Below are 56761 nucleotides of genomic sequence, written 5' to 3' on the forward strand. Positions count from 1 at the left end.
TCCCACGGGCAGCCCGCATATTTCACGGAGGAGAGCGGGCTTGCACCGGTACCGCCGTCGTAACCGGCGATGGTGATGAGGTCCGCATAGGCTTTCGCCACACCGGTGGCGATGGTACCGACGCCCGGTTCGGAAACCAGCTTCACGGAGATCATTGCTTTCGGGTTGACCTGTTTCAGGTCGAAAATCAGCTGCGCCAGATCCTCGATAGAGTAGATATCGTGGTGCGGTGGCGGAGAGATCAGCGTCACGCCCGGCACGGAGTAGCGCAGTTTGGCGATGTACGGCGTGACTTTATCACCCGGCAACTGACCGCCTTCGCCCGGTTTTGCACCCTGAGCGACTTTAATCTGAATCACGTCGGCGTTGACCAGGTACGCTGGCGTGACGCCAAAGCGACCGGATGCCACCTGCTTGATGCGGGAGACTTTGTTAGTACCGTAACGCGCAGGGTCTTCACCGCCTTCGCCTGAGTTGGAGTTGCCGCCGATGCTGTTCATGGCTTCCGCCAGCGCTTCGTGGGCTTCCGGGCTCAGCGCGCCGATGGACATCGCCGCGGTGTCGAAGCGTTTGAACAGTTCGGATGCAGGCTCCACGTCGTCAATGCTGACCGCTTCATCACCCGGATTGAGGGCAATGAGGTCGCGCAGCGTCGCCGCCGGACGGTTATTTACCAGCTCAGCATACTGCTGATAATCGCTGTATTCGCCGCTCTGAACCGCCTGCTGCAGCGTGCGCACCACGTCCGGGTTATAGGCATGATACTCGCCGCCGTGAACGTATTTCAGCAGACCGCCCTGATCCAGCGGCTTACGTGCCAGCCAGGCGCGTTTAGACAGGTTCACCAGATCCTGCTGGAAGTCAGCAAAACCGGCGCCGCCGATGCGGCTGACCACGCCCTGGAAGCAGAGGTTGGCGACCTCATCATGCAGGCCGACCGCTTCAAACAGCTTCGAACAGCGGTAGGAGGCAATGGTCGAGATGCCCATTTTGGACATGATCTTGTACAGACCTTTGTTGATGCCGTTACGGTAGTTAAGCATCACTGCACGGTAGTCTTTGTCGATCGCGCGGGTATCCACCAGACGGGCCAGCGTTTCGTAGGCCAGATACGGGTAGATTGCCGTCGCACCAAAGCCTAACAGTACGGCAAAGTGGTGCGGGTCGCGGGCGCTGGCGGTTTCAACAATGATGTTGGCGTCGCAGCGCAGGCTCTTATCGACCAGACGCGTCTGGATAGCGCCAACCGCCATCGGTGCAGGCACCGGCAGACGGTTTTTCGCGATATTACGGTCGGACAGCACCAGCAGAACGGTACCGTTACGTACCATCTGTTCGGCTTTGTCACACAGCGCATTCACCGTCTCTTCGAGGCTCGCGTCGTTCACGTCAAACGTAATGTCGAGCGTGTCGGCGCGATAGTGCTCCTCTTTCATGGTAGTGAGCTGTTTGAAGTCGGAGTACAGCAGGATCGGCGATTTAAAGGTCAAACGGTGCGCCTGGCCTTCGGCCTCGCAGAAGACGTTCATCTCGCGACCAATGCTGGTGGCCAGCGACATCACGTGTGCTTCACGCAGCGGGTCGATTGGCGGGTTGGTGACCTGCGCAAACTGCTGACGGAAGTAGTCATAAATGATGCGCGGCTGGCTGGAGAGCACGGCAAACGGGGTATCGTCACCCATGGAGCCGACCGCTTCCTGGCCGTTTTCACCGAGCACGCGGATAACCGAATCCAGCTCTTCCGCGCTGTAGTTAAACTGCTTCTGGTAGCTGGCGAGGGTATCGTCGTCCAGCTCACGGCTGCCCACTTCTTCGTCCGACAGGTCTTCAAACGGCACCAGGCGACGCACGTTTTTCTCCATCCACTCTTTGTACGGATGGCGGCTCTTCAGATCGTTGTCGGTTTCGGCGGAGTGCAGAATGCGCCCACCGCGGGTGTCGATTACCATCAGCTCGCCCGGACCGACGCGGCCTTTTTCAACCACTTCGTCAGGCTGGTAATCCCAGATGCCGACTTCAGAGGCGCAGGTGATGAGCTTATCTTTGGTGATGACGTAGCGCGCCGGACGCAGACCGTTACGGTCCAGGTTACAGGCGGCAAAACGACCGTCGGACATCACGATGCCCGCCGGGCCGTCCCACGGCTCCATGTGCATGGAGTTAAAGTCGAAGAACGCGCGCAGTTCCGGATCCATATCCGGGTTGTTCTGCCAGGCCGGTGGCACGAGCAGACGCATGGCGCGAACGATGTCCATCCCGCCCGCCAGCAGCAGTTCCAGCATGTTATCCATAGAGCTGGAGTCCGAGCCGGTTTCGTTCACGAACGGCGCGGCATCGTGCAGGTCAGGGATCAGTGGTGTCTGGAACTTATAGGTACGGGCGCGGGCCCACTGGCGGTTACCGGTAATAGTGTTGATCTCGCCGTTGTGCGCCAGATAGCGGAACGGCTGAGCCAGCGGCCAGCGAGGTACGGTGTTGGTGGAGAAGCGCTGGTGGAACAGGCAAATGGCCGATTCCAGACGCAGGTCCGCCAGGTCCAGGTAGAAGCGCGGCAGGTCAGCCGGCATACACAGACCTTTATAGATGTTGACCAGGTTTGAAAGGCTACAAACGTAGAACTCTTTATCGTCCTGGAGACGTTTTTCAATGCGGCGACGGGCGATAAACAGACGGCGTTCCATATCACGTGGACGCCAGCCCGCAGGCGCATTGACGAAAATCTGTTCAATGCGAGGCAGCGAGGAGAGGGCGATTTCACCGAGCACCCCTTCGTTGGTTGGGACATTACGCCAGCCGACAATAGACAGGGTTTCACGCTGAAGTTCTTCTTCGACGATGCGGCGTGAGGCTGCAGCCTTTTCAGGATCCTGATTCAGGAACAGCATACCGACAGCGTAGTTTTTGGCTAAACGCCAGCCGCGCTCTTCCGCCACGATGCGGAAGAAACGATCGGGTTTTTGCAGCAGCAGGCCGCAACCGTCGCCGGTTTTACCATCGGCAAGGATGGCGCCACGGTGCTGCATTCGGGCCAGTGCGTGAATAGCAGTACGCACTACCTTGTGGCTAGGTTCGCCTTCTATGTGGGCGATCAGGCCGAAACCACAGTTATCCTTCTCAAGGGATTTATCGTACAACATATCAGTGAACCTCCCCAGGCTCGTCGGGCTTCTCTCTGAACTTAACCGTGGCGCACAGGCGCAGAAAGAGCATGGCGACGGGGTTTGCGTTTCATACGCGGACCTCGCATTCGCCCTCTTTTTCATCCTTTCGCGCAGGTAAACAAGTTTGAGGACTTGCTTCAGAGGGAATCTCAATTACTGCATAAATATGATGAGCAGGCCGCTCATCCAGAAAGCTTCCAGCGGATTTCCAACTTATCGGGAATTGGTACACAGGTCAAATGGCAATCTTATTTATACAAAAATGTGCTAAAGAGGTGTTATCTCTTTGTATTTAAAGAGTATTTAACTATTTTTACATTGATTGTATGCCCAGGCGGGACGTAGCGGAGTGTGATCTGACTCACTATATGAAAGCGGTATTATCAATGTAGCGTGCTGAATAGCGGTTTCATGCCAGAATAATAATCTGGTATTGGCTGCAAACCCGCATAAAGCCACTGTTTTACCGTGGTGGCGCTATAAATGAAAAAAACAATCAGAACATAAGGAAAAGTAATTACGACTGGGGTGAATGAAATTGCAGTAATCTTGAGTATTTATTCATAGAGATAAAGGCCGTCCAGGGCGATTGATCCAGGTCATCGCCGACAGAGGCTAAAAATGGCAGGCTTGTCCCCTTTCTCCGGGACGGTCTATCAGATTATGCAGTTACAGAAATTAGTCAATATGTTTGGTGGGGATCTTTTGCAGCGTTACGGTCAAAAGGTTCACAAGCTGACGCTGAATGGTGGGTTTAGCTGCCCAAACCGGGATGGCACGATTGGGCGCGGCGGCTGCACCTTCTGTAACGTTGCCTCGTTTGCTGATGAGACCCAGCAGCACCGCTCCATTGTCGAGCAGCTTTCACATCAGGCGAGTCTGGTAAACCGTGCGAAGCAATATCTGGCCTATTTTCAGGCCTACACCAGCACGTGGGCGGAGGTGCAGGTGCTGCGCGACATGTATCAGCAGGCCGTCAGCCAGGCCAATATTGTCGGGCTCTGCGTGGGTACGCGCCCGGACTGCGTACCGGACGCGGTGCTGGACCTGCTCAGCGAGTATAAAGAGCAAGGCTATGAGATCTGGCTGGAGCTAGGTCTACAGACCGCGCATGACAAAACGCTGCACCGGATCAACCGTGGCCATGATTTTGCCTGCTACCAGCGCACCACGCGCCTTGCGCGCGAGCGCGGGCTGAAGGTCTGTTCGCATCTGATTGTTGGGTTACCCGGTGAAGGTCAACAGCATGGTCTTGAAACGCTGGAAAAGGTGGTTGAAACCGGCGTGGACGGCATCAAGCTGCACCCGCTGCATATCGTTAAGGGCAGCATTATGGCGAAAGCCTGGGAAGCCGGACGGTTGAACGGAATCGAACTCGACGAGTATACGGTGACGGCAGGGGAGATGATTCGCCACACGCCGCCGGAGATTGTTTACCACCGCATTTCCGCCAGCGCCCGCCGCCCAACGCTTCTGGCACCGCTGTGGTGTGAGAACCGCTGGACGGGGATGGTGGAAATCGACCGCTATCTGCATGAGAACGGCGTACAGGGTTCGGCGCTTGGCCGCCCGTGGGTTCCCCGTCTACCGACGACGGCCGCCTAGCAAACTCCCCAGCATGCCGCGCACTATCTGATTCGTGACCTGCCGCGCGGCGCTTTTCGCCATGGTCTGCACCACGCCATCACGCTTGCCGCCGCGCGGCCCGGTGCTGCCGAACAGAATGTCTTTGAGTCCACCGAGAATACCGTCATCCACCGCGACAGACTGCCCTTTGGCAGCTGGCGCATCCTGCGATTCGGTGGTCGCCTGCACCCCTTTTTGCAGCATTTCGAACGCAGATTCGCGATCCACCTCGTCTTCGTACTTTCCGTACACCGGGGAGTGGTTAATCAGTCCGTTGCGCTCATCGTCCGTCACCGGCCCCATGCGCGAGCAGGGGGCGATCACCATTGCGCGTTCCACCACGGACGGGCTGCCCTTCGCATCAAGGAACGAGATCAGCGCTTCACCAGTGCCTAACGCCTGAATCGCCGCTTCGGTATCAAAGGCCGGGTTGGCACGCATGGTTTGCGCCGCGGCTTTCACCGCTTTTTGATCTTTCGGCGTAAAGGCGCGCAGGGCGTGCTGCACGCGGTTGCCGAGCTGACCCAGTACGTTGTCCGGGACGTCCGACGGGTTTTGCGACACAAACCAGACGCCGACGCCTTTGGAGCGGATCAGGCGAATCACCTGTTCAATCTTGTCCAGCAATACCTGCGGTGCGTCGTTGAACAGCAGGTGCGCTTCGTCGAAGAAGAAGACCAGCTTCGGTTTATCCAGATCGCCAGCTTCGGGTAACTGCTCGTAAAGCTCAGAGAGCATCCACAGCAGGCTGGCGGCGTAGAGCTTCGGCATCTGGTAGAGCTTCTCTGAACTCAGGATATTAATAATGCCTTTGCCGCTGCTGTCGGTGCGCATCCAGTCTTTGATATCCAGCATGGGTTCACCGAAGAAGTGCTCGGCGCCCTGTTGCTCAAGCGTCAGTAGCCCGCGCTGAATGGCACCCACCGACGCGCTGCTGATATTGCCGTACTGGTTCTGGAAGGATTTCGCGTTATCGCCGATGTACTGGGTAATGGCCCGCAGATCTTTGAAATCGAGCAGCAGCAGACCCTGGTCATCGGCAATGCGGAAGATAATGTTCAGCACTCCGGACTGTACGTCATTGAGGTTAAGCAGGCGAGCCAGCAGCAGCGGGCCGAGATCGGAGACGGTAGCGCGTACCGGGTGGCCTTTCTCGCCGAAGATGTCCCAGACGACCACCGGATTACCGTGCGGGGTCCAGTCCGTGATGCCAATATTCTTCAGCCGTTCGAGCAGTTTTTCAGAGGCGGTACCCTCCTGAGCCACACCGGTTAAATCGCCTTTCACGTCAGCCATAAAGACCGGTACGCCAATCTCTGAAAGCGACTCCGCCAGCTTTTGCAGGGTGACGGTTTTGCCCGTCCCGGTCGCACCGGTGATCAGACCGTGGCGGTTTGCCATCGCGGGCAGTAAATACAGCTCTTTTTCCAGCGTCCGGGCAATGAACAATGGTGTACTCATGATGCGCTTCCTCTCTTAGTCCTGGGTGCAGTATAGGCAACCTGACGGCAATTTGGCTGAGTAAATTGCTGACTTTGCGGCGCATTATCCAGTGCGGACTATGCTTTTGCATACGGTTCACAAAATAGTGGGAAACTATGTCCAGATTCTTCTTTAACGACCGCAAACAGCTGGTCAACGATGCCATAGAAGGCATACTGCTCTCTGCGCCGCACGCAAACCTTGTCAAACTCGATATCGATCCGGCTATCAGGATTGTCGCGCGCGGCGACTGGGACAAAAGTCGCGTGGCGGTGATCTCCGGCGGCGGCTCAGGTCACGAACCCGCGCACGCCGGGTTTGTCGGTAAAGGTATGCTGACGGCGGCAGTGTGTGGCGATCTGTTTGCCTCGCCGAGCGTGGATGCGGTGCTCAATGCCATCGTTGCGGTCACGGGCGATCGCGGCTGTCTGCTGATCGTCAAAAACTATACCGGTGACCGCCTGAACTTCGGCCTGGCCGCTGAAAAGGCCAAACGCTATGGCCTGAAGGTTGAGATGGTGATTGTGGCGGACGACATTGCGCTGCCGGACAACAAACAGCCGCGCGGTATTGCCGGTACGGCACTGGTGCACAAGATTGCGGGCTATGCGGCGGAGCACGGGAAATCGCTGAGCGAAGTGCGGGAGATTGCACAACAGGCCTGCGACAACCTCTGGAGCCTGGGCGTGGCGATGCAAACCTGTAACCTGCCGGGCAGCGACGATGAAGAGGGGCGCATTAAGCAAGGCCACGTCGAGCTGGGTCTGGGCATTCACGGCGAACCCGGAGCTTCCGTGGTGGATACGCAAAACAGCAAAGCGATTATCGACACGCTGGTGGCACCGTTGAGGGCGCAGGCGGGTAAGGGGCGCTTTGCGGTATTGATTAACAATCTTGGCGGCGTATCGGCGCTGGAGATGGCGCTGCTGACGAAAGAGCTGGCGCACTCGGCGCTGAAAGAGGAGATCGCGTACCTGATTGGCCCTGCGCCGCTGGTCAGCGCGCTGGACATGAAAGGTTTTTCTTTGACGCTGCTGAAGCTCAACGATTTTTTCGAAAAGGCGCTTCATGAAGACGTCGAGACGCTGGGCTGGCAGAAGCCGGTGGCGTTTGCACCGATGCGTACCGTGGCACATAGCGCCATTCACGATCGTGTGGAATTCACCCCATCGGACAACACGCGGGTGAGAGAATGTGTCTCCTCAGTGACGAATACGCTGATCCAGCTGGAAAACCGCCTGAACGCGCTGGATGCGAAAGTGGGGGATGGCGATACCGGTTCCACCTTTGCGCAAGGCGCGCGAGATATTGCGCAGCGCCTGGAAGAAAACACGCTCCCGCTTAACGATATGTCTAAGCTGCTGTTGCTGGTGGGCGAACGGCTGGCCACGGTGATGGGGGGATCGAGCGGAGTGTTGATGTCGATCTTCTTTACCGCGGCCGGGCAAAAGCTTCACGATGGACAGCCGCTACCGGAAGCTTTGCTGAGCGGGCTGGCGCAGATGAAGCAGTACGGCGGGGCGGATCTCGGCGATCGCACGCTGATCGATGCTCTGCAACCGGCGCTGGAAGCCTTGCAGAAAGGCGATCTTCAGGCGGCAGTGCAGGCGGCACAGCAGGGGGCAGAGGCAACGGCGAAAATGGAGAAAGCCGGTGCGGGGCGCTCATCGTATGTAAACAAAGAGAATCTGGACGGGGTGATGGATCCGGGAGCGGTCGCGGTGGCAGAGGTGTTTAAGGCCATGGTAGATGCAAAACGGTAACAACCGTTACCGTTTTTAGTGTTTGCGCCCTCTCCCCGTGGGAGAGGGTTGGGGTGAGGGCACCAGGCCGCACATTCCCCGGCAATCTCACATCAAAAATCCGCTTTCAACACCACGCGATAGCGGGCTTTGCCGTCGCGCACGTGCTGGATGGCTTCGTTGATTTTCGACATCGGGTACAGCTCGGTGGTCGGTGCCACTTTCGTGCGTCCAGCAAACTTCATCAGTTTGCGCAACTCGAACGGCGTGCCGGTCGCAGAACCGGATACGCTGCGATCCCCGCCGATCAGGGTAAACGCCGGGACCGGCAGCGGCTTCATCACGGCACCCACGGTGTGGAAGTTACCGCCGTAAGCCAGCGCTTCAAAGTACGGCTGCCAGTTGAGATCGACGTTGACGGTGTTAATGATCAGGTCAAACTGACCCGCCAGCGCGTTCAGGGCTTCCGGATCGCGGCTGTTCACGACTTTATCCGCGCCCATCGCCAGAACTTCTTTCTCTTTCGCTGGGTTCGAGCTGAACGCCGTCACTTCACAGCCCATTGCGTGCAGCAGTTTGATGGCAATATGCCCCAGGCCGCCAATACCGATGACGCCCACGCGGCTGGTGGCAGTAATATGGTGCATCAGCAGCGGTTTGAAGACGGTAATACCGCCGCACAGCAGCGGACCGGCGGACTCAATATCAATGCTGTCCGGCAGAGGAATGACCCATTGCCAGTCGGCGCGCAGCTTATCGGCAAAACCGCCTTTGTTCAGAATAGTGGGAACGGCGCCTTCGAGGCAGTTGATCTGGTTGCCGCTAATACACGCGTCGCAGTGGCCACAGCTGCGTGCCGTCCAGCCAATGCCCACGCGCTGGCCCACTTTTAGCCCCTTGTCCTGCGCGGCGCTACCGAGCGCAACAACGCGGCCAATGACCTCGTGCCCTGCGATCAGTGGATAGCTTGAAAAGCCCCATTCGTTGTCGATCATCGAGAGATCCGAGTGGCAGATCCCGCAGTAATCAACCTGTACTTCGACGTCTTCTGCTTTTAGTTCGCCCGCATCGTACTCGTACAGTTCAAGTTCTGCACCCGCCTGCGGTGCGGCGTAGCTTTTTATCTTCGACATCGTGTTTCCCCCGTTGTGGTGTGAACTGAGAGTGTAGAGCATTCAGTTCTGCGCCGCTTAACAGAAGGGGGCAGCAAAGATAGTTACAGATTTTTCAGCATCCTGACTTCGCAATCAACGTGGCCGGTACAGCCCAGCGGTGCATCAATATGCTCAAAGCCCAGATGTTCATACAGGCCGATGGCCTCTTTGAGGAAAGCGGTAGTTTCGAGGTAACAGCGTTTAAAACCTTGGGTGCGCGCGTGCTCCAGAGCCACCAGCGCCAGCTTTTTCGCCAGACCTTGCCCGCGCGCCGCTGGCAGGAAATACATTTTCTGCAGCTCACAGATATCCGGCTCGCTGCAGCTGAGTGGCGCTACGCCGCCGCCGCCCACAACCTGGCCGTTCTGTTCAATTATCCAGTAGGCATGGCCCGGCTGGCTGTAAAGCTGGAAAAGCTCGTCGAGATTTGGGTCGGCAACCGTATAGCCTTTGTCAGCCGTCAGGCCATATTCGGCAGAAACCGTACGGATAACGGCGGCGATAGCCGGGTTGTCCTGCACAGCGATCCGACGCATCGTCGTCGCGACGGGGGTAATCACGCTCATAGCATTACTCATTACAAAAATTGACACACAACTGCTGTTAATAGCACCGCAGAAAAAGGAGTGCAAGCGAGGAGTTTTCAGGAAGGGTACCCCTTACGCCATGAAGCGTAAGGGGTAATAGCATTACAGGGCTGCAATAACCGCCTGCTGCTCAATCAGCTTGGTCTTCGCATCGGCGAAGGCAACCAGACGCTCACGCTCTTTCGCGATGACCGCTTCCGGCGCACGGGCGACAAAGCCTTCGTTCGCCAGTTTGCTTTCGATTTTGCCGATTTCCACGTCGACTTTCGCCACTTCTTTCGCCAGACGAGCCAGCTCAGCGTCTTTGTCGATGAGACCCGCCATCGGGATCAGCAGCTCGGCGCCGTCGATGATTTTGGTCACGGAAACCGGACCTTTGTCATCAGCAGGCAGCACGGTGATGCTTTCCAGACGCGCCATGGTTTTCAGGAAGGTGTTGTTCTCGGTGACGCGACGAACAGCCGCTTCGCTGCAGCCGCGCAGCAGCAGCTCCAGTGGTTTGCCCGGGGCGATATTCATTTCAGCACGGATGTTACGTACCGCAACGATCGCCTGTTTCAGCCACTCGGTATCCGCTGATGCGGCTTCATCAACCTTAGCAGCATCGAATTCCGGGAACGGCTGCAGCATGATGGTGTCTGCGTTAATGCCCGCAATCACCTTCACGCGCTGCCAGATGGTTTCGGTGATGAATGGAATGACCGGATGCGCCAGGCGCAGCAGGCCTTCCAGAACGGTAATCAGCGTATTGCGCGTGCCGCGCAGCTCTGCTTCAGAACCACCGTTCATCACCGGCTTCGCCAGCTCCAGGTACCAGTCACAGAACTGGTTCCAGGTGAACTCGTACAGGATGCCCGCTGCGATATCGAAGCGGTAGCTGTCCAGCGCGTCGCGGAAGGCCTTCACCGTCTGGTTGAATTCCGCCAGGATCCAGCGGTCCGCCAGTGACAGCGTCATCTCGCCGCCGTTGAAGCCGCAGTCCTGATCTTCTGTGTTCATCAGCACGAAGCGGCTGGCGTTCCACAGCTTGTTACAGAAGTTACGGTAACCTTCAAGACGCTTCATGTCCCAGTTGATGTCGCGGCCGGTAGAGGCCAGCGCCGCCAGGGTGAAGCGCAGGGCGTCGGTACCGTGAGACTCAATCCCGTTCGGGAACTGCTTCTCGGTGCGCTTGCGGATTTTCTCAGCCAGCTGCGGCTGCATCATGTTGCCGGTGCGTTTTTCCAGCAGGTCTTCCAGAGAAATACCGTCAACCATATCCAGCGGGTCAATCACGTTGCCCTTGGACTTGGACATCTTCTGGCCTTCGTCGTCGCGGATCAGACCGGTCATGTAGACGGTATGGAACGGAACCTGCGGCTTGCCGTCTTCGTCTTTGATGAAGTGCATGGTCATCATGATCATGCGGGCAATCCAGAAGAAGATGATGTCGAAGCCAGACACCATTACGCTGGTTGGGTGGAACTGACGCAGCGCGTCGGTGTTTTCTGGCCAGCCGAGGGTGGAGAAGGTCCACAGCGCGGAGGAGAACCAGGTATCCAGCACGTCTTCATCCTGACGCAGGGCTACATCCGCGCTCAGGTTGTTTTCCTGACGGACTTCGTCTTCGGTGCGACCAACGTAGACATTGCCTTCGTTGTCATACCATGCCGGGATGCGGTGACCCCACCACAGCTGACGGGAGATACACCAGTCCTGAATATCGCGCATCCAGGAGAAGTACATGTTTTCGTACTGCTTCGGCACGAACTGGATGCTGCCGTTCTCAACCGCTTCAACAGCCGGTTTCGCCAGCACGTCGGCACGCACATACCACTGGTCGGTCAGCATTGGCTCGATAACCACGCCGCCACGGTCGCCGTACGGCACGGTCAGATCGTGAGGTTTAATCTCTTCCAGCAGGCCGAGTGCGTCAACGGCAGCCACGATGGCTTTACGCGCAGCAAAACGTTCCAGCTTCTGGAATTCAGCCGGGATGTCGCTTGAGTAAACGTCGGATTCGTTGCCTTTGGTGTCATACACTTCTGCACTTTCGCGGATATCGCCGTCGAAGGTCAGAATGTTGATCATCGGCAGGGCGTGACGACGACCGACTTCGTAGTCGTTGAAGTCGTGAGCCGGGGTGATTTTTACGCAGCCGGTGCCTTTTTCCATGTCGGCGTGTTCGTCGCCCACAATCGGAATACGACGGTTCACCAGCGGCAGTACCACGAATTTACCGATCAGATCTTTATAACGCGGATCTTCCGGGTTAACGGCCACGCCGGTATCGCCCAGCAGGGTTTCCGGACGGGTGGTCGCGACCACCAGGTAATCTTTACCGTCGGCGGTTTTTGCGCCGTCGGCCAGCGGATAGCGGATGTGCCACATGGAGCCTTTAGACTCGCGGTTTTCCACTTCCAGGTCGGAGATTGCGGTACGCAGTTTCGGGTCCCAGTTTACCAGGCGCTTGCCGCGGTAAATCAGGTCTTCTTTGTAGAGGCGGACGAAGACTTCTTTAACGGCGTTGGACAGGCCTTCATCCATGGTGAAGCGCTCGCGCTCCCAGTCAACGGAGTTGCCGAGACGGCGCATCTGACGGGTAATGGTGCCGCCTGATTCCGCTTTCCACTGCCAGATTTTGTCGATGAACGCGTCGCGACCGTAGTCGTGGCGGGTTTTTCCTTCTTCAGCGGCAATTTTACGCTCAACCACCATCTGGGTCGCGATACCCGCGTGGTCAGTCCCCGCCTGCCACAGGGTGTTTTTACCCTGCATGCGCTGGTAGCGGATCATGGTGTCCATGATGGTCTGCTGGAAAGCATGACCCATATGCAAACTGCCGGTGACGTTCGGCGGCGGGATCATGATGCAGAAGGACTCTTTGCTTTCGTCGCCGTTAGGCTTGAAATAGCCCTGCTGTTCCCAGTGCTCGTAAAGCGGCTGTTCGATATCGCGTGGGTTATATGTCTTTTCCATTATTTCCAGGTTGCCGTATTCAGGTTAAAACCAGCCAGGCGGTACGCTTTATAGCGTTCGCGCGCCAGTTGTTTCAAAGATTCTTCGTAAGGGACAAAGTCTACCACTTCTGTGAAAGCGGTGGCAAAATCTGCAAAATCTATCCGCAGGCTAATCAGAATATCGCGCGCGCTGCTGTTGCGCTTTTGCGGCCAGGCAATTTCAACCGGTGCGCCGCCGCGTGGACCTTCGCCTGACAGGTTATGCGGCACAAAACTCTCCGGCGGGCGCGCCCACAGCGCTTCGTCAAGACGAATCGCCTGCTGTTCATCTTCACAGGCAATCAGAACGCGTTTACCTGCGCGCCAACGTTCTGCGGCAATTTCACACACCAGCTGTTCTACGGCGCTGAGGCCATCCTGATGGGTGTCGTTGTCCAGAAGGTAGAACGTTGCATTCTTCATATATGGGGCTTCTTAGTTTGGATTCAAATGCAAAGCCGGGTGGCGCTACGCTTACCCGGCCTACGGTTGAATGACGTTGTAGGCCGGGTAAGGCGAAGCGCCACCCGGCATTTTATATCATTCGTCGCCGTTAAAACCCGCACGGTTCAGCAGGAACTGCGACAGCAGCGCGACCGGACGACCGGTTGCGCCTTTGGCCTTACCGGAGCGCCATGCGGTGCCCGCGATATCCAGGTGCGCCCAGTTGTACTTGCGGGTGAAGCGCGCCAGGAAGCAGCCCGCGGTGATCGCACCGCCAGGACGTCCGCCGATGTTCGCCATATCCGCAAAGTTAGACTCCAGCTGATCCTGATACTCGTCACCCAGCGGCAGACGCCATGCGCGGTCGCCGGCCTGCTCCGAGGCGCCGATAAGCTCGTGTGCCAGCGGATTGTGGTTCGACATCAGGCCGGTGATGTGGTGGCCCAGCGCAATCACGCAGGCGCCGGTGAGCGTGGCGACGTCAATCACCGCTTCCGGCTCGAAGCGTTCCACGTAGGTCAGTACGTCACAGAGTACCAGACGGCCTTCGGCGTCGGTGTTCAGCACTTCAACCGTCTGCCCGGACATGGTGGTCAGGACGTCACCCGGACGATAGGCGCGACCGCCAGGCATGTTTTCGCAGCCTGCCAGCACGCCAATCACGTTAATCGGCAGCTGAAGCTCCGCCACCATGCGCATCACGCCATAAACCGCCGCCGCGCCGCACATGTCGTACTTCATCTCATCCATACCTTCGGCAGGCTTGATGGAGATACCGCCGGAGTCGAAGGTCAGGCCTTTACCGACGAGCACGATAGGGCGCGCGTCTTCGGACGGATTGCCTTTGTACTCAATGACGGACATCAGGGATTCGTTCTGAGAGCCGTTACCGACCGCCAGATAAGAGTGCATCCCCAGCTCTTTCATCTGCTGTTCGCCGATGACGCGGGTAATGACATTCTTGCTGTAGGCGTCGGCCAGCTGACGCGCCTGTGAAGCCAGGTACGCGGCATTACAGATGTTAGGCGGCATGTTGCCGAGATCTTTGGCGGCTTTAATGCCGGCAGCAATCGCCAGACCGTGCTGGATGGCGCGCTCGCCGCTGGTCAGTTCACGGCGCGTTGGCACGTTAAAGACCATTTTACGTAGCGGACGACGCGGCTCGCTTTTATTGGTCTTCAGCTGATCGAAGCTGTACAGGCTTTCTTTTGCCGTTTCGACCGCCTGGCGCACTTTCCAGTAGGTGTTACGCCCCTTAACGTGCAGCTCTGTCAGGAAGCAGACGGCTTCCATTGAACCGGTGTCATTCAGCGTATTAATCGTTTTCTGAATCACCTGCTTATACTGACGTTCATCCAGTTCGCGTTCTTTGCCGCAGCCAATCAGCAGAATACGTTCTGACAGTACGTTCGGAACATGGTGCAGTAACAGCGTCTGCCCAGGTTTGCCTTCCAGTTCGCCACGGCGCAGCAGGGCGCTAATATAGCCGTCACTGATTTTATCGAGTTGCTCGGCGATCGGGGAGAGTCGGCGTGGTTCAAAGACGCCCACAACGATGCAGGCACTCCGCTGTTTCTCCGGGCTACCGCTTTTTACACTGAACTCCATGCACTACGCTCCTGAATCTTAAAGACAACGGCGGCTGCTACGGATAGAATTGAAACCTTTCGTAACTCATGTCCGCTGTTGTGGTGACTTCGTGTTAATCTTACGTTACTACGGTTTCGACACGTCAGAAAAAGTCCTGAAGCGTGAATCCGCCGGATGTTTTAATCTTAGCGATGATTTCGACGACTCAAGAGAATAAATGACGTTTAAGCCATGAAACAAGCGATTTTCCAGCAAAGAGACGGGTTTTTACGGGCGTATTTAAAGTGATAATCATAAGATATCTGGTGCGGGAGACGCTCAAAAGCCAACTGGCGATCCTCTTCATCCTGCTGCTGATTTTTTTCTGTCAGAAGCTGGTTAAGATCCTCGGTGCGGCCGTTGACGGCGAAATTCCAACGAATCTGGTGCTTTCCCTGCTTGGTTTAGGGATCCCGGAAATGGCGCAGCTTATCCTGCCGCTAAGTCTTTTCCTTGGCCTGCTCATGACGCTTGGGAAGCTCTACACCGAGAGTGAAATCACGGTGATGCATGCCTGTGGCCTGAGCAAAGCCGTACTGGTGAAAGCCGCCATGATACTGGCGCTGTTCACGGGTATTGTTGCGGCGGTGAATGTGATGTGGGCAGGCCCCATGTCTTCCCGTCATCAGGACGAAGTGCTGGCCGAAGCGAAAGCAAACCCCGGCATGGCGGCGTTAGCCCAGGGACAGTTCCAGCAGGCGACCGACGGAAACTCCGTGCTGTTTATTGAGAGCGTTGACGGCAGTAAATTTAACGATGTATTCCTGGCGCAGCTGCGGACTAAAGGTAACGCGCGTCCGTCAGTGGTCATTGCTGACTCTGGTCAACTTGCGCAGCGCAAAGACGGTTCGCAGATCGTGACGCTGAATAAGGGCACCCGTTTCGAAGGCACCGCGATGCTGCGTGACTTCCGCATTACGGATTTCCAGAACTACCAGGCCATTATCGGCCATCAGGCTGTGGCGCTCGATCCAACGGATACCGAGCAAATGGACATGCGTACCCTATGGAATACCGATACCGACAGAGCGCGCGCTGAGTTCCACTGGCGTATTACTCTCGTCTTCACCGTGTTTATGATGGCGCTGATTGTTGTTCCGCTGAGCGTAGTAAATCCTCGCCAGGGACGCGTGCTCTCTATGCTGCCGGCGATGCTGCTTTATCTGATCTACTTCCTGCTGCAAACCTCGATTCGCTCCAACGGCGCGAAGGGCAAGCTGGATCCTATGGTCTGGACATGGTTCGTCAACAGCCTGTACATCCTGCTGGCGCTGGGATTAAACCTGTGGGATACGGTGCCTGTGCGCCGCATACGTGCCCGATTCTCGCGTAAAGGAGCCATCTAATGCAGGCGTTTGGCGTTCTCGATCGCTATATCGGTAAAACCATTTTTACCACCATCATGATGACGTTGTTCATGCTGGTGTCGCTCTCCGGCATTATCAAATTTGTCGATCAGCTGAAAAAAGCGGGGCAGGGGAGCTACGACGCGCTGGGCGCGGGAATGTATACCCTGCTCAGCGTGCCGAAAGACGTGCAGATCTTCTTCCCGATGGCGGCCCTGCTGGGTGCGCTGCTGGGGCTGGGTATGCTGGCGCAGCGCAGCGAGCTGGTCGTTATGCAGGCATCGGGCTTTACCCGAATGCAGGTCGCGCTGTCGGTCATGAAAACCGCAATCCCGCTGGTGTTGTTGACCATGGCGATTGGCGAGTGGGTCGCGCCGCAGGGCGAACAGACGGCGCGTAACTACCGTGCTCAGGCGATGTATGGCGGTTCTCTGCTTTCCACTCAGCAAGGGTTATGGGCGAAAGATGGCAAAAGCTTCGTCTACATCGAACGTGTAAAAGGTAACGATGAGCTAGGCGGCGTCAGTATCTACTCCTTCAACGATCAGCGCCGCTTACAGTCAGTCAAACACGCCTCTTCGGCGAAGTTTGACCCTGAACATAAGCAGTGGCGTTTGTCACAGGTTGATGAGTCTGACCTCACAGATCCGAAGCAAATCACCGGTTCTCAGACGGTGACCGGTACGTGGAAGACCAACCTCACGCCCGATAAGCTCGGGGTCGTGGCGCTGGATCCTGACGCGCTCTCAATCAGTGGTTTACACAACTATGTGAAATACCTAAAGTCGAGCGGGCAGGATGCCGGGCGTTATCAGCTCAACATGTGGAGCAAAATCTTCCAGCCGATGTCCGTGGCGGTGATGATGCTGATGGCGCTGTCGTTTATCTTCGGCCCGCTGCGCAGTGTGCCGATGGGGGTACGCGTCGTGACCGGTATCAGCTTCGGCTTTGTCTTCTACGTGCTCGATCAGATCTTCGGTCCTCTGACGCTGGTGTATGGCATTCCGCCGATTATTGGTGCGCTGTTGCCAAGCGCCAGCTTCCTCCTGATCAGCCTCTGGCTGCTGCTGAAGCGCTCCTGATTGACCTCTCCTCGCTTCCGGTTCGCCGGGAGCGAGGCTAATCTCCTGTTTCACCCCGCACTTTTTCTCAGAACCTTCAACGTCCCGCCGCGAATTTGAGTATTATTGAGCGATAAAGTCGTGAAGGGATCCTCTATGAAGCAAATTCGAATGCTTGCCCAGTATTACGTCGACCTGATGATGAAGCTTGGGCTGGTGCGTTTCTCCATGCTGCTTGCGCTGGCGCTGGTCGTTCTGGCCATTGTCGTGCAAATGGCCGTCACCATGGTGCTGCACGGTCAGGTCGAGAGTATCGACGTCATCCGATCCATCTTCTTTGGCTTACTCATAACCCCCTGGGCGGTCTATTTCCTTTCCGTGGTGGTTGAACAGCTGGAGGAGTCCCGTCAGCGTCTGTCAAAACTGGTTGATAAGCTGGAGGAGATGCGCGAGCGCGACCTTAAGCTCAACGTCCAGCTCAAAGACAACATTGCGCAGCTCAATCAGGAGATTTCAGATCGCGAGAAGGCGGAGGCCGAACGTCAGGCCACGCTGGAGCAGCTGAAAATCGAAATGAAAGAGCGCGAGGTCACGCAGATCCAGCTTGAGCAGCAATCCTCTTTCCTGCGTTCGTTCCTTGATGCTTCACCGGATCTGGTGTTCTACCGCAATGAAGATAAAGAGTTTTCCGGCTGTAACCGGGCGATGGAGCTGCTCACCGGGAAAAGCGAAAAGCAGCTGATTCACCTGAAACCGCAGGACGTTTACTCCGAAGAGGCGGCCGCCAAGGTCATGGAGACGGATGAAAAGGTATTCCGCCATAACGTCTCTCTGACCTATGAACAGTGGCTGGATTACCCGGACGGACGCAAAGCCTGCTTCGAGATCCGTAAGGTGCCCTACTATGACCGCGTCGGGAAACGCCACGGCCTGATGGGCTTTGGGCGCGATATCACCGAGCGTAAGCGCTATCAGGATGCCCTGGAGCGCGCCAGCCGCGACAAGACCACCTTCATCTCGACCATCAGCCACGAACTGCGTACGCCGCTTAATGGCATTGTCGGGCTGAGCCGTATTCTGCTGGACACCGACCTGACCGCGGAGCAGGAAAAATACCTCAAAACGATCCATGTCTCGGCGGTCACGCTGGGTAATATCTTCAACGATATTATTGATATGGATAAGATGGAGCGTCGTAAAGTTCAGCTTGATAACCAGCCGGTCGATTTCACCAGCTTCCTTGCCGATCTGGAAAACCTGTCCGGCCTGCAGGCGCAGCAGAAGGGTCTAAGCTTTGTGATGGATCCCACTCTGCCGCTGCCGCATAAAGTGGTGACTGACGGTACGCGGCTGCGCCAGATCCTGTGGAACCTGATCAGCAACGCGGTGAAATTTACCCAGAAGGGACAGGTGACGGTGCGTATCCGCTTTGACGAAGGCGATATGCTGCACTTCGAGGTGGAAGACTCCGGGATGGGTATTCCGCAGGAGGAGCAGGACAAGATTTTCGCGATGTACTACCAGGTGAAGGACAGCAACGGCGGGAAACCCGCCACCGGTACCGGCATTGGCCTGGCAGTGTCTAAGCGGCTGGCGAAGAGCATGGGTGGCGATATCACCGTTGTCAGCCAGCCGGGCAAAGGTTCAACCTTCACGCTGACGGTCCATGCGCCGGCGGTGGCGGAAGAGGTTGAAGACACCTTTGATAACGACGACATGCCGCTGCCTGCGCTGCACGTCCTGCTGGTGGAAGATATTGAGCTGAACGTGATTGTGGCGCGCTCTGTGCTGGAAAAACTGGGCAACAGCGTCGATGTCGCGATGACGGGTAAAGCCGCTCTGGAGATGTTTAAACCGGACGAATACGACCTCGTTCTGCTGGATATTCAATTACCGGATATGACCGGGCTGGATATCTCCCGTGAACTGACGCGTCAGTACGCGGCCGATGAACTGCCGCCGCTGGTTGCGCTGACGGCGAACGTTCTGAAAGATAAAAAAGAGTATCTCGATGCCGGTATGGACGATGTACTCAGCAAGCCGCTGGCGGTGCCTGCTCTGACCGCCATGATTAAGAAGTTCTGGGATACCCATGATGAAGAGGAGAGCACCATGACGTCTGTTGATAGCGCAAAAGCCCAAACGATACTCGATACGGGAATGCTTGAGCAGTACATCGATCTGGTTGGTCCAAAACTGATTACCGACGGTCTGGCGGTGTTTGAAAAAATGATGCCTGGCTATCTGAGCGTGCTGGAATCAAACCTGACCGCCCGCGACCAGAAGGGCATCGTCGAAGAAGGACATAAAATCAAAGGCGCAGCCGGCTCGGTCGGCTTACGCCACCTGCAGCAGCTGGGTCAACAGATTCAGTCGCCTGATTTACCTGCATGGGAAGATAACGTGGGTGATTGGGTGGAAGAGATGAAACAAGAGTGGCAAAACGATGTTGCGGTGCTTAAGGCCTGGGTCGAAGCCAGAAAAAAATGACCCCGGCTTAACCGGGGTGCGCGAATACTGCGCCAACACCAGGGAAATCGTGGCTGCGCCTGTTTTTTAAAGTTATTTTCGAATCGGCGCCGCCTGAAAAATTTAGGCCGCACGCAGATAAGATAGCAAATCTTAAATGGTTTGTTACATGAATCAGTGAAATGTGTGAAGCATAGCGTTTTAATCAAAATTATTAATGTGCTTCAGCAAGTTGCAGAAAAGGATCGTCATGATGAAAAAGATTGGTGTCGTGCTAAGCGGATGCGGTGTTTACGATGGTTCTGAGATACATGAAGCCGTCATTACGCTGCTGGCTTTGGCAAAACAGGGAGCAGAGGTGATTTGCTTTGCGCCAGACAAAAATCAGGCTGATGTGATTAACCATCTGACCGGTGAGCCAATGGCGGAAACCCGCAACGTGCTGATTGAAGCCGCGCGTATCGCGCGCGGTGACATTCATCCTCTTATTCAGGCAGATGCCGCAGAGCTTGATGCGTTAATTGTTCCGGGCGGGTTTGGTGCGGCCAAAAATCTCAGCACCTTTGCCGCGCAGGGCGCGGAGTGTCAGATCGATCCTCATCTAAAAACGCTGTCGCAGGCCATGCACGCGGCGGGAAAACCGCTGGGCTTTATCTGTATCGCGCCGGCCATGCTGCCTAAAATTTTTGATTTCCCGTTGCGGCTGACGATTGGCACCGATATTGATACCGCAGAGATCGTGGAGGAAATGGGGGGCGAACACGTTCCGTGCCCGGTTGATGACATTGTGGTTGATGAAGATAACAAAATTGTCACCACGCCGGCGTATATGCTGGCGAATAATATCGCCGAGGCTGCCTCCGGTATTGAAAAGCTGGTGGCCCGCGTGCTGGTACTCACTGAATGAGACGTCAATCTGGCGCAGGCGCATGGGTGAAACGTATTCTCTTGCGCATCGTTCTTGTGCTGGCGGTATTCTGGGGAGGCGGGCTGGCATTATTCAGCATTATGCCGGTTCCGTTCTCTGCCGTTATGGTTGAGCGGCAGCTCGGCGCGTGGCTCACCGGCGATTTCAGCTATGTGGCCCACTCAGACTGGGTGAGCTTGGACGCGATCTCACCGTTTATGGGGCTGGCGGTCATCGCGGCGGAGGATCAGAAATTCCCTGAGCACTGGGGGTTCGACGTCGCGGCCATTGAGAAGGCGCTTGCCCATAACGAACGCCACGAAAACCGCGTGCGAGGCGCGTCAACGCTGTCGCAACAGACGGCCAAAAACCTGTTTCTGTGGGATGGGCGAAGCTGGGTGCGAAAAGGGCTGGAAGCGGGTCTGACCCTGGGGATGGAATCGGTCTGGAGCAAAAAGCGCATCCTGACCGTGTATCTCAACGTCGCCGAGTTTGGTGACGGCATATTCGGTGTGGAAGCTGCCGCACAGCGTTATTTCAATAAACCGGCCAGTCGTCTGAGTATGTCAGAAGCGGCACTCCTGGCTGCTGTCTTACCTAATCCCATCCGCTTTAAAGCCAGTGCCCCATCAGGGTACGTGCGAAGCCGACAGGCGTGGATTATGCGCCAGATGCGTCAGTTGGGAGGGGAAGGGTTTATGGAGCGCAATAAATTAATGTAGGGCGGGTAAGCGCAGCGCCACCCGCCTGAATAGCCAAGCTTAATCTTCGTCAAACCCTGCGTTAAACAGAGCAATGACCGCCGCCAGCGCTTCCTCTTCCTGAGGGCCGGTGGCTTCTACTTCAATCTGGCGCCCTTTGGCGGAGTCCAGCATCAGCAGCGCGATCACGCTGTTTGCTTCCGCTTCGGTACCTTCGTCATTCCGCAGCAGAACTTCCGCATCGAAACCCTGCATCAGTTCAAACAGTTTCATCGCCGGGCGTGCATGCATACCCAGCTTATTGGTGATCTCAACGGTTTGTTTTACGGTCATGTTTTACGTTTTTCCAGCGTGCGATGACGGGACTGGACGTTCTTCCCGCGCGAGCGGAAATAGTCGGCCAGCTGTTCGGCGATGTAAACCGAACGATGCTTACCGCCGGTACAGCCAATCGCCACCGTCAGGTAGCTACGATTGTTTGTCTCCAGCATAGGTAACCATAGCTCAAGGTAGCTTCGCGTCTGGTAGATAAAATTGTGAACTTCTGTGTGCCTGTCGAGGAAGGCCGCGACGGGTTTATCCAGACCGGTCATTGGACGCAGTTTCGGATCCCAGTGCGGGTTCGGCAGGAAGCGCACGTCGAAAACATAATCCGCATCAATCGGAATACCGTGCTTGAAGCCAAAGGACTCGAACACCATCGTCAGTTCGCGCTCGCGCTTGCCCAACAGCCGGGTACGCAGCATTTCCGCCAGCTCGTGAACGGACATCTCAGAGGTGTCGACAATCAGGTCCGCACGAGAGCGCAGCGGCTCCAGCAGGTCGCTCTCCTCATCGATCGCGCTCTCCAGAGAGAGGTTCTTACTGGAAAGCGGGTGCAAACGACGGGTATCGCTGTAGCGGCGGATCAGGGTATTGCGGTCTGCATCGAGGAACAGCAGCTGAGGCGAAAACGCCTCAGGCAGGTTACTCATCGCCTGCTCAAAAATTTCTGGTGATTCAGGCATGTTACGAACGTCGATACTGACGGCGGCAGAGGTTTGTCTTTCCGCAAGCGTCCGAGCCAGGTCGGGCAACAACACGACCGGCAGGTTATCTACGCAGTAAAAACCCATGTCTTCCAGCGCGCGCAGAGCAACGGATTTCCCCGACCCTGAACGGCCACTGACAATCATCAGCACCATGTTCCGTTTCTCCTCAGGACAACAGATGTGAAGGCCATCTCCTGGTTATGCATCATCCTGATTGCCTTCTGCTTCAGTGATAATTTGATAGAGCTCTTCATCACTTTGAGCCGAGCGCAGTCGGCGGCAAATGGTTTTATCGGCCAGGCGTTTTGCGACCAGCGACAGCGTATGCAGATGGGTTTTCGTCTGGTCGGCAGGAACCAGCAGCGCGAAGAGGAGATCGACGGGCTGGTTATCAATGGCATCGAAGGCGATAGGTGTTTCAAGCTGCACAAACACACCGACGGCGCGCAGGGTATCCTCTTCCAGTTTGCCGTGCGGGATCGCGATGCCGTTGCCGATACCGGTACTGCCCATTTTTTCACGGGTCAGGATCGCTTCGAATACCACCTGCGGCGGCAGGCCCAGCTGTTTTGCGGCCAGTTCACTGATGATCTCCAGCGCACGTTTTTTGCTCTGGCAGTGAACAGCACTGCGGGTACATTCCTGGTTAAGGACATTGCTCAGTTGAAGAGCGGAATCGTTGTTCATCATAATTTCACCTAAGCGCTAACTGTACAAATGGCCTGTTGTGTTTCACAACAGGCCGTCCTGCACCCGTTAACTGCCCGGACAATTAGTGTTGTTTCAGTTTATCTTTATGTTTATTGAGCTGTCGCGCAAGCTTATCAATCAAGCCGTCGATAGCCGCGTACATGTCCTGCCCTTCCGCACTGGCATGGAGTTCACCCCCGTTAACATGCAGGGTGGCATCCGAGATATGAGTCACTTTCTCCACTTTCAACACAATATAGACCTGGTTGATCCTTTCGAAATACTGCTCGAGTTTGGCAAACTTCGTGTTCACAAAGTCGCGTAAAGCCTCAGTAATTTCGACGTTTTGTCCAGTGATGTTGAGCTGCATAGTGTCTTCCTTATCGGTTGTGTCAGACCAGCTGTTTACGCTGGTTGGACGGCGGAATGGATAAAGACTCTCGATACTTCGCAACAGTACGACGTGCCACCATAATACCCTGATCGGACAGCATGGTGGTTAACTTACTGTCACTCAGTGGCTTCGCGGGGTTCTCCGCGGCGATCAACTTCTTCACCAGGGCACGAATCGCCGTTGACGACGCTTCGCCGCCGCCCTCGGTATTCACGTGGCTGGAGAAGAAATACTTAAGCTCAAAAATACCGCGCGGACTGTGCAGATACTTCTGCGTGGTTACACGGGAAATGGTTGATTCATGCATCTCGACGGCCTGAGCGATATCCGCCAGCACCATCGGTTTCATATACTCTTCGCCCTGCTCAAAGAAAGCCTGCTGCTGTTCGACAATGCAGCGGCTAACGCGTAGCAGCGTATCATTTCGGCTCTCCAGACTTTTGATCAACCATCGCGCTTCCTGCAAATTGCTACGAATATATTGATTGTCGGAGTCGTTACGCGCGCTGGTGCACATGGAGGCATACTGCTGATTGATTTGCAGGCGAGGGATGCTGTCAGAGTTCAGTTCAACGACCCAGCGGTCATTGTGTTTTCTGACCAGCACATCCGGAATCACGTACTCGGGTTCGCTGGTCTGGATCGACTGACCGGGACGCGGATCGAGCGACTGGATCAGATTCACCGCTTCTTTCAGCACGTCTTCTTTCAGGCGCGTAACCCGCATCAGGCTGCGGAAATCGTGGTTAGCCAACAGATCCAGATGATCGCTGATGATGACGCGCGCCTCATCGAGCCATGGCGTCTCTTTGCTGAACTGAGAAAGCTGGATCAGCAGGCAGTCGCGCAGATCTTTTGCGGCCACGCCTACCGGGTCGAAACGCTGGATGCGCTTGAGTACGGCTTCTACTTCCTCAAGCTCAATCTCATCGTCGCCCATGCTTTCGAGGATATCGTCCAGCGTGACGGTTAAATAGCCCGTGTCATCAACGGCATCGACAATGGACGTGGCAATTGCACGATCGGTGTCGGAGAAGGGAGTCAGCTCGACCTGCCACATCAGGTAGTCCTGAAGCGACTGGGTGGTTTCTCCCTGATAGACCGGTAGCTCATCGTCCTGGTAGTCTGCACGCGTACCCGAAGGGGTTCCGGCGGTGTAGATTTCATCCCAGCTGGCATCCAGCGGAAGCTCGTCCGGCATCTCTTTTTGTTCGAGTGCATCCGCGGTGTCGAGCGTTTCTGTATCCTGCGACTGCTGGGTTTCTACCTCGTCATGAAGATCGGTTTGTTCCAGCAGGGGATTACTGTCCAGCGCCTGCTGGAGCTCCTGCTGAAGTTCTAACGTGGACAGTTGCAACAGGCGAATTGCCTGCTGTAGCTGCGGCGTCATCGCCAGTTGTTGGCTGAGCCTTAATTGCAAACCTTGCTTCATGTTCAGAGCATTTTTCTCCGGTTCGGCGTTACATTACCTCTACCCTATCAGAGTCTGAAGTCTTCCCCAAGATAGACGCGCTTAACATGATCGTCTTCGAGGATCTGTTGCGGCGTACCGTGGGCGATCAGATTGCCCTGGCTCACAATATACGCGCGTTCACACACGGCCAGCGTTTCGCGCACGTTGTGGTCGGTGATCAATACGCCAAGCCCGCTGTCACGCAGGTGCTCAATGATGCGTTTAATGTCGATAACGGAGATGGGGTCAACGCCCGCAAAGGGTTCATCCAGAAGGATAAATTTCGGGTTTGCGGCCAGCGCACGCGCGATCTCAACGCGGCGACGTTCACCCCCGGAGAGCGCCTGACCGAGGCTGTCACGCAGATGCTCAATGTGGAACTCTTCCATCAGCTCGTTGGCACGATCCTGGCGCTGCTCGCTGGTTAGATCGTTACGAATCTGCAGGACCGCCATCAGGTTATCGTAAACGCTAAGACGACGGAAAATGGAAGCTTCCTGCGGCAGATAGCCGATTCCGCGGCGCGCGCGCGCGTGCAGCGGCAGAAGGCTGATGTCTTCATCGTCAATGACAATGTTGCCGGCATCGCGCGGCACAATGCCAACGACCATGTAGAAGGTTGTGGTTTTACCCGCACCGTTAGGGCCAAGCAGGCCCACAATTTCGCCGGAGTTGACGGTCAGACTGACATCTTCTACGACACGGCGGCCCTTATAGGCCTTCGCGAGGTTTTTTGCAGTTAATGTTGCCATAACGAATTAGTTACTCTTCTTCTGTGCCGGGGCCTGGCCTTTGCCTTTGTCCTGCAGCTGCGACGGAACCAGTACGGTGGTCACGCGTTTGCCTTTCTCGCTGGAAGCCTGCATTTTTTGCTCTTTAACCAGATAGGTGATCTGGTCGCCGGTAATGTTGCTGTCCAGCTGTTCCAGATACGCATTCCCGGTCAGGATGACCAGGTCTTTCGCCAGCTCATAGTGCATATGCGTGGCGTGGCCCTTCACCGGCTTGCCGTTGTCCTGCATCTGGTAGAAAGTTGCCGGATTACCATAGCCATCGATAATCTCTTTGCCCTGCTCGCCACCCGGACGGGTAACGACCACTTTGTCGGCGTTAATTTTAATGGTGCCCTGGGTCATGACGACGTTACCTGTAAAGGTGACGACGTTGCCCTGCATATCGAGAGACTGGGTGTCGGACTCGATATGAATCGGCTGGTCGGTATCGCCCGTTACAGCAAGCGCGGGGAGACTGGTTGCCAGCATCGCGCTGGCGATAATTACTTTAAGGCTGAGTTTGTTTGTTTTGAATTTCATAGGAGGTTCTAACCTTTTCAATCAGCTCGGCGTTTTTGCTGCGTAAGTTCCCGCGCATTCTTAAACCGCTGGAATTAAATGTTGTGCCATACAGTGTGACCAGATCCTGCGACGTCACGTCCTGGGTCACCAGGTTGATCTGGGCATTATCCGTCGTAATTTTTCGCAGTTGCGAGTCAGCGGTCAGGGCGTTGACTTCAACGTGGCCATACAGATAAAGCATACGGTCATTTGTCAGTTTTGCCCGATCTGACTTAATTGACCACGTCGGCACTTTGTCTTTATCAAACGTGGTCATGACAGGCTGGGTAAACCACGAAATACCGTCATCTGAAAAATATTCAACATGCTGGGCAATCAGGCGATAGTTCAGCGCGCCTTCCGGGCTATAGACCACGGTGTCGCTGTGATCGCTTTTATAAGTTGGATCGTTAGTGTTGATCGCTTCCGTTTGCGTATCGTCGCGATCGGCAAGGTTCACGCCAATCAATACCAGTGCGACAAGCGAAAGCAAAATGATAATCCAACGTCTGGTTTTACTCATATCGATTGCCCTTTGGCCTCATCAAGCTTGCCCTGCGCCAGCAGGAGCAGATCGCAGACTTCACGGACGGCACCACGGCCACCGTTGATGTGGGTAACGTAGTCCGCGCGCGGGATCAGCAGCGGATGCGCATCGGCAACGGCAATACTCAACCCGACTTCAGCCATCACTGGCCAGTCAATCAGATCGTCCCCGACGTAGGCCACGTTTTCCGGCGCGATAGCCAGTTTACCCACTAAATCATTGAATGCTGCCATCTTATCGGATTGACCCTGATACAAATGGGTAATGCCTAAGGTTTCACAGCGGTCTTCTACCAGTTTAGCTTTCCGCCCGGTGATGATAGCAACCTCGATACCCGAGGTCAGCGCACAGCGGATACCGTAGCCGTCGCGAACGTTAAACGCTTTTAGCTCTTCACCGTTATTGCCCATATAAATCAGGCCATCGGAGAGTACCCCATCCACATCCAGAATCAGCAGGCGAATATTCTCCGCCTTTGCCATCATCTGGGCACTGACCGGACCATAACAGGTTGCAAGGGATGCACCCGCATTACTCATTGTCTTATCCTTCATTACACTACGCCTGCGCGCAGCAGATCATGCATATGTACCACACCCAGCAACTGGTCGCCATCGGCAACCATAACGGAGGTGATATGACGGGACTGCATCAGGTTCAGCACATCCACTGCCAGCGTACCCGGACGCACGCGAATGCCGCCGGGCGTCATCACATCGGCAATGCCCAGCGTGCGGACATCGACGCCCATGTCGAATACGCGGCGCAGGTCTCCATCGGTGAAGATCCCCTGAATTTTCATCAGATCGTCGCACACGACCGTCATACCCAAATTCTTACGGGTGATTTCCAGCAGCGCATCGCGCAGGGAGGCCGCTTTACTGACGTGGGGGATTTCATCGCCGGTGTGCATAATATCGTTAACCCGAAGCAGCAATTTGCGCCCCAGCGCGCCACCTGGGTGGGAAAGCGCGAAATCTTCCGGCGTAAAACCGCGGGCTTCCAGCAGCGCGACGGCGAGCGCATCGCCCATGACCAGCGCAGCGGTGGTGCTGGAGGTCGGCGCCAGCCCCAGCGGGCAGGCCTCTTTGGGAACTTTAACGCACAGGTGAATATCGGCCGCACGCGCCATGCTACTTTCCGGACGGCTGGTCATGCAAATAAGCGGCACCTGCAAACGTTTCAGTACCGGGATCAGCGCCAGGATTTCATTGGACTCACCGGAGTTGGAAAGTGCGATGACGATATCCTGCGGCGTGACCATACCCAGATCCCCGTGCGCGGCTTCCCCAGGATGGACAAAGAAGGACGAGGTTCCGGTGCTGGCAAACGTCGCCGCCATTTTGCGTCCAATGTGGCCGGACTTACCCATCCCCATCACCACGACTTTGCCGGCACAGTAAAATATCTTCTCACATGCCAGACTAAAATCCTGATTAATGTACTGATCTAACTGCGCCAGACCTTCACGTTCAATCTCCAGAACGTCTTTGCCTGCTTTCTGAAAGTCAAAACCCGGCTGCAATTCTATTTGCGACATAATGCGTTTCCGTTTACCCAGAGAGAAGAGGCGAGAGCCAGTACAGCATCGCCATCCATACGATAAATCCACCCGTCAACAGCGCGCCTGCGCCTTTGCCAATCTGTCGTTGCCGCCGCCAGCAGAGCAGGGCAAATATCACGCTGACCAGCAGCATCACGCCGTAATCACGTGAGAACGCCAGGGGGTTAAAGGGCCCTGGCGTAATCAGGGCCGGCAGGCCCATCACAATGGCAATATTAAAAATATTGGAGCCGATGATATTACCAATGGCAATGTCATCCTCACCTTTCCGTGCCCCCGCAATGGCCGTGGCCAGCTCCGGCAGGCTGGTGCCGATGGCAATAACCGTCAGGCCTATGGTCAGTTCACTCATAGCGAAATAGTTCGCCAGCACCGTCGCGTTATCCACGACCATGCGCGTTGCCATCGGCATGATGATCAGCGCAACGCCAAGCCAGAGCAGGGCAACAGGCAGCGTGCCTTCTCGCGGAAGCTCGGCGACCTGCTCACGCGTGAGGCTATCCTGGCCCTGTTTTTCAGCCAGACGGGCGATTTTAACACTATACAGCAACCAAATGACGGCCAGCGCCAGCAGGAAAATCCCGTCGCTGACGCTCAGTTCGCCATCATAAAATACGCATCCTGCCAGCAGGCTTACGATTAACATTAGCGGCAATTCACGGCGCAGAACATCAGAATGCACGCGAAATGGATGGAGCAGTGCCGCCAGGCCTAAAATCAATAATATGTTGACGATATTGGAGCCAATCGCGGTGCCTACCGCCAGGTCTAACTGGCCGTGCAGCGATGCCGTGACAGAGACGATGATTTCAGGGAGTGACGTTCCCACACTGACAACGGTCATCCCGATGACGACAGGCGGTACGCCAGTCAGGCGACACAGGATAGATGCAGCAAACACTAAACGGTCAGCACTGTAGACCACCAAAAGTAAACCAATTATTAACAGTGCTGTTGCTAAAAGCATCAAAAGTCCTTTCTTCAGGTATACTCGTCGGTCCATCGCACGGGAATGGCTGGACTGTATACAGTCTGAGGCGTAACGAATTCCTAATTTTGACTTTATGCGCCGGAAAAGTAAAACAAATGCCAGCTTTCGCTAACCTCTCCAGCCAATATTCTGTAAAAATGTGGGGTTTAGGGCTGATTTAAGCTTCACGCTTCGCATGAAGCAGGGCAAGAAAGGAACCGTAAATGAGCCAAACGCTGGCGAATATAGTCGATGTCCGTGGAGTGAGTTTTTCTCGCTCCAACAGATTGATATTTGATGATATTTCGTTGACCGTACCGCGTGGCAAGATCACTGCCATCATGGGGCCGTCCGGGATCGGTAAAACGACCCTGCTGCGCCTTATTGGTGGGCAGATCCCACCTGATAGCGGTGAAATCCTCTTTGATGGCGAAAACATCCCGGAGATGTCACGCTCGCGCCTGTATACTGTTCGCAAACGTATGAGCATGCTCTTTCAGTCAGGAGCCTTGTTCACTGATATGAACGTTTTTGATAACGTGGCCTATCCGCTGCGCGAACATACCAGCCTGCCGCCTGCGTTGCTGAAAAGCACGGTGATGATGAAGCTTGAGGCCGTCGGTTTGCGGGGGGCGGCGAAACTGATGCCTTCGGAACTCTCCGGCGGTATGGCGCGCCGCGCCGCGCTGGCGCGAGCCATTGCATTAGAACCCGATTTAATCATGTTCGACGAACCGTTCGTTGGGCAGGATCCCATCACGATGGGCGTGCTGGTGAAGCTCATCTCTGAACTGAACAGCGCGCTTGGCGTAACCTGCATCGTGGTTTCTCACGATGTACCGGAAGTATTGAGCATCGCCGATTACGCTTATATCGTGGCGGACAAAAAGATCGTTGCACACGGTAGTGCTCAGGCGCTGCAGGAAAATTGCGATCCGCGCGTGCGGCAGTTCCTTGACGGTATTGCCGATGGCCCGGTGCCGTTCCGCTACCCGGCGGGCGACTATCGTGACGATTTACTGGGAATAGGGAGTTAAGCCACTCATGCTGTTAAATGCGTTGGCCGCTCTCGGACACCGTGGCATAAAAACCATCAGGACGTTCGGGCGTGCCGGATTGATGTTATTCAACGCGCTGTTCGGCAAGCCGGAATTCCGTAAGCACGCCCCTCTGCTGGTGCGGCAGCTTTATAATGTCGGCGTGCTGTCGATGCTCATCATCATCGTTTCCGGCCTGTTTATCGGTATGGTGCTTGGGCTGCAGGGCTACCTTGTGCTGACAACCTACAGTGCGGAAACCAGCCTCGGGATGCTGGTGGCGCTCTCGCTGCTGCGTGAACTGGGGCCGGTTGTGGCGGCGCTGCTGTTCGCCGGGCGCGCGGGGTCGGCATTAACGGCTGAAATTGGCCTGATGCGTGCGACCGAGCAGCTCTCCAGCATGGAGATGATGGCGGTCGATCCGCTGCGTCGCGTGATCTCACCGCGTTTCTGGGCTGGCGTGATCTCTTTACCGCTACTGACTATTCTGTTTGTCGCCGTGGGTATCTGGGGCGGTTCGCTGGTTGGCGTCCACTGGAAAGGCATTGATGCCGGTTTCTTCTGGTCCGCCATGCAGGACGCCATTGACCTGCGAATGGATCTGGTTAACTGTCTGATTAAAAGCGTGGTATTTGCCATTACGGTCACCTGGATTGCCTTGTTCAATGGTTACGATGCCATCCCGACGTCGGCAGGCATCAGCCGTGCAACTACACGTACCGTCGTACATTCGTCGCTGGCCGTACTGGGTCTGGATTTTGTGCTCACCGCACTGATGTTTGGGAATTGAATTCATGCAAACGAAAAAAAATGAAATTTGGGTCGGCATATTCCTGCTACTGGCGCTGCTGGCCGCGCTGTTTATCTGTCTGAGAGCGGCGGATATCACGTCTGTGCGTACCGAGCCGACGTATCGCATCTATGCCACCTTCGATAATATCGGCGGGCTGAAGGCCCGTTCACCGGTCCGTATTGGCGGCGTGGTGATCGGACGCGTATCTGACATTACGCTTGATGAGAAAACTTACCTGCCACGCGTCGCGATGGATATCGAAGAGCGTTACAACCATATTCCGGACACCAGTTCCCTTTCGATCCGGACTTCGGGCCTGCTGGGCGAACAATATCTGGCGCTTAACGTCGGTTTTGAAGACCCTGAGCTGGGAACGACTATCCTTAAAGACGGTAGCGTCATCCAGGATACGAAGTCCGCGATGGTGCTGGAGGATATGATTGGTCAGTTCCTTTACAACAGTAAAGGGGATGAGAAAAAATCCGACGCTGCCCCTGCGCAGAGCGAAGATCATACCAACGTCGCACCGACACCTGGCACGACGAATTAATTTCAGGAGAAGTCATTCATGTTTAAACGACTGTTAATGGTTGCCATGCTGGTCATTGCCCCTCTCACCGCTGTGCATGCTGCGGATCAGAGTAACCCGTACAAACTGATGGATGAAGCGGCGAAGAAAACCTTCGACCGTCTTAAGAACGAACAGCCTAAAATTCGTGCTAATCCTGATTACCTGCGTGACGTCGTTGATCAGGAACTGCTGCCGTATGTGCAGATCAAATACGCGGGTGCGCTGGTGCTGGGCCGCTATTACAAAGACGCGACCCCTGCGCAGCGTGATGCCTACTTTGCCGCGTTCCGTGAATACCTGAAACAGGCTTACGGTCAGGCGCTGGCGATGTACCACGGTCAGACCTACCAGATTGCGCCTGAGCAGCCGCTGGGCGATGCGACCATCGTGCCTATCCGCGTGACGATCAACGATCCTAACGGTCGCCCGCCGGTTCGCCTGGATTTCCAGTGGCGTAAAAACAGCCAGACCGGTAACTGGCAGGCGTATGACATGATTGCCGAAGGGGTAAGCATGATCACCACCAAACAGAACGAGTGGAGCGACCTGCTGCGTACCAAAGGCATTGATGGCCTGACCGCACAGCTGCAGTCCATTTCTCGTCAGAAAATTAGCCTGGACGAGAAGAAGTAATGTCACAGCAACTCAGCTGGTCGCGTGAAGGCGAGACATTAAAGCTGTCCGGTGAGCTGGATCAGGATCTGCTGAACCCCTTGTGGGACAAACGCCATGAAGCCATGCAGGGCGTGACGCTTATCGACTTAAGCGACGTCACGCGGGTCGATACGGCAGGTGTTGCGCTGCTTGCCCATCTGATTGCCGTGGGGAAAAAGCAGGGGGGGAGCGTCATGCTTCATGGCGCGAGCGATAATGTGGTTACCCTTGCGCAGCTCTACAATCTCCCTCAGGACGTACTGCCTCGTTAATATTTTCAGTGCGTTACTTCTGAAAGCCCTGACTGTTTCATCGTCGGGGCTTTTTGCTTGTTTAAGACGACGCCACTTTGCTCTAAGATGTTGGGCTTGTTTTCACTATCAGATGATTAAGAACCCATGGAAAATCATGAAATCCAGACAGTGCTGATGAATGCACTCTCCCTTCAGGAAGCCCACGTCACTGGCGATGGCAGTCACTTCCAGGTTATTGCTGTGGGTGAGATGTTCGACGGTATGAGCCGTGTGAAGAAGCAGCAGGCTGTGTACGCGCCGCTGATGGAATATATTGCGGATAACCGCATTCACGCCCTGTCGATTAAAGCGTTCACCCCGCAAGAGTGGGCACGCGATCGCAAACTAAACGGTTTTTGAGCTGAGGGCGACAGGCCCGCAGCACGGTTGAATTTATAAGAGAGCACACAATGGATAAATTTCGTGTACAGGGGCCAACGCGTCTCCAGGGCGAAGTCACAATTTCTGGCGCGAAAAACGCCGCGCTGCCAATCCTTTTTGCTGCGCTGCTCGCGGAAGAGCCGGTAGAAATTCAAAACGTACCGAAGCTGAAAGATATCGACACCACCATGAAGTTGCTCACCCAGTTGGGCACTAAAGTCGAGCGTAATGGTTCCGTCTGGATCGACGCCAGCAACGTGAACAACTTCTCTGCCCCTTACGATCTGGTGAAAACCATGCGTGCTTCCATCTGGGCGCTTGGTCCGCTGGTGGCGCGTTTTGGCCAGGGGCAGGTTTCACTGCCGGGCGGTTGCGCTATCGGTGCGCGTCCGGTTGACCTGCATATCTTTGGTCTGGAAAAACTGGGCGCAGAGATCAAGCTGGAAGAAGGTTACGTCAAAGCGTCCGTCAACGGGCGTCTGAAAGGCGCGCACATTGTCATGGACAAAGTGAGCGTGGGCGCAACGGTCACCATTATGTCTGCGGCGACGCTGGCAGAAGGCACCACGATCATCGAAAACGCCGCGCGCGAACCGGAAATTGTGGATACCGCCAACTTCCTCGTGGCGCTGGGTGCGAAGATCTCCGGTCAGGGTACTGACCGCATCACCATCGAAGGCGTTGAGCGTCTGGGCGGCGGTGTTTATCGCGTACTGCCGGACCGTATCGAAACCGGTACTTTCCTGGTGGCTGCGGCGATCTCTGGCGGTAAAATTGTCTGCCATAATGCACAGCCTGACACCCTGGACGCGGTGCTGGCGAAGCTGCGTGATGCGGGTGCGGATATCGAAATCGGTGAAGACTGGATCAGCCTGGATATGCATGGCCAGCGTCCAAAAGCGGTCAATGTACGTACGGCGCCGCATCCGGCGTTCCCGACCGACATGCAGGCGCAGTTCACCCTGCTGAACCTGGTCGCCGAAGGTACCGGCTTCATCACTGAAACCATTTTCGAGAACCGCTTCATGCACGTACCGGAACTGATCCGTATGGGTGCACATGCAGAAATCGAGAGTAATACTGTGATTTGCCATGGCGTTGAGAAACTGTCTGGCGCTCAGGTGATGGCCACCGATCTGCGTGCGTCTGCAAGCCTGGTGCTGGCGGGTTGTATCGCGGAAGGCACAACGATTGTGGATCGTATTTATCACATCGATCGTGGTTACGAACGTATCGAAGATAAACTGCGCGCGCTGGGTGCGAATATCGAGCGTGTGAAGGGCGAGTAATCGTTCCGGCAGCCCCCTGCCAGAAATGACCGGGGGGTTGCTGTTCCTGTCAAAAAACGCATTATTCCTGCGTTTCTTTCTTTGCCTTTCTCTGGCGAATCATCCGCGATCTGTCGATAAATTCATGGGTTACGGGATCGTGGTAGCGCGAAGGCCAAATGACCCACGGATGCGTATCCAGTGCCGTTGCGATAATTAACTCTCCTTTAGGCCAGGGGCGGGTCAGAGCGTTTGCAAGGGTTGAAGAACTCAGTCCATGGCGGCGGGACTCTGCAGCCAGTGAAGTGCCTCTTTTGCGCAGTGCCGCAATGATATCAGCCGTGTGCCAGTCGATAAATTTCGTATCCATAACGCTGTCCTTAAGTTCGGATTCACCTACGCCGTTTCTTCTGAAACGACGGGCTTACTATACCCATTTCAAACTGTTGTTCTAAAAAGTTCGCGTTACTTGAAGGGATATTCAGAATAAGGAATGGCTTTATTCATGCGGTCTCTAAACCGATAAATTTACATGAATAGGTAATTTACTGGGGTGTACTGGAATCTCCCCGCGATGGCGCGGGGAGAAACAAGGGGGGTTAACGGTCGCGCTGAACGGCGATGTGGGCCAGGCCAATTAGCGCATCGCGCCATGGGCTGTCGGGAATAACCTGCAGTGCAGCGATGGCTTTATCCGCTTCTTCTTCCGCGCGCTGGCGCGTCCACTCCAGAGATCCGCAGATGGCCATGGTTTCCAGTACAGGTTCCAGAAGATGGCGGCCATTTCCCTGCTCAATCGCTTCACGGATCATTTTCGCCTGGTCGGCAGTTCCGTTGCGCATAGCATGAAGCAGCGGCAGGGTCGGTTTGCCTTCGTTCAGGTCATCACCCACGTTTTTGCCGAGCGTCTCGCCGTCCGCACTGTAGTCCAGCAAATCGTCAATCAGCTGGAATGCAGTACCCAGATAACGGCCATAGTCCTGCAGCCCTTTTTCCTGTGCCTCGGTACAGTCCGCCAGAATGCCGGAGCACTGGGCGGCTGCTTCAAACAGGCGCGCGGTTTTACTGTAAATCACGCGCATGTAGTTTTCTTCGGTGATGTCAGGGTCGTTGACGTTCATCAGCTGCAGCACTTCGCCTTCTGCAATGACGTTAACGGCTTCGGACATTACCTCCAGCACTTTCAGGGAACCCAGGCTGGTCATCATCTGGAAGGCGCGGGTATAAATAAAATCCCCCACCAGTACGCTGGCTGCGTTTCCGAAAGCGGCATTAGCCGTGGCTTTGCCACGACGCATATCCGATTCATCCACAACGTCATCATGCAGAAGCGTCGCCGTGTGAATAAATTCGATGAGTGCTGCGATCGTGATGTGGGCATTTCCCTCATAACCAACGGCTCTGGCAGCCAGAATGGCGATCATCGGACGAATGCGTTTACCGCCGCCGCTGACAATGTAATAGCCCAACTGATTGATCAGCTGAACGTCAGAGTTGAGTTGCTCCAGGATTGCTGCATTCACACCCGCCATATCTTGCGCGGTTAACTCGTTGATTTTTTCTAAATTCATCGCAAAAGCCGGGCTTTTTATCCTGTTGATCCCATCTACAATGGGGTAACGAAGGGTTTCGGTTTATCAATAGTAGTGCTGATTGTACTGAAAAAACGGCTCAGATAAACGTTACCGTACGCGTTGTGTTTTTTTTCTTCATGTATTGACGGTAGCACTTGTCAAAGGCTCGCGTTTTGCGTAATATTCGCGCCCTATTGTGAATATTTATAGCGCACTCTGAATCATACGAGGACGTGCGCGGAAGCGGAGTTTATATGTACGCGGTTTTCCAAAGTGGTGGTAAACAACACCGAGTAAGCGAAGGTCAGACCGTTCGCCTGGAAAAGCTGGACATCGCAACTGGCGAATCTGTTGAATTCGCAGAAGTTCTGATGATCGCAAACGGTGAAGAAGTCAAAATCGGCGTTCCTTTCGTTGATGGCGGCGTTATCAAAGCTGAAGTTGTTGCACACGGTCGTGGCGAGAAAGTTAAAATCGTTAAGTTTCGTCGTCGTAAGCACTACCGTAAGCAGCAGGGCCACCGTCAGTGGTTCACTGATGTGAAAATTACTGGCATCAGCGCCTAAGACCTGAGGAGAGATTTAAATGGCACATAAAAAGGCTGGCGGCTCCACACGTAACGGTCGCGATTCAGAAGCTAAACGCCTTGGCGTTAAGCGTTTCGGTGGCGAATCCGTTCTGGCGGGTAGCATCATCGTTCGTCAACGTGGTACCAAATTCCACGCTGGCAACAACGTAGGTTGCGGTCGTGACCACACTCTGTTTGCTAAAGCAGACGGTAAAGTGAAATTTGAAGTTAAAGGCCCGAACAACCGTAAATACATCAGCATCGTTGCTGAGTAAGGTTTTCTCGGTCCGGTAACGGATTAAAGCCCCGCAACGTGTTGCGGGGCTTTTTACATTGGAAACCCGGAAAATTTTCTGTAGGGAAAACGGGCATGAAGCAGCAGGCCGGCATAGGTATTCTTTTGGCGCTCACCACCGCAATGTGCTGGGGCGCGCTGCCAATTGCAATGAAGCAGGTACTGGAAGTGATGGAGCCGCCTACGGTGGTCTTTTATCGCTTTCTGATGGCAAGCATCGGCCTCGGGGCCATTCTGGCTGTCAAAGGTAAGCTTCCACCTTTGCGACTCTTCCGTAAACCGCGTTGGCTGGTGTTGCTGGCTATCGCGACGGGCGGTCTTTTTGGTAACTTCATCCTGTTCAGCTCTTCCCTGCAATACCTTAGCCCTACGGCGTCACAGGTGATTGGTCAGCTTTCACCCGTGGGCATGATGGTCGCCAGCGTCTTTATCCTTAAGGAGAAGATGCGCGGTACGCAGATTATCGGGGCGAGCATGCTGCTATGCGGTCTGGTGATGTTCTTCAACACCAGTCTGTTGGAGATTTTTACCCGACTGACGGATTACACGTGGGGTGTGATCTTCGGTGTCGGGGCAGCAACGGTCTGGGTGAGTTATGGCGTCGCGCAAAAGGTGTTATTGCGTCGACTTGCCTCACAGCAGATCCTCTTTTTGCTGTACACTTTGTGTACAATAGCATTGCTGCCATTAGCAAAGCCGGGTGTGATTACCCAGCTCAGCGACTGGCAACTGGCGTGCCTCATTTTTTGTGGGCTGAACACGCTGGTCGGTTATGGCGCGCTGGCCGAAGCAATGGCGCGCTGGCAGGCAGCACAGGTGAGCGCGTTAATTACGCTTACTCCGCTGTTTACGCTGTTATTTTCAGATTTGTTATCAATGGCCTGGCCCGATGTCTTCGTCAGACCGATGCTCAACCTGTTGGGTTATCTCGGTGCGTTTGTCGTGGTTGCGGGCGCGATGTATTCCGCCATTGGTCATCGTCTTTGGGGACGTTGGCGCAAAAATGAAGCGGTTGTAGTAGTCCCCCGCTCAGGCGAATGAGTTACGGAGAGTAAAATGAAGTTTGTTGATGAAGCGACGATCCTGGTCGTGGCTGGTGATGGCGGCAATGGTTGCGTGAGCTTCCGCCGTGAAAAGTATATCCCACGTGGCGGTCCTGATGGCGGCGACGGCGGGGATGGTGGTGACGTGTGGCTGGAGGCAGATGAGAACCTCAACACGCTGATCGACTACCGTTTCGAGAAATCCTTCCGCGCTGAACGTGGCCAGAACGGCCAGAGCCGTGACTGTACCGGGAAACGTGGAAAAGACGTCACCATTAAGGTTCCGGTCGGTACGCGTGTGATTGACCAGGGAACCGGTGAAACCATGGGTGACATGACCAAACACGGTCAGCGCCTGATGGTTGCGAAAGGCGGCTGGCACGGTCTGGGTAACAGCCGTTTCAAATCTTCCGTTAACCGTACGCCGCGTCAGAAAACGATGGGTACACCGGGCGATAAGCGCGATCTGCAGCTGGAGCTGATGCTTCTGGCAGACGTGGGCATGCTGGGTATGCCAAACGCCGGTAAATCGACGTTTATTCGCGCCGTCTCTGCTGCGAAACCAAAAGTGGCGGACTATCCGTTTACCACCCTGGTACCAAGCCTGGGCGTTGTCCGTATGGATAACGAGAAGAGCTTTGTGGTTGCCGATATTCCGGGTCTGATTGAAGGCGCGGCGGAAGGAGCGGGGCTGGGTATCCGCTTCCTGAAACACCTTGAGCGTTGCCGTGTACTGCTGCACCTCATCGATATCGATCCTATCGACGGTTCCGATCCGGTTGAAAATGCCCGTATCATTATCGGTGAGCTGGAAAAATACAGCGAAAAACTGGCGAATAAACCACGCTGGCTGGTCTTCAACAAGATCGACCTGATGGATAAAGCGGAAGCGGAAGCGAAAGCCAAAGCGATTGCAGAAGCGATGGGTTGGGAAGATAAATACTACCTGATCTCTGCGGCAAGCCAGGTTGGCGTGAAAGATCTGTGCTGGGATGTGATGACCTTTATCATCGAAAACCCAATTGTTCAGGCGGAAGAAGTTAAGCAGCCTGAAAAAGTCGAATTCATGTGGGATGACTACCACCGCCAGCAGCTCGAAGAGCTGGAAGCGGAAGAAGATGATGAAGACTGGGACGATGACTGGGATGAAGACGACGAAGAAGGCGTCGAGTTCATCTACAAGCACTAATATCTGTCCAAAGCCCCCATTATGGGGGCTTTTTTTATTCCAGCGTTGATGGCAACCAGCAGCTGGCGATTAAGCCGCCCTCAGCGCCATTTTCAAGCGTCAGCTTGCCGCGGTGGAGCTGCACGATGCGTTGCACGATACTCAGGCCCAGACCACTGCCACCGTAGCGCTGGTCAAGACGACGGAATGGCTCCGTAATTGACTGCCGGTGGGTTTCATCAATACCGGGCCCCTGATCGATAACGCTGACCTGAGTACCACCTTCGACTTCGTTTAATGTCACTTCAATCGTTGTCCCTGACGGGCTGTATCGTCCGGCATTCTCCAGCAGGTTTCGCAGCATCAGGCGCAGAAGCACTGCGTCTCCCTGAACCGTGAGCGCGCTCCTGGCCGGCCATATCACCGTATGCTCTTTGGCTTCATGCTCAAGACCAAGCGGCATAATGATATTGTCCGTCCAGTTAACGGTATCGTAGTGGCCGCCGGCCATTGCCTGTCCGGCCCGGGCCAGCATCAGCAGTTGTTCAACGGTATGCATGAGCTGATCGATGCGGCTGATTAACGTCGCGGCCTGTGGTGCGCCAGACTGCGCCATGAGCTCCAGATGGAGCCGGATCCCGGCAAGGGGCGTTCGCAGTTCGTGTGCGGCGTCTGCTGTGAAGAGACGCTCCTGCTGAATGGTATTATCCAGCCTGGCGAGTAACTGGTTCAGGGAAGTGGTGACCGCGCCAATTTCTTCCATGTCGGAATACATAGGGAGCGGGGTTAAGTTATCCGCCGAACGGTTAGCCAGGCTGGCGCGCAGTTTATTCAGGGGCCGGGTTATCCAGGTGACTGCCCAGAATGAAAACAGCAGCGTGAAACCGACCATCACCAGAGAAGGAACGAGAAGAGAGGCAATCGCTTCGCGGATCTCTTTCTCGACATGGTTATTGCGGGCTTTGGCAGACAACGTTTCACTGACCAGAAAACCAATCTGTTCACGGCTTTCATGCCACAGCCAGATAACGCTTATCAACTGGAAAAATAACAGAATGACCGCCAGCAACACCATCAGGCGCCGACGCATGCTGTTCATTTCTGGCTCTCCAGGCGATAGCCAACGCCACGGACGGTTTTGATCCTGTCTTTGCCGAGCTTACGACGCAGGTTGTGAATATGGACTTCAAGGGTATTTGACCCCGGATCGTCCTGCCAGGAGTAGATATCCTGCTGGAGGGTTTCTCTGTGCACCGTTTGCCCGCTGCGCATGATCAAACGCGTAAGCAGGGCGAACTCTTTTGGTGTCACCTCAACCGGTTGAGCCTGGCGCAGTACCTGCTGGGTTTGCAGATTCAGCGTAATATCGCCATCGGTGAGTAAGTTGTCACTGTGGCCCTGATAGCGGCGAATCAACGCGCGCACCCGGGCCTGCAACTCCGCAAGTGCAAAAGGCTTCACCAGGTAATCATCAGCACCGGCATCAAGGCCGGTGATACGATCTTCAATGGCATCGCGTGCCGTCAGGATTAATACCGGGTTGGCGATACCGCGACGTCGCCACTGGGTCAGGAGCGTGGCGCCGTCTTTATCAGGCAAGCCCAAATCGAGGATCACCAGACTGTATTCGCCGCTCTGAATCAGGGCATCCGCCTCCGCCGCCGTGCTGGCACAGTCGAGGGCATACCCTTCATTGGCCAGACCCAGCGCCAGCCCTTCCTGCAATAACAGATCGTCTTCAACTATGAGTAGTTTCATCGCTAGTTATTCTGATAAATGTCCTTATAGAGCCTGCTTTCGAAGCGAACAAGCGGAATACGGCGATTGCGCTGGTCGGTCGGTTCGACGGCATAGCCGGAAAGATACTGCACGAATGCCATGCGTTGTCCGCTGGCGGTAGTGATGAAGCCTGCAAGGTTGTAAACCCCCTGCAGTGAACCGGTTTTGGCAGATACTTTGCCATCCACACCGGCAGCGTGAAGCCCGGCGCGGTACTGCAACGAACCGTCATGACCGGCCAGTGGCAGCATTGAAATAAAGTTTAGCTCAGTGTCATGCTGTGCAATGTACTGAAGCACTTGCATCATCGTGGCCGGAGAGATCAAATTATGACGCGATAATCCGGAGCCATCGACGGCAATAGTATTACCCAGATCGATCCCTGCCTGCTGGCGCAGGATCTGACGAACCGCGTCTGAGCCCGCGCGCCAGGTTCCCGGCACGCCAAACCGTGCGTGACCAATCATGCGGAACACGGTGTCGGCAATCATATTGTCAGACTTTTTCAGCATGATTCGCAGCAAATCGTGCAGCGGCGGAGACTGCTTGCTGGCGATGACCGTGCCGGGCTGGTTGACCTGCGTCTGACGAAGCAACGTGCCGGAGTAGGTTATTCCCGCTTGTTTCAGCTCATCTTTCAGAATGGCGCCCGCGTAGCTGGCACCGTCCTGTATCGCAAAGGCCAGCGGCAGCGGATCGGCACGCTGCGTCAGGCAGCCGGTGAGTGTGAAGCGGTTAAGATCGCCTGGCACCACATCCAGTTCGCAATACTGTGCATCCGGGGAGCCCTTGGCCAGCGTGCGGACCTGGCTAAACATCGTGACCGGGTAGTAGGATGCTATGCGGATAAACGCTAAATCATCCGGCTTTGGCGCGCTGTAAAGCGAAACCGAGAAGCAGTTACGGTCAACAATCGCGGCGGCGGGTGGGGCGCTAAAGCATTGCGTCATATCGTTCCACGGCCAGCCTGGCGCTTTATCGTGGCTGGCAAAGATGGACGTATCTATCAGCACATTGCCATCAATCCTCTGCACGCCGGTTTTTTTCAGCACCGCAACCATATTGCGGATATCCTGGCGTTTAAAGGTCGGGTCACCGCCAAAGCGGGCGATAAGATCGCCTTTCAGTTCGCCACCCTCGACGTTACCTTTGGTCTCGAGTGTGGTGGTAAACCTGAAGTCAGGCCCAAGCTGAAGGAGGGCGGCAAGCGCAGTAATCACCTTCTGGGTACTGGCAGGCAGGGCCATCTGTTGACTATGGTAGTCAATCTCTGGCGTCTGCGCCCCGACCTTTTGCACCATCAAGGCAAGGTTGGCACCTGCGGGCAGTTGATTAATATACTCATCAACATTCGCGGCCTGAACGCTGAACGTTATACTGGTAGTCAATCCGATGATAAATCTGGAAAATCGCATAATCTCGCGCTAACAACCCGAAAACAAACCGTCATACTACGGTGCATAGCACTGCAAAGTAAACGATGACCCATAGTGAACTTCGCGGTAAAATGCATATCAAATTGAAAATTGCTGCTGACCTGGGGCGTTGCTCCCGGGTCGGTTTTCTTTTTGCTTCTGGCCTGCTCATGAGGGCCGGGGCAGGGAACACTGCTCCCAACAGGAATGTTTAAGAGGTATAACAAATGCAAGCTATTCCGATGACCTTACGTGGTGCCGAAAAACTGCGCGAAGAGCTGGATTTCCTGAAATCCGTTCGTCGTCCTGAAATCATCGCCGCTATCGCGGATGCGCGCGAGCATGGCGACCTGAAAGAGAACGCTGAATATCACGCCGCGCGTGAGCAGCAGGGCTTCTGTGAAGGGCGTATTAAAGATATCGAAGCAAAACTGTCCAATGCGCAGGTTATTGATATCACTAAGATGCCTAATAATGGCCGCGTGATTTTCGGTGCAACCGTTACCGTGCTTAACCTCGACAGCGACGAAGAGCAGACGTATCGCATCGTGGGTGATGATGAAGCAGACTTCAAACAGAACCTGATTTCGGTGAACTCACCGATTGCTCGCGGCCTGATTGGCAAAGAGCAGGATGATGTTGTCACCATCCGCACTCCAGGTGGTGAAGTGGAATACGAAATTATCAAGGTTGAATACCTGTAATTCGCCTCTCTGCTAAGATGTTGATACATTGTAAAGAAAAGAAAAAGGCCGCATAGCGGCCTTTTAACAACTCAAGGAGCATGGCATTTTGCTCACCTGCTGACAGAAATCCCTCGTTTAACACAGAAAATGTGTTTGATTCAGGATATCCTTAGCGTGGCAGCGAGATTTTGCGCTCTTTAGATGGGCGATAGAGCACCAGCGTTTTACCGATGACCTGTACATTACAGGCACCGGTTTCACGCACGATGGCTTCCACGATCAGGTTTTTAGTGTCTCTGTCTTCAGAGGCGATTTTCACCTTGATCAGCTCGTGGTGTTCCAGCGCTTGTTCAATCTCGGCAAGCACCCCTTCGGTCAAACCATTGTTGCCAAGCATAACTACAGGCTTGAGCGGATGTGCCAGACCTTTAAGGTGCTGTTTTTGTTTAGTACTCAGATTCATCGTATATTTTTGCTTACGTTGGGATTGAAAACGGTTCATTCTACCGCCATCTCCCTAATATCGCCAAACAGCAGCGTAGAAATTTACGCCAAAGGTAAGCAACGATGAACCCGGACGGAAATGTTAAATGACAGGTAAAAAGCGTTCTGCCAGTTCCAGCCGCTGGCTTCAGGAACACTTTAGCGATAAATATGTTCTTCAGGCGCAGAAAAAGGGGTTACGTTCCCGCGCCTGGTTTAAACTTGATGAAATACAGCAAAGTGACAAACTTTTTAAGCCGGGGATGACGGTTGTTGACCTCGGTGCAGCACCTGGCGGATGGTCCCAGTATGCGGTAACGCAGATCGGCGGAGCGGGCCGAATCATCGCATGCGATCTTTTACCAATGGATCCCATCGTCGGTGTCGACTTCCTTCAGGGCGACTTTCGTGATGAATTAGTACTGAAAGCGTTACTTGAACGTGTGGGTGACAGTAAGGTTCAGGTTGTCATGTCTGATATGGCGCCAAATATGTGCGGAACACCGGCGGTGGATATCCCCCGCGGCATGTATCTGGTGGAGCTAGCGTTAGAAATGTGTCGTGATGTACTAGCGCCTGGTGGTAGTTTTGTTGTGAAGGTGTTTCAGGGCGAAGGTTTCGAGGAGTACCTTAAGGAAATTCGCTCCCTGTTTGCGAAGGTCAAAGTTCGTAAGCCGGACTCTTCCCGGGCCCGTTCCCGAGAAGTGTATATTGTAGCGACCGGGCGAAAATGATAACCGGTGGATTTCAGGCGAAAGTTTGAATGAAACTGGATATAGAGTATCCTGACGCTGTTTTTAACACAGTTGTAATATGAGGTTAATCCCTTGAGTGACATGGCGAAAAACCTAATACTCTGGCTGGTCATTGCCGTTGTGCTGATGTCAGTATTCCAGAGCTTTGGGCCCAGCGAGTCGAATGGCCGCAAGGTGGATTATTCTACCTTCCTGCAGGAGGTCAATCAGGACCAGGTTCGCGAAGCGCGTATCAACGGACGTGAGATCAACGTTACCAAGAAAGATAGTAACCGTTACACGACTTACATCCCGGTGAACGATCCTAAGCTGCTTGATAACCTTCTGACCAAAAACGTCAAGGTGGTAGGTGAGCCGCCAGAAGAACCAAGCCTGTTGGCTTCTATCTTCATTTCCTGGTTCCCGATGCTGCTTCTTATCGGCGTCTGGATCTTCTTTATGCGCCAGATGCAGGGCGGCGGTGGCAAAGGTGCCATGTCGTTCGGTAAGAGCAAGGCGCGTATGCTGACGGAAGACCAGATCAAGACCACGTTCGCTGACGTCGCCGGGTGTGACGAAGCGAAAGAAGAGGTGGGTGAGCTGGTTGAATACCTGCGCGAGCCGAGCCGTTTCCAGAAACTGGGCGGTAAGATCCCGAAAGGCGTGCTGATGGTTGGCCCTCCGGGTACAGGTAAAACCCTGCTGGCGAAAGCCATTGCGGGTGAAGCGAAGGTGCCGTTCTTTACTATTTCTGGTTCTGACTTCGTAGAAATGTTCGTAGGTGTCGGTGCATCTCGTGTGCGTGACATGTTCGAGCAGGCCAAGAAGGCAGCACCGTGCATTATCTTCATCGATGAAATCGACGCCGTAGGCCGCCAGCGTGGCGCAGGTCTGGGCGGTGGTCACGATGAACGCGAGCAGACGCTGAACCAGATGCTGGTTGAGATGGACGGCTTCGAAGGTAACGAAGGTATCATCGTTATCGCAGCGACTAACCGTCCGGACGTACTTGACCCTGCGCTGCTGCGTCCAGGCCGTTTCGACCGTCAGGTTGTGGTCGGTCTGCCGGATGTTCGCGGTCGTGAACAGATTCTGAAAGTCCATATGCGTCGCGTACCGCTGGCGCCAGATATCGACGCGGCAATCATTGCGCGCGGTACCCCGGGCTTCTCCGGTGCGGACCTGGCTAACCTGGTCAACGAAGCAGCACTGTTTGCCGCTCGCGGTAACAAGCGCGTCGTGTCGATGGTGGAGTTCGAGAAAGCGAAAGACAAGATCATGATGGGCGCGGAACGCCGCTCCATGGTGATGACGGAAGCGCAGAAAGAGTCCACGGCATACCACGAAGCAGGCCACGCGATTATCGGTCGTCTGGTGCCGGAACACGATCCGGTGCATAAGGTGACGATTATTCCTCGCGGCCGTGCACTGGGTGTTACCTTCTTCCTGCCTGAGGGCGACGCGATCAGCGCCAGCCGTCAGAAACTGGAAAGCCAGATTTCTACCCTCTACGGTGGTCGTCTGGCGGAAGAGATTATCTACGGTGTTGAACATGTTTCTACCGGTGCGTCCAACGACATTAAAGTTGCGACAAACCTGGCGCGTAACATGGTGACGCAGTGGGGCTTCTCCGACAAACTCGGTCCGCTGCTGTACGCAGAGGAAGAGGGCGAAGTCTTCCTGGGCCGTTCTGTGGCGAAAGCGAAACATATGTCCGATGAGACGGCACGTATCATCGATCAGGAAGTTAAATCACTGGTTGAGCGTAACTATGCGCGTGCTCGCCAGATCCTGAACGACAATATGGACATCCTGCATTCGATGAAAGATGCGCTCATGAAATATGAGACCATCGATGCACCGCAGATTGACGACCTGATGGCGCGCCGCGAAGTGCGTCCGCCAGCGGGCTGGGAAGATCCAGGCGCGTCCAACAATTCTGACAATAATGGCACCCCGCGTGCGCCGCGTCCGGTTGATGAACCGCGTACGCCAAACCCGGGCAACACCATGTCAGAACAGTTGGGCGATAAGTAAGTCACTGCTGTTGAAGCATTTGTCCGTACCTCAAACCCTGGAGCTTGCTCCGGGGTTTTTCATTTCTGTTTAACCGTATAAATACCAGGGATTTCGCCATGAAATTATTCGCCCAGGACTCGCATCTCGATCTTTCACATCCTCATGTGATGGGGATCCTGAATGTTACCCCTGACTCCTTCTCTGACGGCGGCACGCATAACACGCTTATTGAGGCGGTTAAGCACGCAAATTTAATGATTAATGCAGGTGCCACCATCATTGACGTTGGCGGCGAATCGACGCGTCCAGGGGCGGCGGACGTGTCCGTGGAAGAAGAGCTGGCGCGCGTGGTGCCGGTGGTGGAAGCAATTGCACAACGCTTCGAAGTATGGATATCCGTAGACACTTCCAAACCTGAAGTGATCCGTGAAGTGGCGAGAGTGGGCGCTCACATTATCAATGATATTCGTTCACTCACTGAGCCGGGCGCGATTGAAGCGGCAGCGGAAACCGGGCTGCCCGTTTGTCTTATGCATATGCAGGGGCAGCCAAAAACGATGCAGGAAGCGCCGAAGTACGACGATGTCTTTGCCGACGTGAATCGCTTCTTTATTGAGCATATTGCACGCTGCGAACGTGCAGGTATCCCAAAAGAGAAATTGCTGCTCGACCCGGGGTTCGGTTTCGGTAAAAATCTCTCACACAATTATGCGCTGCTTGCGCGCTTGTCGGAATTTCATCACTTTGACCTGCCGCTACTGGTGGGGATGTCCAGAAAGTCGATGATTGGTCAGTTACTGAATGTTGGGCCAGGTGAACGCCTGAGTGGGAGTCTGGCCTGCGCGGTGATTGCGGCGATGCAGGGCGCACACATTATTCGTGTCCATGACGTCAAAGAAACAGTAGAAGCCATGCGTGTGGTAGAAGCCACACTGGCAGCGAAGGAAAACAAACGCTATGAGTAATCGTAAATATTTTGGTACCGATGGTATCCGTGGGCGTGTAGGCGATGCTCCAATCACCCCTGATTTTGTCCTGAAGCTCGGCTGGGCTGCTGGCAAGGTACTGGCGCGTCATGGTTCCCGTAAGATCATTATCGGTAAAGATACCCGTATTTCGGGCTATATGCTGGAATCTGCACTGGAAGCCGGTCTGGCGGCGGCTGGGCTTTCAGCCTCCTTTACTGGCCCAATGCCAACGCCTGCGGTCGCATACCTGACCCGCACCTTCCGTGCCGAAGCGGGGATTGTCATCTCAGCTTCTCACAACCCGTTCTATGACAACGGCATCAAGTTCTTCTCCATCGATGGCACCAAGCTGCCGGACGAAGTGGAAGAAGCAATCGAAGCCGAAATGGAAAAAGAGATCACCTGTGTTGATTCCGCAGAGCTGGGTAAAGCGAACCGTATTGTCGATGCGGCGGGTCGTTATATCGAATTCTGTAAAGGCACCTTCCCAAATGAGCTGAGCCTGGCGCACCTTAAAATTGTGGTGGACTGTGCCAATGGCGCGACCTATCACATCGCCCCGAATGTTTTCCGCGAGCTGGGCGCGAAGGTGATCACCATTGGCTGTGAGCCGGATGGTCTGAACATTAATGAGCAGGTCGGTGCGACTGACGTTCGTGCCCTGCAGGCGCGCGTTCTGGCGGAAAAAGCCGATCTGGGCATTGCGCTTGACGGCGACGGCGACCGCGTGATCATGGTCGACCACGAAGGCAATAAAGTCGACGGTGACCAGATCCTTTACATCATCGCGCGTGAAGGCCTGCGTCAGGGTCAGCTGCGCGGCGGCGCCGTCGGTACCCTGATGAGTAACATGGGCCTTGAGCTTGCACTGAAACAGCTCGGTATTCCGTTTGTCCGCGCGAAAGTAGGTGACCGCTATGTGCTGGAAAAACTGCAGGAGAAGGGCTGGCGTATCGGTGCAGAAAACTCCGGTCACGTGATCCTGCTCGACAAAACGACCACCGGAGACGGTATCGTGGCCGCGCTGCAGGTGGTTGCCGCGATGGCGCGCAACCACATGAGCCTGCACGACCTCTGCAGCGGAATGAAAATGTTCCCACAGATCCTGGTGAACGTGCGCTTCACTGCGGGCAAAGGCGATCCGCTGGAAAATGAGAACGTGAAAGCGGTAATGGCTGACGTTGAAGCGGCGCTGGGCAACCGTGGGCGCGTGCTGCTGCGTAAGTCTGGTACCGAACCGCTGATCCGCGTCATGGTGGAAGGTGAAGACGAAGCGCAGGTTAATGAGTTTGCACACCGTATTGCGGATGCTGTAAAAGCTGCATAATCTTGCACGCTAAATGTTTAAAAAGGCGGCTTTTGTCGCCTTTGTTTTAAGCAATTAATGGCTTTTTGCTGTTTTTTTCCGCAGTTGATACAATGCGTCAAAAATGCCCTTGCGAAGGTCATTCGCTTTGGTTAGTATTCACACCCGCTTCAGTGGGAAACAAAAATCCTGCTAATTGGTCGAAGCATTGGTATGCGGCAAATCCGCAAGGAACAGGTTGATTATGTACGAAGCTCTTTTAGTTATTTTCCTTATTGTAGCCATCGCTCTCGTAGCGCTGATTATGCTGCAGCAAGGTAAAGGCGCTGATATGGGAGCCTCCTTCGGAGCAGGCGCTTCCGGTACGCTGTTTGGTTCAAGTGGTTCTGCGAACTTCATGACCCGCACAACGGCGATTCTGGCTACGCTGTTCTTCATCATCAGCCTGGTGCTTGGCAATATCAACAGCAACAAGACCAGCAAAGGAAGCGAGTGGGAAAATCTGAGCGCGCCAGCAAAAACTGAGCAAACTCAGCCAGCTGCACCGGCTAAGCCGACCAGCGATATCCCGCACTAAGTATTCTGTACCGAGGTGGTGGAATTGGTAGACACGCTACCTTGAGGTGGTAGTGCCCTAACGGGCTTGTGGGTTCGAGTCCCATCCTCGGTACCAATATTCCAGAAGAAAGACGTCGCAAGACGTCTTTTTTTTCGTCTGTATATTGTGGTGGCGGCCAAAATGGCGGGTGGCGCTGCACTTACCCGCCCTACAAATACCAAATAAAAAAGGCGCCTGTTGGGCGCCTTTTGCATGTATTGCAGTCGATTACTTCTTATCGCTGTGTTCCAGGTTCTCAACCTGCGGCAGGCCGTTACCTGAGTTTGCGGAGAGCAGGCCATTCTCAACATAGTTGAACAGCTTCTCACGGGTATCGGTGATATCCAGGTTACGCATGGTCAGCTGACCAATACGATCGTCCGGCGAGAACACGGATTCACCTTTCTCCATGGTCAGACGCTCTGCTTTATAGGTCAGGTTGTCAGACACGGTATTCAGGATGGAGTAGTCGTTACCGCGACGCAGCTCCAGGGTAACTTCACCGGTGATCGCACTTGCTACCCAACGCTGCAGCGCATCACGCAGCATCAGCGCCTGCGGATCGAACCAGCGACCCTGATACAACAGTTTACCCAACTGGCGGCCATGAGAGTGATACTGCTCAATGGTGTCTTCGTTGTGAATACCAGTCAGCAGACGCTCGTAAGCGATGTGCAGCAGTGCCATTCCCGGGGCTTCATAGATGCCACGGCTCTTCGCTTCGATGATGCGGTTTTCAATCTGATCGCTCATACCCAGACCGTGACGACCGCCAATACGGTTAGCTTCCAGCATCAGCTCAACGTCATCAGAGAAGGTTTTACCGTTCAGCGCAACCGGATGGCCGCGTTCGAAACGCACGGTCACTTCTTCTGCCTGAATTTTGACATTCTCGTCCCAGAACTTCACGCCCATGATTGGGTTCACGATCTTCACGCTGGAGTTCAGGAACTCCAGGTCTTTCGCTTCGTGCGTCGCACCCAGCATGTTGGAGTCGGTGGAGTAGGCTTTCTCAACGGACATCTTATAGTCAAAACCGCAGGCGATCATAAACTCGGACATCTCATGACGACCACCCAGTTCGTCGATGAAGTCGGTATCCAGCCACGGTTTGTAGATTTGCAGTTCGGCGTTGGTCAGCAGGCCATAACGATAGAAGCGTTCGATATCGTTACCTTTATAGGTGCTGCCGTCGCCCCAGATGTTCACGCCGTCTTCTTTCATGGCGGCAACGAGCATGGTGCCGGTGACTGCACGGCCCAGCGGGGTGGTGTTGAAATAGGTCAGGCCGCCGGTGGTGTTATGGAAAGCACCACACTGAATAGCCGCAATACCTTCAGCGACCAGTTGTTTACGGCAGTCAATCAGGCGCGCGTTCTCTGCACCATACTCTTTAGCGCGACGAGGAATAGCATCATAGTCTTCCTCGTCCGGCTGACCCAGGTTCGCAGTATATGCATACGGAACCGCTCCCTTCTGGCGCATCCACAGCAGTGCAGCGCTGGTATCCAGGCCGCCCGAAAAAGCGATGCCAATACGTTGTCCTACAGGAAGATGCTTGAGAATCGTCGTCATAGAATAAAACCCTGCTTGATTGACTGATTAGAGACCGCTTTCGCTCTCTTGTGCATTTTTATGCAAAATAAGTGAGTATTCATTTAATCATCTTTTGGCGAAGACCGGAAGAGACTCATGCGTTTTTTGTAAAAATTTTGGTCTAATCGATCTGACGGAAGTCGCCTTGACAGGTGGGGTCAACTATCAATATACTAAACGCCGATTTTACGTCCCGTCTTCGGTACCAAATCCCAGCATTATTTGCAAATTCTGTCCAAAACGCGTAGAATTTGCCACGTTTCAGGCGCGGGGTGGAGCAGCCTGGTAGCTCGTCGGGCTCATAACCCGAAGGTCGTCGGTTCAAATCCGGCCCCCGCAACCACTTTCCCATAAAGTTCTTTTTCAAATATACTGTGAAGACTTAGAGCCTTCGTAGCTGGATTTGAAAAAATTCTTTCGGAGAGTGCTCCAGGCCACAGTTGTGGCTATAGGGTTCAGTTATCTAAAGCCCCGATTTATCGGGGTTTTTTGTTATCTGACTACAGAATAACTGGGCTTTACGCCCTTTTTTTATGTCTTGGGGGTGGGCTTGTCCACATTAGAGCAAAAATTAACAGAGATGATTACTGCACCGGTCGAAGCACTGGGCTACGAACTGGTCGGCATCGAATTCGTTCGCGGCCGTACATCGACGCTGCGCATCTATATTGATAGTGAAGATGGCATCAATGTTGATGATTGTGCTGATGTTAGCCACCAGGTGAGTGCGGTTCTTGATGTTGAAGACCCGATTACCGTTGCGTACAACCTGGAAGTTTCCTCACCTGGCCTCGATCGCCCGATGTTCACGGCCGAGCACTATGTGCGCTTTACCGGTGAAGAAGTGGCTCTCGTTCTGCGTATGGCCGTACAGAACCGCCGTAAATGGCAGGGAATTATCAAAGCCGTTGATGGTGAAATGATCACGGTGACAGTCGACGGCAAAGATGAAGTGTTCGCGCTGAGTAATATCCAGAAGGCGAACCTGGTTCCCCACTTTTAACAGTCTGGATTGAGGTGAAAAGCCCGCGATGAACAAAGAAATTTTGGCTGTTGTTGAAGCCGTCTCCAACGAGAAATCACTGCCGCGTGAGAAGATTTTCGAAGCGCTGGAAAGTGCACTGGCTACAGCAACCAAGAAAAAATACGAACAAGAGATCGATGTTCGCGTAGAAATCGATCGTAAAAGCGGTGACTTCGATACATTCCGTCGTTGGGTAATCGTTGAAGAAGTGACCCAGCCGACCAAAGAGATCACGCTGGAAGCGGCACGTTTTGAAGACGAAAGTCTGAACGTGGGTGAATACGTTGAAGATCAGATTGAATCTGTTACGTTTGACCGTATCACCACCCAGACCGCTAAACAGGTTATCGTGCAGAAAGTTCGCGAGGCCGAGCGCGCGCTGGTTGTCGATCAATTCCGCGATCAGGAAGGCGAGATCATCACTGGCGTGGTGAAGAAGGTGAACCGCGACAACATCTCCCTGGAGATCAAATCCGAAGGGTTGCCGGGTAACGCTGAAGCCGTGATCCTGCGTGAAGATATGCTGCCGCGTGAAAACTTCCGTCCAGGCGACCGTATCCGTGGTGTTCTGTACGCTGTGCGTCCAGAAGCGCGCGGTGCGCAGCTGTTCGTGACCCGTTCTAAACCAGAAATGCTGGTAGAACTGTTCCGTATCGAAGTACCGGAAATCGGCGAAGAAGTTATTGAGATTAAAGCGGCGGCTCGCGATCCGGGCTCCCGTGCGAAAATTGCGGTGAAAACCAACGACAAGCGTATCGACCCGGTCGGTGCTTGCGTCGGTATGCGCGGTGCGCGTGTCCAGGCAGTCTCTACTGAGCTGGGCGGCGAACGTATTGATATCGTTCTGTGGGATGACAACCCAGCGCAGTTCGTGATCAACGCAATGGCTCCAGCTGATGTGGCGTCTATCGTTGTTGACGAAGACAAACACACTATGGATATCGCTGTTGAAGCGGGCAACCTGGCGCAGGCAATCGGCCGTAACGGTCAGAACGTACGCCTGGCATCTCAGCTGAGCGGCTGGGAACTCAACGTTATGACCGTTGATGACCTGCAGGCTAAGCATCAGGCTGAAGCCCATGCGGCGATCGATACCTTCACTAAATACCTGGATATTGACGAAGATTTCGCCACTGTTCTGGTTGAAGAAGGTTTCTCTACGCTGGAAGAACTGGCCTATGTGCCAATGAAAGAGCTGCTGGAAATTGACGGTCTGGATGAACCAACCGTTGAAGCCCTGCGTGAACGCGCTAAAAACGCACTGACCACCCTGGCACTGGCTCAGGAAGAAAGCCTTGGCGATAAGAAGCCGGCTGATGACCTGCTGAATCTGGAAGGTCTTGATCGTGCGATTGCGTTCAAGCTGGCTGCCCGTGGTGTTTGTACGCTGGAAGATCTCGCTGAGCAAGGCGTTGATGACCTGGCTGATATCGAAGGTTTAACCGACGAGAAAGCCGGCGAGCTCATCATGGCCGCACGTAATATTTGCTGGTTCGGCGACGAAGCGTAATAAACTGTAGCAGGAAGGAACAGCATGACTGATGTAACTGTAAAATCGCTGGCTGCTGAGATTCAGACCTCCGTGGACCGCCTGGTACAGCAATTTGCTGATGCAGGGATCCCGAAGTCCGCTGATGACTCGGTGACCGCGCAAGAAAAACAAACCTTGTTAACGCATCTGAACCGCGAACACGGTTCTACGCCTGACAAGTTAACGCTGCAGCGCAAAACGCGCAGCACGTTAAACATCCCTGGTACCGGTGGCAAAAGCAAATCGGTACAAATTGAAGTCCGCAAGACGCGCACCTTTGTAAAACGTGATCCGCAAGAGGCAGAACGCCTTGCCGCGGAAGAGCAGGCACAGCGTGAAGCGGAAGAACAAGCTCAGCGTGAGGCGGAAGCAACCGCTAAACGTGAAGCAGAATTAAAAGCTGAACGTGAGGCCGCAGAAAAAGCGAAACGCGACGCAAGTGATAAAGCGAAGCGTGACGCTGCGGAAAAAGACAAAGTGAGCAATCAACAGACAGACGAAATGACAAAAACCGCCCAGGCTGAAAAAGCCCGCCGTGAAAATGAAGCTGCCGAGCTGAAGCGTAAAGCGGAAGAAGAAGCCCGCCGCAAGCTGGAAGAAGAAGCTCGCCGCGTGGCCGAAGAAGCGCGCCGTATGGCAGAAGAAAACGAGAAGAACGGTGTGAATGTCGCTGAAACGACTGAAGATACCAGCGACTATCACGTGACCACTTCTCAGCATGCGCGTCAGGCTGAAGATGACAACGACCGTGAGGTTGAAGGTGGCCGCAGCCGTACTCGCAGCACCAAAGCTGCACGCCCGGCGAAAAAAGGCAACAAGCACGCTGAATCCAAAGCTGACCGTGAAGAAGCACGCGCAGCCGTTCGTGGTGGTAAAGGCGGTAAGCGTAAAGGTTCCGCTCTGCAGCAGGGCTTCCAGAAGCCTGCTCAGGCCGTTAACCGTGACGTTGTGATTGGCGAAACCATCACCGTTGGCGATCTGGCGAACAAGATGGCCGTTAAAGGCTCTCAGGTCATCAAAGCGATGATGAAGCTGGGCGCTATGGCAACCATCAACCAGGTCATCGACCAGGAAACTGCACAGCTGGTTGCTGAAGAGATGGGCCACAAAGTTATCCTGCGTCGTGAAAACGAGCTGGAAGAAGCGGTAATGAGCGACCGTGACACAGGTGCTGCGGCTGAACCGCGCGCACCGGTTGTGACCATCATGGGTCACGTTGACCACGGTAAAACCTCTCTGCTCGACTACATTCGTTCTACGAAGGTTGCCTCTGGTGAAGCGGGTGGTATTACCCAGCACATCGGTGCTTACCACGTAGAGACAGAAAATGGCATGATCACCTTCCTGGATACCCCAGGCCACGCAGCGTTTACCTCAATGCGTGCTCGTGGTGCTCAGGCTACGGATATCGTTGTACTGGTTGTTGCAGCAGACGACGGCGTGATGCCACAGACCATCGAAGCTATTCAGCACGCGAAAGCGGCGCAGGTGCCTCTGGTTGTTGCAGTCAACAAAATCGATAAGCCAGAAGCCGATATGGACCGCGTGAAGAACGAACTGTCTCAGTACGGTGTTATGCCGGAAGAGTGGGGCGGTGAAGCGCAGTTCATCCCAGTATCTGCTAAAGCGGGTACTGGTATTGACGACCTGCTGAACGCTATCCTGCTGCAGGCTGAAGTTCTGGAGCTGAAAGCGATCCGTAACGGTATGGCGAGCGGCGCGGTGATCGAATCCTTCCTGGATAAAGGTCGTGGTCCGGTTGCCACTGTTCTGGTTCGCGAAGGTACCCTGAACAAGGGCGACATCGTTCTGTGTGGCTTCGAATACGGCCGCGTTCGTGCAATGCGTAACGAACTGGGTCAGGAAGTGCTGGAAGCGGGTCCGTCCATTCCAGTTGAAATCCTGGGTCTGTCCGGTGTTCCGGCTGCCGGTGATGAAGTGACCGTTGTGCGTGACGAGAAGAAAGCGCGTGAAGTGGCGCTGTATCGTCAGGGCAAATTCCGCGAAGTTAAACTGGCTCGTCAGCAGAAATCTAAACTCGAGAACATGTTTGCTAACATGACCGAGGGTGAAGTTCACGAAGTGAACGTTGTTCTGAAAGCCGACGTTCAGGGTTCTGTGGAAGCGATCTCCGACTCCTTGCTGAAACTGTCTACCGACGAAGTTAAAGTGAAGATCATCGGTTCTGGCGTAGGTGGTATCACCGAAACCGACGCCACCCTGGCTGCTGCCTCCAACGCGATCCTGGTTGGCTTCAACGTTCGTGCTGACGCCTCTGCGCGTAAAGTTATCGACGCTGAAAGTCTGGATCTGCGTTACTACTCCGTCATCTATAACCTGATTGACGAAGTGAAAGCAGCAATGAGCGGCATGCTGTCGCCAGAGCTGAAACAGCAGATCATCGGTCTGGCTGAAGTGCGTGACGTGTTCAAATCACCGAAATTCGGTGCGATCGCGGGCTGTATGGTTACCGAAGGTACCATCAAGCGTCACAACCCAATCCGCGTCCTGCGTGACAACGTGGTTATCTACGAAGGCGAGCTGGAATCCCTGCGCCGCTTCAAAGATGACGTCAACGAAGTCCGTAACGGCATGGAATGTGGTATCGGCGTGAAGAACTACAACGACGTTCGCGTTGGCGATATGATCGAAGTGTTCGAGATCATCGAAATTCAGCGTACCATCGCTTAATTACCGATTGTAAGCCGGGAACGCCTCGCGCCACCCGGCAATAATTTCAAAAAGGGGCTTTAGCCCCTTTTTTGTCTGGAGAATTTATTATGGCGAAAGAATTTGGTCGCCCACAGCGCGTAGCGCAGGAAATGCAGAAAGAGATCGCACTCATTCTGCAACGTGAAATTAAAGACCCACGCGTTGGCATGATGACCACCGTTTCCGGTGTGGAAATGTCCCGTGACCTGGCCTATGCCAAAGTGTTCGTCACCTTCCTGAACGATCAGGACGAAGCCGCAGTGAAAAACGGCATTAAAGCGCTGCAGGAAGCTTCTGGTTTCATCCGCTCTCTGCTCGGCAAAGCGATGCGCCTGCGTATCGTGCCTGAACTGACCTTCTTCTACGACAACTCGCTGGTCGAAGGTATGCGTATGTCCAACCTGGTGACCAGCGTGGTTAAACATGACGATGAGCGTCGTGTTAACCCGGCGGACGACAGCAAGGAGGACTAATGAGTCGTCCTCGTCGTCGTGGTCGCGACGTGCATGGTGTGCTGCTGCTGGATAAACCCCAGGGCGCTTCCAGTAACGACGTGCTGCAAAAAGTTAAGCGTATTTTTAACGCCAACCGTGCGGGCCACACCGGCGCGCTCGATCCGCTGGCAACCGGTATGCTGCCGGTCTGTCTGGGAGAGGCAACAAAGTTTTCCCAGTACCTGCTCGACTCCGATAAGCGTTATCGCGTCATCGCTAAACTGGGCCAGCGCACGGATACCTCCGATGCGGATGGCCAGGTGGTGGAAGAACGCTCGGTGACGTTCAGCCCTGAACAGCTTGATGCCGCGCTGGAGAGTTTCCGCGGGGACACGATGCAGGTGCCGTCGATGTATTCGGCGCTGAAATATCAGGGCAAAAAACTCTACGAATATGCGCGTCAGGGCATTGAAGTCCCGCGTGAAGCACGCCCGATAACAGTGTATGAGTTGCTCTTTATTCGCCACGAAGGTGACGAGCTGGAGCTGGAAGTACACTGTT

At 54.7% G+C, this 56761-nt stretch carries 54 protein-coding genes and 2 tRNA genes (2 of these 56 cut by a window edge); 31 read left to right on the top strand and 25 right to left on the bottom strand.

Features of this window, described 5'->3' with window-relative positions:
- Positions 1–3137, bottom strand: partial view of a glutamate synthase large subunit gene (gltB, locus tag ABR39_RS15700; RefSeq protein ID WP_048339052.1) — the 5' portion only. It extends 1324 nt beyond the left edge of the window; only the first 3137 of its 4461 coding nucleotides appear in the window; it begins with the start codon at positions 3135–3137; its stop codon lies off the left edge, out of view.
- 687 nt (positions 3138–3824) lie between these two features.
- On the opposite strand from gltB, the gene ABR39_RS15705 reads away from it, so the two are divergent.
- Positions 3825–4766 carry a TIGR01212 family radical SAM protein gene (locus ABR39_RS15705; protein WP_123156794.1) on the top strand — a complete coding sequence of 314 codons (942 nt, stop codon included), beginning with the start codon at positions 3825–3827 and terminating at the stop codon, positions 4764–4766.
- On the opposite strand, the gene ABR39_RS15710 is transcribed toward ABR39_RS15705, so the two are convergent.
- Positions 4746–6248, bottom strand: coding sequence for a helicase HerA-like C-terminal domain-containing protein (locus tag ABR39_RS15710; protein WP_047347684.1), 1503 nt, complete (start codon positions 6246–6248; stop codon positions 4746–4748). The two genes, ABR39_RS15705 and ABR39_RS15710, sit on opposite strands and share 21 nt — an antisense overlap.
- 137 nt (positions 6249–6385) lie before the next feature.
- On the opposite strand from ABR39_RS15710, the gene ABR39_RS15715 reads away from it, so the two are divergent.
- Entirely contained in the window at positions 6386–8032 is a 1647-nt protein-coding gene (locus ABR39_RS15715) for a glycerone kinase (RefSeq protein ID WP_047347685.1), read from the top strand.
- A 92-nt stretch (positions 8033–8124) separates the two neighbouring features.
- Here the strand turns inward: ABR39_RS15715 and ahr are convergent, their stop codons facing one another.
- The 5 genes from ahr to pepA form a co-directional block, all read right to left on the bottom strand.
- Entirely contained in the window at positions 8125–9144 is a 1020-nt protein-coding gene (ahr, locus tag ABR39_RS15720) for an NADPH-dependent aldehyde reductase Ahr (protein ID WP_032650403.1), read from the bottom strand.
- 83 nt (positions 9145–9227) lie between these two features.
- Complete coding sequence (locus ABR39_RS15725; protein ID WP_047347686.1) at positions 9228–9731, bottom strand: GNAT family N-acetyltransferase; 504 nt, start codon at positions 9729–9731, stop codon at positions 9228–9230.
- A gap of 123 nt (positions 9732–9854) precedes the next feature.
- Positions 9855–12710: a valine--tRNA ligase gene (locus tag ABR39_RS15730; protein ID WP_047347687.1), complete on the bottom strand. Its 2856-nt coding sequence runs from the start codon at positions 12708–12710 to the stop codon at positions 9855–9857.
- Positions 12710–13153, bottom strand: a complete 444-nt coding sequence (holC, locus tag ABR39_RS15735; RefSeq protein ID WP_008502815.1) for a DNA polymerase III subunit chi — start codon at positions 13151–13153, stop codon at positions 12710–12712. The genes ABR39_RS15730 and holC overlap by 1 nt, the downstream gene beginning before the upstream one ends.
- Positions 13154–13270: 117 nt before the next feature.
- Positions 13271–14782: a leucyl aminopeptidase gene (gene pepA, locus ABR39_RS15740; protein WP_023309366.1), complete on the bottom strand. Its 1512-nt coding sequence runs from the start codon at positions 14780–14782 to the stop codon at positions 13271–13273.
- A 266-nt stretch (positions 14783–15048) separates the two neighbouring features.
- Here pepA and lptF point away from each other — a divergent pair, with 266 nt between their 5' ends.
- From lptF to mtgA, 5 genes are all read left to right on the top strand, one after another.
- Complete coding sequence (gene lptF / locus ABR39_RS15745; RefSeq protein WP_047347688.1) at positions 15049–16149, top strand: LPS export ABC transporter permease LptF; 1101 nt, start codon at positions 15049–15051, stop codon at positions 16147–16149.
- A complete protein-coding gene (gene lptG, locus ABR39_RS15750; RefSeq protein WP_047347689.1) occupies positions 16149–17231 on the top strand; it encodes an LPS export ABC transporter permease LptG in 1083 nt (360 codons plus the stop codon). Before lptF ends, lptG begins: the two co-directional genes overlap by 1 nt.
- A gap of 135 nt (positions 17232–17366) precedes the next feature.
- The gene (arcB, locus tag ABR39_RS15755; protein ID WP_047347690.1) at positions 17367–19700 is read left to right on the top strand and encodes an aerobic respiration two-component sensor histidine kinase ArcB; all 2334 of its coding nucleotides are present in this window, start codon (positions 17367–17369) and stop codon (positions 19698–19700) included.
- A 232-nt stretch (positions 19701–19932) separates the two neighbouring features.
- Positions 19933–20586, top strand: a complete 654-nt coding sequence (gene elbB, locus ABR39_RS15760) for an isoprenoid biosynthesis glyoxalase ElbB (RefSeq protein ID WP_047348175.1) — start codon at positions 19933–19935, stop codon at positions 20584–20586.
- Positions 20583–21308 (top strand): monofunctional biosynthetic peptidoglycan transglycosylase, encoded by a 726-nt coding sequence (gene mtgA / locus ABR39_RS15765; protein WP_047347691.1) that lies wholly within the window; start codon positions 20583–20585, stop codon positions 21306–21308. Before elbB ends, mtgA begins: the two co-directional genes overlap by 4 nt.
- 39 nt (positions 21309–21347) lie before the next feature.
- Here mtgA and npr read toward each other — a convergent pair whose 3' ends face one another.
- The 11 genes from npr to ABR39_RS15820 form a co-directional block, all read right to left on the bottom strand.
- Positions 21348–21620, bottom strand: a complete 273-nt coding sequence (gene npr / locus ABR39_RS15770; RefSeq protein ID WP_003861872.1) for a PTS phosphocarrier protein NPr — start codon at positions 21618–21620, stop codon at positions 21348–21350.
- On the bottom strand, positions 21617–22471 hold the full coding sequence (gene rapZ / locus ABR39_RS15775) for an RNase adapter RapZ (protein WP_047347692.1): 855 nt from the start codon (positions 22469–22471) through the stop codon (positions 21617–21619). The genes npr and rapZ overlap by 4 nt, the downstream gene beginning before the upstream one ends.
- Before the next feature lie 45 nt (positions 22472–22516).
- Entirely contained in the window at positions 22517–23008 is a 492-nt protein-coding gene (ptsN, locus tag ABR39_RS15780) for a PTS IIA-like nitrogen regulatory protein PtsN (protein WP_008501443.1), read from the bottom strand.
- 82 nt (positions 23009–23090) lie between these two features.
- A complete protein-coding gene (gene hpf, locus ABR39_RS15785; RefSeq protein ID WP_013098943.1) occupies positions 23091–23378 on the bottom strand; it encodes a ribosome hibernation promoting factor in 288 nt (95 codons plus the stop codon).
- 22 nt (positions 23379–23400) lie between these two features.
- Positions 23401–24834: an RNA polymerase factor sigma-54 gene (rpoN, locus tag ABR39_RS15790; protein ID WP_047347693.1), complete on the bottom strand. Its 1434-nt coding sequence runs from the start codon at positions 24832–24834 to the stop codon at positions 23401–23403.
- Positions 24835–24881: 47 nt separating this feature from the next.
- A complete protein-coding gene (gene lptB, locus ABR39_RS15795; RefSeq protein WP_025756692.1) occupies positions 24882–25607 on the bottom strand; it encodes an LPS export ABC transporter ATP-binding protein in 726 nt (241 codons plus the stop codon).
- 6 nt (positions 25608–25613) lie between these two features.
- Entirely contained in the window at positions 25614–26168 is a 555-nt protein-coding gene (lptA, locus tag ABR39_RS15800; RefSeq protein ID WP_024906352.1) for a lipopolysaccharide ABC transporter substrate-binding protein LptA, read from the bottom strand.
- Complete coding sequence (gene lptC, locus ABR39_RS15805; RefSeq protein ID WP_047347694.1) at positions 26137–26712, bottom strand: LPS export ABC transporter periplasmic protein LptC; 576 nt, start codon at positions 26710–26712, stop codon at positions 26137–26139. The genes lptA and lptC overlap by 32 nt, the downstream gene beginning before the upstream one ends.
- A complete protein-coding gene (gene kdsC / locus ABR39_RS15810; protein WP_047347695.1) occupies positions 26709–27275 on the bottom strand; it encodes a 3-deoxy-manno-octulosonate-8-phosphatase KdsC in 567 nt (188 codons plus the stop codon). Before kdsC ends, lptC begins: the two co-directional genes overlap by 4 nt.
- A gap of 14 nt (positions 27276–27289) precedes the next feature.
- Positions 27290–28276, bottom strand: a complete 987-nt coding sequence (kdsD, locus tag ABR39_RS15815; protein WP_025756696.1) for an arabinose-5-phosphate isomerase KdsD — start codon at positions 28274–28276, stop codon at positions 27290–27292.
- A gap of 13 nt (positions 28277–28289) precedes the next feature.
- A complete protein-coding gene (locus tag ABR39_RS15820; protein ID WP_047347696.1) occupies positions 28290–29267 on the bottom strand; it encodes a calcium/sodium antiporter in 978 nt (325 codons plus the stop codon).
- Between the two features lie 227 nt (positions 29268–29494).
- Between ABR39_RS15820 and mlaF the strand changes: the two genes are divergently transcribed.
- From mlaF to murA, 7 genes are all read left to right on the top strand, one after another.
- Complete coding sequence (gene mlaF, locus ABR39_RS15825) at positions 29495–30307, top strand: phospholipid ABC transporter ATP-binding protein MlaF (RefSeq protein WP_047347697.1); 813 nt, start codon at positions 29495–29497, stop codon at positions 30305–30307.
- Positions 30308–30314: 7 nt separating this feature from the next.
- Positions 30315–31097 carry a lipid asymmetry maintenance ABC transporter permease subunit MlaE gene (gene mlaE, locus ABR39_RS15830; protein ID WP_047347698.1) on the top strand — a complete coding sequence of 261 codons (783 nt, stop codon included), beginning with the start codon at positions 30315–30317 and terminating at the stop codon, positions 31095–31097.
- Between the two features lie 4 nt (positions 31098–31101).
- A complete protein-coding gene (gene mlaD, locus ABR39_RS15835; protein WP_047347699.1) occupies positions 31102–31650 on the top strand; it encodes an outer membrane lipid asymmetry maintenance protein MlaD in 549 nt (182 codons plus the stop codon).
- A gap of 18 nt (positions 31651–31668) precedes the next feature.
- Positions 31669–32304, top strand: a complete 636-nt coding sequence (gene mlaC / locus ABR39_RS15840; RefSeq protein WP_047347700.1) for a phospholipid-binding protein MlaC — start codon at positions 31669–31671, stop codon at positions 32302–32304.
- Positions 32304–32597, top strand: a complete 294-nt coding sequence (gene mlaB / locus ABR39_RS15845) for a lipid asymmetry maintenance protein MlaB (RefSeq protein WP_047347701.1) — start codon at positions 32304–32306, stop codon at positions 32595–32597. The genes mlaC and mlaB overlap by 1 nt, the downstream gene beginning before the upstream one ends.
- 126 nt (positions 32598–32723) lie before the next feature.
- Complete coding sequence (gene ibaG, locus ABR39_RS15850) at positions 32724–32978, top strand: BolA family iron metabolism protein IbaG (protein WP_008501458.1); 255 nt, start codon at positions 32724–32726, stop codon at positions 32976–32978.
- 50 nt (positions 32979–33028) lie between these two features.
- Positions 33029–34288 carry a UDP-N-acetylglucosamine 1-carboxyvinyltransferase gene (murA, locus tag ABR39_RS15855; RefSeq protein WP_047347702.1) on the top strand — a complete coding sequence of 420 codons (1260 nt, stop codon included), beginning with the start codon at positions 33029–33031 and terminating at the stop codon, positions 34286–34288.
- 61 nt (positions 34289–34349) lie between these two features.
- On the opposite strand, the gene sfsB is transcribed toward murA, so the two are convergent.
- Positions 34350–34637, bottom strand: coding sequence for a DNA-binding transcriptional regulator SfsB (sfsB, locus tag ABR39_RS15860; RefSeq protein ID WP_047347703.1), 288 nt, complete (start codon positions 34635–34637; stop codon positions 34350–34352).
- Positions 34638–34866: 229 nt separating this feature from the next.
- Positions 34867–35838, bottom strand: a complete 972-nt coding sequence (gene ispB / locus ABR39_RS15865) for an octaprenyl diphosphate synthase (protein WP_047347704.1) — start codon at positions 35836–35838, stop codon at positions 34867–34869.
- A 257-nt stretch (positions 35839–36095) separates the two neighbouring features.
- Between ispB and rplU the strand changes: the two genes are divergently transcribed.
- From rplU to cgtA, 4 genes are all read left to right on the top strand, one after another.
- Positions 36096–36407 (top strand): 50S ribosomal protein L21, encoded by a 312-nt coding sequence (gene rplU / locus ABR39_RS15870; RefSeq protein WP_003025032.1) that lies wholly within the window; start codon positions 36096–36098, stop codon positions 36405–36407.
- A 19-nt stretch (positions 36408–36426) separates the two neighbouring features.
- Positions 36427–36684: a 50S ribosomal protein L27 gene (gene rpmA, locus ABR39_RS15875; protein ID WP_004385076.1), complete on the top strand. Its 258-nt coding sequence runs from the start codon at positions 36427–36429 to the stop codon at positions 36682–36684.
- 95 nt (positions 36685–36779) lie between these two features.
- Positions 36780–37745, top strand: a complete 966-nt coding sequence (locus ABR39_RS15880) for a DMT family transporter (RefSeq protein WP_047347705.1) — start codon at positions 36780–36782, stop codon at positions 37743–37745.
- Positions 37746–37760: 15 nt separating this feature from the next.
- Complete coding sequence (gene cgtA / locus ABR39_RS15885) at positions 37761–38936, top strand: Obg family GTPase CgtA (RefSeq protein ID WP_047347706.1); 1176 nt, start codon at positions 37761–37763, stop codon at positions 38934–38936.
- Positions 38937–38970: 34 nt separating this feature from the next.
- On the opposite strand, the gene pmrB is transcribed toward cgtA, so the two are convergent.
- From pmrB to dacB, 3 genes are read right to left on the bottom strand one after another with little or no spacing between them, the layout of a single operon-like run.
- A complete protein-coding gene (gene pmrB, locus ABR39_RS15890) occupies positions 38971–40014 on the bottom strand; it encodes a two-component system sensor histidine kinase PmrB (protein WP_047347707.1) in 1044 nt (347 codons plus the stop codon).
- Positions 40011–40673, bottom strand: coding sequence for a two-component system response regulator PmrA (gene pmrA, locus ABR39_RS15895; protein ID WP_047347708.1), 663 nt, complete (start codon positions 40671–40673; stop codon positions 40011–40013). The genes pmrB and pmrA overlap by 4 nt, the downstream gene beginning before the upstream one ends.
- A 2-nt stretch (positions 40674–40675) precedes the next feature.
- Positions 40676–42109 (bottom strand): serine-type D-Ala-D-Ala carboxypeptidase, encoded by a 1434-nt coding sequence (gene dacB, locus ABR39_RS15900; RefSeq protein ID WP_047347709.1) that lies wholly within the window; start codon positions 42107–42109, stop codon positions 40676–40678.
- 227 nt (positions 42110–42336) lie between these two features.
- Between dacB and greA the strand changes: the two genes are divergently transcribed.
- A complete protein-coding gene (gene greA, locus ABR39_RS15905; protein ID WP_047347710.1) occupies positions 42337–42813 on the top strand; it encodes a transcription elongation factor GreA in 477 nt (158 codons plus the stop codon).
- Positions 42814–42964: 151 nt separating this feature from the next.
- Here greA and yhbY read toward each other — a convergent pair whose 3' ends face one another.
- Complete coding sequence (yhbY, locus tag ABR39_RS15910; protein WP_003861814.1) at positions 42965–43258, bottom strand: ribosome assembly RNA-binding protein YhbY; 294 nt, start codon at positions 43256–43258, stop codon at positions 42965–42967.
- Positions 43259–43385: 127 nt separating this feature from the next.
- Here yhbY and rlmE point away from each other — a divergent pair, with 127 nt between their 5' ends.
- The 6 genes from rlmE (at position 43386) to ABR39_RS15940 (ending at position 48978) form a co-directional block, all read left to right on the top strand.
- Positions 43386–44012 carry a 23S rRNA (uridine(2552)-2'-O)-methyltransferase RlmE gene (gene rlmE / locus ABR39_RS15915; protein WP_010436004.1) on the top strand — a complete coding sequence of 209 codons (627 nt, stop codon included), beginning with the start codon at positions 43386–43388 and terminating at the stop codon, positions 44010–44012.
- A gap of 102 nt (positions 44013–44114) precedes the next feature.
- Positions 44115–46049: an ATP-dependent zinc metalloprotease FtsH gene (gene ftsH, locus ABR39_RS15920; RefSeq protein ID WP_010436002.1), complete on the top strand. Its 1935-nt coding sequence runs from the start codon at positions 44115–44117 to the stop codon at positions 46047–46049.
- Positions 46050–46147: 98 nt separating this feature from the next.
- The gene (gene folP, locus ABR39_RS15925) at positions 46148–46996 is read left to right on the top strand and encodes a dihydropteroate synthase (RefSeq protein WP_047347711.1); all 849 of its coding nucleotides are present in this window, start codon (positions 46148–46150) and stop codon (positions 46994–46996) included.
- A complete protein-coding gene (gene glmM, locus ABR39_RS15930) occupies positions 46989–48326 on the top strand; it encodes a phosphoglucosamine mutase (RefSeq protein WP_047347712.1) in 1338 nt (445 codons plus the stop codon). The genes folP and glmM overlap by 8 nt, the downstream gene beginning before the upstream one ends.
- Before the next feature lie 223 nt (positions 48327–48549).
- Positions 48550–48882: a preprotein translocase subunit SecG gene (gene secG / locus ABR39_RS15935; protein WP_023333590.1), complete on the top strand. Its 333-nt coding sequence runs from the start codon at positions 48550–48552 to the stop codon at positions 48880–48882.
- A gap of 9 nt (positions 48883–48891) precedes the next feature.
- Positions 48892–48978: transfer RNA gene (locus ABR39_RS15940), tRNA-Leu, on the top strand.
- A 153-nt stretch (positions 48979–49131) separates the two neighbouring features.
- Here ABR39_RS15940 and argG read toward each other — a convergent pair.
- A complete protein-coding gene (gene argG / locus ABR39_RS15945) occupies positions 49132–50478 on the bottom strand; it encodes an argininosuccinate synthase (protein ID WP_047347713.1) in 1347 nt (448 codons plus the stop codon).
- 287 nt (positions 50479–50765) lie between these two features.
- Between argG and ABR39_RS15950 the strand changes: the two genes are divergently transcribed.
- The 6 genes from ABR39_RS15950 to truB all read left to right on the top strand — a co-directional run.
- Positions 50766–50842 (top strand) — tRNA-Met (locus ABR39_RS15950).
- Positions 50843–51049: 207 nt separating this feature from the next.
- Positions 51050–51502, top strand: a complete 453-nt coding sequence (gene rimP / locus ABR39_RS15955) for a ribosome maturation factor RimP (RefSeq protein ID WP_032639709.1) — start codon at positions 51050–51052, stop codon at positions 51500–51502.
- 28 nt (positions 51503–51530) lie between these two features.
- A complete protein-coding gene (gene nusA / locus ABR39_RS15960; protein WP_029739628.1) occupies positions 51531–53033 on the top strand; it encodes a transcription termination factor NusA in 1503 nt (500 codons plus the stop codon).
- Positions 53034–53057: 24 nt separating this feature from the next.
- Positions 53058–55745 carry a translation initiation factor IF-2 gene (gene infB, locus ABR39_RS15965; protein ID WP_047347714.1) on the top strand — a complete coding sequence of 896 codons (2688 nt, stop codon included), beginning with the start codon at positions 53058–53060 and terminating at the stop codon, positions 55743–55745.
- 89 nt (positions 55746–55834) lie between these two features.
- Positions 55835–56239, top strand: a complete 405-nt coding sequence (gene rbfA / locus ABR39_RS15970; protein WP_003024988.1) for a 30S ribosome-binding factor RbfA — start codon at positions 55835–55837, stop codon at positions 56237–56239.
- Positions 56239–56761, top strand: partial view of a tRNA pseudouridine(55) synthase TruB gene (truB, locus tag ABR39_RS15975; RefSeq protein ID WP_047347715.1) — the 5' portion only. 428 nt of this gene lie beyond the right edge of the window; 523 of the gene's 951 nt are visible here — the first part of the coding sequence; the start codon lies at positions 56239–56241; its stop codon lies beyond the right edge, outside the window. The genes rbfA and truB overlap by 1 nt, the downstream gene beginning before the upstream one ends.

The sequence above is a fragment of the Enterobacter genomosp. O genome (assembly GCF_001022965.1).
In the GTDB taxonomy this organism is placed as follows: domain Bacteria; phylum Pseudomonadota; class Gammaproteobacteria; order Enterobacterales; family Enterobacteriaceae; genus Enterobacter; species Enterobacter cloacae_L.

What these genes read in the sequence shown, in the direction of transcription:
- ABR39_RS15705 (WP_123156794.1), top strand. Translation starts at nt 3,825, where the DNA reads ATGCAGTTACAGAAATTAGTCAATATGTTTGGTGGGGATCTTTTGCAG.
- ABR39_RS15710 (WP_047347684.1), bottom strand. Translation starts at nt 6,248, where the DNA reads ATGAGTACACCATTGTTCATTGCCCGGACGCTGGAAAAAGAGCTGTAT.
- ABR39_RS15715 (WP_047347685.1), top strand. Translation starts at nt 6,386, where the DNA reads ATGTCCAGATTCTTCTTTAACGACCGCAAACAGCTGGTCAACGATGCC.
- ahr (WP_032650403.1), bottom strand. Translation starts at nt 9,144, where the DNA reads ATGTCGAAGATAAAAAGCTACGCCGCACCGCAGGCGGGTGCAGAACTT.
- ABR39_RS15725 (WP_047347686.1), bottom strand. Translation starts at nt 9,731, where the DNA reads ATGAGCGTGATTACCCCCGTCGCGACGACGATGCGTCGGATCGCTGTG.
- ABR39_RS15730 (WP_047347687.1), bottom strand. Translation starts at nt 12,710, where the DNA reads ATGGAAAAGACATATAACCCACGCGATATCGAACAGCCGCTTTACGAG.
- holC (WP_008502815.1), bottom strand. Translation starts at nt 13,153, where the DNA reads ATGAAGAATGCAACGTTCTACCTTCTGGACAACGACACCCATCAGGAT.
- pepA (WP_023309366.1), bottom strand. Translation starts at nt 14,782, where the DNA reads ATGGAGTTCAGTGTAAAAAGCGGTAGCCCGGAGAAACAGCGGAGTGCC.
- lptG (WP_047347689.1), top strand. Translation starts at nt 16,149, where the DNA reads ATGCAGGCGTTTGGCGTTCTCGATCGCTATATCGGTAAAACCATTTTT.
- arcB (WP_047347690.1), top strand. Translation starts at nt 17,367, where the DNA reads ATGAAGCAAATTCGAATGCTTGCCCAGTATTACGTCGACCTGATGATG.
- elbB (WP_047348175.1), top strand. Translation starts at nt 19,933, where the DNA reads ATGAAAAAGATTGGTGTCGTGCTAAGCGGATGCGGTGTTTACGATGGT.
- mtgA (WP_047347691.1), top strand. Translation starts at nt 20,583, where the DNA reads ATGAGACGTCAATCTGGCGCAGGCGCATGGGTGAAACGTATTCTCTTG.
- npr (WP_003861872.1), bottom strand. Translation starts at nt 21,620, where the DNA reads ATGACCGTAAAACAAACCGTTGAGATCACCAATAAGCTGGGTATGCAT.
- rapZ (WP_047347692.1), bottom strand. Translation starts at nt 22,471, where the DNA reads ATGGTGCTGATGATTGTCAGTGGCCGTTCAGGGTCGGGGAAATCCGTT.
- ptsN (WP_008501443.1), bottom strand. Translation starts at nt 23,008, where the DNA reads ATGATGAACAACGATTCCGCTCTTCAACTGAGCAATGTCCTTAACCAG.
- hpf (WP_013098943.1), bottom strand. Translation starts at nt 23,378, where the DNA reads ATGCAGCTCAACATCACTGGACAAAACGTCGAAATTACTGAGGCTTTA.
- rpoN (WP_047347693.1), bottom strand. Translation starts at nt 24,834, where the DNA reads ATGAAGCAAGGTTTGCAATTAAGGCTCAGCCAACAACTGGCGATGACG.
- lptB (WP_025756692.1), bottom strand. Translation starts at nt 25,607, where the DNA reads ATGGCAACATTAACTGCAAAAAACCTCGCGAAGGCCTATAAGGGCCGC.
- lptA (WP_024906352.1), bottom strand. Translation starts at nt 26,168, where the DNA reads ATGAAATTCAAAACAAACAAACTCAGCCTTAAAGTAATTATCGCCAGC.
- lptC (WP_047347694.1), bottom strand. Translation starts at nt 26,712, where the DNA reads ATGAGTAAAACCAGACGTTGGATTATCATTTTGCTTTCGCTTGTCGCA.
- kdsC (WP_047347695.1), bottom strand. Translation starts at nt 27,275, where the DNA reads ATGAGTAATGCGGGTGCATCCCTTGCAACCTGTTATGGTCCGGTCAGT.
- kdsD (WP_025756696.1), bottom strand. Translation starts at nt 28,276, where the DNA reads ATGTCGCAAATAGAATTGCAGCCGGGTTTTGACTTTCAGAAAGCAGGC.
- ABR39_RS15820 (WP_047347696.1), bottom strand. Translation starts at nt 29,267, where the DNA reads ATGCTTTTAGCAACAGCACTGTTAATAATTGGTTTACTTTTGGTGGTC.
- mlaF (WP_047347697.1), top strand. Translation starts at nt 29,495, where the DNA reads ATGAGCCAAACGCTGGCGAATATAGTCGATGTCCGTGGAGTGAGTTTT.
- mlaE (WP_047347698.1), top strand. Translation starts at nt 30,315, where the DNA reads ATGCTGTTAAATGCGTTGGCCGCTCTCGGACACCGTGGCATAAAAACC.
- mlaD (WP_047347699.1), top strand. Translation starts at nt 31,102, where the DNA reads ATGCAAACGAAAAAAAATGAAATTTGGGTCGGCATATTCCTGCTACTG.
- mlaC (WP_047347700.1), top strand. Translation starts at nt 31,669, where the DNA reads ATGTTTAAACGACTGTTAATGGTTGCCATGCTGGTCATTGCCCCTCTC.
- mlaB (WP_047347701.1), top strand. Translation starts at nt 32,304, where the DNA reads ATGTCACAGCAACTCAGCTGGTCGCGTGAAGGCGAGACATTAAAGCTG.
- ibaG (WP_008501458.1), top strand. Translation starts at nt 32,724, where the DNA reads ATGGAAAATCATGAAATCCAGACAGTGCTGATGAATGCACTCTCCCTT.
- murA (WP_047347702.1), top strand. Translation starts at nt 33,029, where the DNA reads ATGGATAAATTTCGTGTACAGGGGCCAACGCGTCTCCAGGGCGAAGTC.
- sfsB (WP_047347703.1), bottom strand. Translation starts at nt 34,637, where the DNA reads ATGGATACGAAATTTATCGACTGGCACACGGCTGATATCATTGCGGCA.
- ispB (WP_047347704.1), bottom strand. Translation starts at nt 35,838, where the DNA reads ATGAATTTAGAAAAAATCAACGAGTTAACCGCGCAAGATATGGCGGGT.
- rplU (WP_003025032.1), top strand. Translation starts at nt 36,096, where the DNA reads ATGTACGCGGTTTTCCAAAGTGGTGGTAAACAACACCGAGTAAGCGAA.
- rpmA (WP_004385076.1), top strand. Translation starts at nt 36,427, where the DNA reads ATGGCACATAAAAAGGCTGGCGGCTCCACACGTAACGGTCGCGATTCA.
- ABR39_RS15880 (WP_047347705.1), top strand. Translation starts at nt 36,780, where the DNA reads ATGAAGCAGCAGGCCGGCATAGGTATTCTTTTGGCGCTCACCACCGCA.
- cgtA (WP_047347706.1), top strand. Translation starts at nt 37,761, where the DNA reads ATGAAGTTTGTTGATGAAGCGACGATCCTGGTCGTGGCTGGTGATGGC.
- pmrB (WP_047347707.1), bottom strand. Translation starts at nt 40,014, where the DNA reads ATGAACAGCATGCGTCGGCGCCTGATGGTGTTGCTGGCGGTCATTCTG.
- pmrA (WP_047347708.1), bottom strand. Translation starts at nt 40,673, where the DNA reads ATGAAACTACTCATAGTTGAAGACGATCTGTTATTGCAGGAAGGGCTG.
- dacB (WP_047347709.1), bottom strand. Translation starts at nt 42,109, where the DNA reads ATGCGATTTTCCAGATTTATCATCGGATTGACTACCAGTATAACGTTC.
- greA (WP_047347710.1), top strand. Translation starts at nt 42,337, where the DNA reads ATGCAAGCTATTCCGATGACCTTACGTGGTGCCGAAAAACTGCGCGAA.
- yhbY (WP_003861814.1), bottom strand. Translation starts at nt 43,258, where the DNA reads ATGAATCTGAGTACTAAACAAAAACAGCACCTTAAAGGTCTGGCACAT.
- rlmE (WP_010436004.1), top strand. Translation starts at nt 43,386, where the DNA reads ATGACAGGTAAAAAGCGTTCTGCCAGTTCCAGCCGCTGGCTTCAGGAA.
- ftsH (WP_010436002.1), top strand. Translation starts at nt 44,115, where the DNA reads ATGGCGAAAAACCTAATACTCTGGCTGGTCATTGCCGTTGTGCTGATG.
- folP (WP_047347711.1), top strand. Translation starts at nt 46,148, where the DNA reads ATGAAATTATTCGCCCAGGACTCGCATCTCGATCTTTCACATCCTCAT.
- glmM (WP_047347712.1), top strand. Translation starts at nt 46,989, where the DNA reads ATGAGTAATCGTAAATATTTTGGTACCGATGGTATCCGTGGGCGTGTA.
- secG (WP_023333590.1), top strand. Translation starts at nt 48,550, where the DNA reads ATGTACGAAGCTCTTTTAGTTATTTTCCTTATTGTAGCCATCGCTCTC.
- argG (WP_047347713.1), bottom strand. Translation starts at nt 50,478, where the DNA reads ATGACGACGATTCTCAAGCATCTTCCTGTAGGACAACGTATTGGCATC.
- nusA (WP_029739628.1), top strand. Translation starts at nt 51,531, where the DNA reads ATGAACAAAGAAATTTTGGCTGTTGTTGAAGCCGTCTCCAACGAGAAA.
- infB (WP_047347714.1), top strand. Translation starts at nt 53,058, where the DNA reads ATGACTGATGTAACTGTAAAATCGCTGGCTGCTGAGATTCAGACCTCC.
- rbfA (WP_003024988.1), top strand. Translation starts at nt 55,835, where the DNA reads ATGGCGAAAGAATTTGGTCGCCCACAGCGCGTAGCGCAGGAAATGCAG.